The organism is Actinoalloteichus hoggarensis (genome assembly GCF_002234535.1).
GTDB lineage: Bacteria > Actinomycetota > Actinomycetes > Mycobacteriales > Pseudonocardiaceae > Actinoalloteichus_A > Actinoalloteichus_A hoggarensis.
In genome coordinates this window covers 4775804-4832400 of sequence record NZ_CP022521.1, presented here as the reverse complement: position 1 = coordinate 4832400, position 56597 = coordinate 4775804, and the positions used below count along the sequence as shown (strand labels likewise).

At 71.5% G+C, this 56597-nt stretch carries 53 protein-coding genes (2 of these 53 running past the window's edge); 30 read left to right on the top strand and 23 right to left on the bottom strand.

The genetic code is table 11. The features are described 5' to 3' along the window. Nucleotides 1-26 carry the start of an ArsR/SmtB family transcription factor gene (locus AHOG_RS20545; protein ID WP_093942799.1) on the bottom strand. It extends 556 nt beyond the left edge of the window, so 26 of the gene's 582 nt are visible here — the first part of the coding sequence; it begins with the start codon at nucleotides 24-26; its stop codon lies beyond the left edge, outside the window. A gap of 62 nt (nucleotides 27-88) precedes the next feature. On the opposite strand from AHOG_RS20545, the gene AHOG_RS20540 reads away from it, so the two are divergent. Then, a complete protein-coding gene (locus AHOG_RS20540) occupies nucleotides 89-1378 on the top strand; it encodes an MFS transporter (RefSeq protein WP_311770182.1) in 1290 nt (429 codons plus the stop codon). Nucleotides 1379-1529: 151 nt separating this feature from the next. Here AHOG_RS20540 and AHOG_RS20535 read toward each other — a convergent pair whose 3' ends face one another. Continuing rightward, entirely contained in the window at nucleotides 1530-2378 is an 849-nt protein-coding gene (locus AHOG_RS20535) for an SDR family oxidoreductase (RefSeq protein WP_093942797.1), read from the bottom strand. 63 nt (nucleotides 2379-2441) lie between these two features. Here AHOG_RS20535 and AHOG_RS20530 point away from each other — a divergent pair, with 63 nt between their 5' ends. Both AHOG_RS20530 and ligD read left to right on the top strand, forming a co-directional pair. Continuing rightward, the gene (locus tag AHOG_RS20530) at nucleotides 2442-3404 is read left to right on the top strand and encodes a helix-turn-helix transcriptional regulator (protein WP_093942796.1); all 963 of its coding nucleotides are present in this window, start codon (nucleotides 2442-2444) and stop codon (nucleotides 3402-3404) included. Between the two features lie 400 nt (nucleotides 3405-3804). Then, the gene (gene ligD, locus AHOG_RS20525) at nucleotides 3805-4806 is read left to right on the top strand and encodes a non-homologous end-joining DNA ligase (protein WP_245856350.1); all 1002 of its coding nucleotides are present in this window, start codon (nucleotides 3805-3807) and stop codon (nucleotides 4804-4806) included. Nucleotides 4807-4997: 191 nt separating this feature from the next. Here the strand turns inward: ligD and AHOG_RS20520 are convergent, their stop codons facing one another. Both AHOG_RS20520 and AHOG_RS30375 read right to left on the bottom strand, forming a co-directional pair. Then, entirely contained in the window at nucleotides 4998-5903 is a 906-nt protein-coding gene (locus tag AHOG_RS20520; RefSeq protein WP_093942795.1) for an alpha/beta fold hydrolase, read from the bottom strand. 336 nt (nucleotides 5904-6239) lie between these two features. Further along, nucleotides 6240-7529: a GNAT family N-acetyltransferase gene (locus AHOG_RS30375; protein WP_211290462.1), complete on the bottom strand. Its 1290-nt coding sequence runs from the start codon at nucleotides 7527-7529 to the stop codon at nucleotides 6240-6242. A 667-nt stretch (nucleotides 7530-8196) separates the two neighbouring features. On the opposite strand from AHOG_RS30375, the gene AHOG_RS20505 reads away from it, so the two are divergent. From AHOG_RS20505 to AHOG_RS20460, 8 genes are all read left to right on the top strand, one after another. Then, nucleotides 8197-9519, top strand: a complete 1323-nt coding sequence (locus AHOG_RS20505) for an MFS transporter (protein ID WP_211290461.1) — start codon at nucleotides 8197-8199, stop codon at nucleotides 9517-9519. 41 nt (nucleotides 9520-9560) lie between these two features. After that, a complete protein-coding gene (locus tag AHOG_RS20500; RefSeq protein WP_169725891.1) occupies nucleotides 9561-10940 on the top strand; it encodes an alpha/beta fold hydrolase in 1380 nt (459 codons plus the stop codon). A 536-nt stretch (nucleotides 10941-11476) separates the two neighbouring features. After that, complete coding sequence (locus AHOG_RS20490) at nucleotides 11477-12280, top strand: IclR family transcriptional regulator (protein ID WP_093942790.1); 804 nt, start codon at nucleotides 11477-11479, stop codon at nucleotides 12278-12280. 646 nt (nucleotides 12281-12926) lie between these two features. Continuing rightward, nucleotides 12927-13100: a hypothetical protein gene (locus AHOG_RS20480; protein WP_169725890.1), complete on the top strand. Its 174-nt coding sequence runs from the start codon at nucleotides 12927-12929 to the stop codon at nucleotides 13098-13100. Continuing rightward, nucleotides 13097-13972, top strand: a complete 876-nt coding sequence (locus AHOG_RS20475; protein WP_093942787.1) for an alpha/beta fold hydrolase — start codon at nucleotides 13097-13099, stop codon at nucleotides 13970-13972. Before AHOG_RS20480 ends, AHOG_RS20475 begins: the two co-directional genes overlap by 4 nt. Beyond that, on the top strand, nucleotides 13969-14718 hold the full coding sequence (locus AHOG_RS20470) for an SDR family NAD(P)-dependent oxidoreductase (RefSeq protein ID WP_093942786.1): 750 nt from the start codon (nucleotides 13969-13971) through the stop codon (nucleotides 14716-14718). The genes AHOG_RS20475 and AHOG_RS20470 overlap by 4 nt, the downstream gene beginning before the upstream one ends. A gap of 117 nt (nucleotides 14719-14835) precedes the next feature. Continuing rightward, nucleotides 14836-15591 (top strand): SDR family NAD(P)-dependent oxidoreductase, encoded by a 756-nt coding sequence (locus AHOG_RS20465; RefSeq protein WP_093942785.1) that lies wholly within the window; start codon nucleotides 14836-14838, stop codon nucleotides 15589-15591. A 202-nt stretch (nucleotides 15592-15793) separates the two neighbouring features. Then, the gene (locus AHOG_RS20460) at nucleotides 15794-16336 is read left to right on the top strand and encodes a type II 3-dehydroquinate dehydratase (protein ID WP_093944649.1); all 543 of its coding nucleotides are present in this window, start codon (nucleotides 15794-15796) and stop codon (nucleotides 16334-16336) included. A 221-nt stretch (nucleotides 16337-16557) separates the two neighbouring features. Here the strand turns inward: AHOG_RS20460 and AHOG_RS20455 are convergent, their stop codons facing one another. The 6 genes from AHOG_RS20455 to AHOG_RS20430 form a co-directional block, all read right to left on the bottom strand. Next, nucleotides 16558-17844, bottom strand: coding sequence for a cellulase-like family protein (locus AHOG_RS20455; RefSeq protein WP_093942784.1), 1287 nt, complete (start codon nucleotides 17842-17844; stop codon nucleotides 16558-16560). 57 nt (nucleotides 17845-17901) lie between these two features. Then, a complete protein-coding gene (locus AHOG_RS20450; protein WP_093942783.1) occupies nucleotides 17902-18750 on the bottom strand; it encodes a carbohydrate ABC transporter permease in 849 nt (282 codons plus the stop codon). Beyond that, nucleotides 18747-19730 carry a carbohydrate ABC transporter permease gene (locus AHOG_RS20445; RefSeq protein ID WP_211290460.1) on the bottom strand — a complete coding sequence of 328 codons (984 nt, stop codon included), beginning with the start codon at nucleotides 19728-19730 and terminating at the stop codon, nucleotides 18747-18749. Before AHOG_RS20445 ends, AHOG_RS20450 begins: the two co-directional genes overlap by 4 nt. Next, nucleotides 19727-21055: an ABC transporter substrate-binding protein gene (locus AHOG_RS20440; RefSeq protein ID WP_093942781.1), complete on the bottom strand. Its 1329-nt coding sequence runs from the start codon at nucleotides 21053-21055 to the stop codon at nucleotides 19727-19729. Before AHOG_RS20440 ends, AHOG_RS20445 begins: the two co-directional genes overlap by 4 nt. Then, nucleotides 21048-23501, bottom strand: a complete 2454-nt coding sequence (locus AHOG_RS20435) for a beta-galactosidase (protein ID WP_211290459.1) — start codon at nucleotides 23499-23501, stop codon at nucleotides 21048-21050. The genes AHOG_RS20440 and AHOG_RS20435 overlap by 8 nt, the downstream gene beginning before the upstream one ends. A 399-nt stretch (nucleotides 23502-23900) precedes the next feature. Then, nucleotides 23901-24446 (bottom strand): cupin domain-containing protein, encoded by a 546-nt coding sequence (locus AHOG_RS20430; protein WP_093942780.1) that lies wholly within the window; start codon nucleotides 24444-24446, stop codon nucleotides 23901-23903. Between the two features lie 25 nt (nucleotides 24447-24471). Here AHOG_RS20430 and AHOG_RS20425 point away from each other — a divergent pair, with 25 nt between their 5' ends. Both AHOG_RS20425 and AHOG_RS20420 read left to right on the top strand, forming a co-directional pair. Continuing rightward, the gene (locus AHOG_RS20425) at nucleotides 24472-25029 is read left to right on the top strand and encodes a MarR family winged helix-turn-helix transcriptional regulator (protein ID WP_093942779.1); all 558 of its coding nucleotides are present in this window, start codon (nucleotides 24472-24474) and stop codon (nucleotides 25027-25029) included. A 184-nt stretch (nucleotides 25030-25213) separates the two neighbouring features. Continuing rightward, nucleotides 25214-25963 (top strand): GTP pyrophosphokinase, encoded by a 750-nt coding sequence (locus AHOG_RS20420; protein ID WP_245856349.1) that lies wholly within the window; start codon nucleotides 25214-25216, stop codon nucleotides 25961-25963. A 168-nt stretch (nucleotides 25964-26131) separates the two neighbouring features. Here AHOG_RS20420 and AHOG_RS20415 read toward each other — a convergent pair whose 3' ends face one another. Both AHOG_RS20415 and AHOG_RS20410 read right to left on the bottom strand, forming a co-directional pair. Then, the gene (locus tag AHOG_RS20415) at nucleotides 26132-26647 is read right to left on the bottom strand and encodes a lytic polysaccharide monooxygenase auxiliary activity family 9 protein (RefSeq protein WP_093942778.1); all 516 of its coding nucleotides are present in this window, start codon (nucleotides 26645-26647) and stop codon (nucleotides 26132-26134) included. 544 nt (nucleotides 26648-27191) lie between these two features. After that, nucleotides 27192-27776: a helix-turn-helix domain-containing protein gene (locus tag AHOG_RS20410; RefSeq protein ID WP_093942777.1), complete on the bottom strand. Its 585-nt coding sequence runs from the start codon at nucleotides 27774-27776 to the stop codon at nucleotides 27192-27194. Nucleotides 27777-28017: 241 nt separating this feature from the next. On the opposite strand from AHOG_RS20410, the gene AHOG_RS20405 reads away from it, so the two are divergent. From AHOG_RS20405 to AHOG_RS20380, 6 genes are all read left to right on the top strand, one after another. Then, nucleotides 28018-28665: a class I SAM-dependent methyltransferase gene (locus tag AHOG_RS20405; protein WP_093942776.1), complete on the top strand. Its 648-nt coding sequence runs from the start codon at nucleotides 28018-28020 to the stop codon at nucleotides 28663-28665. 190 nt (nucleotides 28666-28855) lie between these two features. After that, nucleotides 28856-29527 carry a TetR/AcrR family transcriptional regulator gene (locus AHOG_RS20400; RefSeq protein WP_157736945.1) on the top strand — a complete coding sequence of 224 codons (672 nt, stop codon included), beginning with the start codon at nucleotides 28856-28858 and terminating at the stop codon, nucleotides 29525-29527. A 16-nt stretch (nucleotides 29528-29543) separates the two neighbouring features. After that, nucleotides 29544-30353 (top strand): alpha/beta fold hydrolase, encoded by an 810-nt coding sequence (locus AHOG_RS20395; protein ID WP_157736944.1) that lies wholly within the window; start codon nucleotides 29544-29546, stop codon nucleotides 30351-30353. A gap of 240 nt (nucleotides 30354-30593) precedes the next feature. Beyond that, on the top strand, nucleotides 30594-30926 hold the full coding sequence (locus AHOG_RS20390) for a YciI family protein (protein ID WP_093942773.1): 333 nt from the start codon (nucleotides 30594-30596) through the stop codon (nucleotides 30924-30926). Between the two features lie 79 nt (nucleotides 30927-31005). After that, nucleotides 31006-32202 (top strand): RNA polymerase sigma factor, encoded by a 1197-nt coding sequence (locus AHOG_RS20385; protein ID WP_245856348.1) that lies wholly within the window; start codon nucleotides 31006-31008, stop codon nucleotides 32200-32202. A 481-nt stretch (nucleotides 32203-32683) separates the two neighbouring features. Next, complete coding sequence (locus AHOG_RS20380; RefSeq protein ID WP_093942771.1) at nucleotides 32684-34261, top strand: MFS transporter; 1578 nt, start codon at nucleotides 32684-32686, stop codon at nucleotides 34259-34261. A 230-nt stretch (nucleotides 34262-34491) separates the two neighbouring features. Here AHOG_RS20380 and AHOG_RS20375 read toward each other — a convergent pair whose 3' ends face one another. From AHOG_RS20375 to AHOG_RS20365, 3 genes are all read right to left on the bottom strand, one after another. Beyond that, a complete protein-coding gene (locus tag AHOG_RS20375) occupies nucleotides 34492-34701 on the bottom strand; it encodes a hypothetical protein (RefSeq protein ID WP_093942770.1) in 210 nt (69 codons plus the stop codon). Between the two features lie 63 nt (nucleotides 34702-34764). Next, the gene (locus AHOG_RS20370) at nucleotides 34765-35418 is read right to left on the bottom strand and encodes an aminoglycoside phosphotransferase family protein (RefSeq protein ID WP_093942769.1); all 654 of its coding nucleotides are present in this window, start codon (nucleotides 35416-35418) and stop codon (nucleotides 34765-34767) included. Nucleotides 35419-35838: 420 nt separating this feature from the next. Beyond that, nucleotides 35839-36309 (bottom strand): DIP1984 family protein, encoded by a 471-nt coding sequence (locus AHOG_RS20365; RefSeq protein ID WP_093942768.1) that lies wholly within the window; start codon nucleotides 36307-36309, stop codon nucleotides 35839-35841. Between the two features lie 30 nt (nucleotides 36310-36339). Between AHOG_RS20365 and AHOG_RS28780 the strand changes: the two genes are divergently transcribed. Continuing rightward, nucleotides 36340-36540 (top strand): hypothetical protein, encoded by a 201-nt coding sequence (locus AHOG_RS28780; protein WP_157736943.1) that lies wholly within the window; start codon nucleotides 36340-36342, stop codon nucleotides 36538-36540. A gap of 6 nt (nucleotides 36541-36546) precedes the next feature. On the opposite strand, the gene AHOG_RS20360 is transcribed toward AHOG_RS28780, so the two are convergent. Further along, a complete protein-coding gene (locus AHOG_RS20360; protein ID WP_342746037.1) occupies nucleotides 36547-37893 on the bottom strand; it encodes an MFS transporter in 1347 nt (448 codons plus the stop codon). A gap of 54 nt (nucleotides 37894-37947) precedes the next feature. Between AHOG_RS20360 and AHOG_RS20355 the strand changes: the two genes are divergently transcribed. The 3 genes from AHOG_RS20355 to AHOG_RS20340 all read left to right on the top strand — a co-directional run bounded on the left by AHOG_RS20355 (nucleotide 37948) and on the right by AHOG_RS20340 (nucleotide 41898). Further along, entirely contained in the window at nucleotides 37948-38514 is a 567-nt protein-coding gene (locus tag AHOG_RS20355; RefSeq protein WP_093942766.1) for a TetR/AcrR family transcriptional regulator, read from the top strand. Nucleotides 38515-39076: 562 nt separating this feature from the next. After that, nucleotides 39077-39673, top strand: a complete 597-nt coding sequence (locus AHOG_RS20350; RefSeq protein WP_093942765.1) for a GNAT family N-acetyltransferase — start codon at nucleotides 39077-39079, stop codon at nucleotides 39671-39673. Between the two features lie 1211 nt (nucleotides 39674-40884). After that, the gene (locus AHOG_RS20340; RefSeq protein WP_184451030.1) at nucleotides 40885-41898 is read left to right on the top strand and encodes an iron-containing redox enzyme family protein; all 1014 of its coding nucleotides are present in this window, start codon (nucleotides 40885-40887) and stop codon (nucleotides 41896-41898) included. Between the two features lie 263 nt (nucleotides 41899-42161). Here AHOG_RS20340 and AHOG_RS20335 read toward each other — a convergent pair whose 3' ends face one another. Continuing rightward, on the bottom strand, nucleotides 42162-42377 hold the full coding sequence (locus tag AHOG_RS20335) for a CDGSH iron-sulfur domain-containing protein (RefSeq protein ID WP_093944646.1): 216 nt from the start codon (nucleotides 42375-42377) through the stop codon (nucleotides 42162-42164). A gap of 407 nt (nucleotides 42378-42784) precedes the next feature. Then, on the bottom strand, nucleotides 42785-43663 hold the full coding sequence (locus AHOG_RS20330; RefSeq protein ID WP_093942762.1) for a manganese catalase: 879 nt from the start codon (nucleotides 43661-43663) through the stop codon (nucleotides 42785-42787). 556 nt (nucleotides 43664-44219) lie between these two features. Here AHOG_RS20330 and AHOG_RS20325 point away from each other — a divergent pair. Continuing rightward, complete coding sequence (locus tag AHOG_RS20325; protein ID WP_211290458.1) at nucleotides 44220-44780, top strand: phosphotransferase family protein; 561 nt, start codon at nucleotides 44220-44222, stop codon at nucleotides 44778-44780. A 362-nt stretch (nucleotides 44781-45142) separates the two neighbouring features. Here AHOG_RS20325 and AHOG_RS20320 read toward each other — a convergent pair whose 3' ends face one another. The 4 genes from AHOG_RS20320 to AHOG_RS20305 form a co-directional block, all read right to left on the bottom strand. After that, nucleotides 45143-45505: a nuclear transport factor 2 family protein gene (locus AHOG_RS20320; protein WP_093942761.1), complete on the bottom strand. Its 363-nt coding sequence runs from the start codon at nucleotides 45503-45505 to the stop codon at nucleotides 45143-45145. A gap of 66 nt (nucleotides 45506-45571) precedes the next feature. Next, nucleotides 45572-46399 (bottom strand): DUF1684 domain-containing protein, encoded by an 828-nt coding sequence (locus AHOG_RS20315; protein ID WP_093942760.1) that lies wholly within the window; start codon nucleotides 46397-46399, stop codon nucleotides 45572-45574. Between the two features lie 177 nt (nucleotides 46400-46576). Continuing rightward, nucleotides 46577-47470, bottom strand: coding sequence for a class I SAM-dependent methyltransferase (locus tag AHOG_RS20310; protein WP_093942759.1), 894 nt, complete (start codon nucleotides 47468-47470; stop codon nucleotides 46577-46579). Between the two features lie 122 nt (nucleotides 47471-47592). Further along, nucleotides 47593-48177, bottom strand: a complete 585-nt coding sequence (locus AHOG_RS20305; protein ID WP_184451028.1) for a helix-turn-helix domain-containing protein — start codon at nucleotides 48175-48177, stop codon at nucleotides 47593-47595. Between the two features lie 81 nt (nucleotides 48178-48258). On the opposite strand from AHOG_RS20305, the gene AHOG_RS20300 reads away from it, so the two are divergent. Together AHOG_RS20300 and AHOG_RS20295 are read left to right on the top strand one after the other, a co-directional pair. After that, nucleotides 48259-49251: an NAD(P)/FAD-dependent oxidoreductase gene (locus tag AHOG_RS20300; protein WP_093942758.1), complete on the top strand. Its 993-nt coding sequence runs from the start codon at nucleotides 48259-48261 to the stop codon at nucleotides 49249-49251. A gap of 356 nt (nucleotides 49252-49607) precedes the next feature. Continuing rightward, nucleotides 49608-51413, top strand: coding sequence for an MFS transporter (locus tag AHOG_RS20295; protein ID WP_245856347.1), 1806 nt, complete (start codon nucleotides 49608-49610; stop codon nucleotides 51411-51413). 104 nt (nucleotides 51414-51517) lie between these two features. Here the strand turns inward: AHOG_RS20295 and AHOG_RS20290 are convergent, their stop codons facing one another. After that, complete coding sequence (locus AHOG_RS20290) at nucleotides 51518-52021, bottom strand: DinB family protein (RefSeq protein ID WP_093942757.1); 504 nt, start codon at nucleotides 52019-52021, stop codon at nucleotides 51518-51520. 530 nt (nucleotides 52022-52551) lie between these two features. Between AHOG_RS20290 and AHOG_RS20280 the strand changes: the two genes are divergently transcribed. From AHOG_RS20280 to AHOG_RS20265, 4 genes are all read left to right on the top strand, one after another. Beyond that, nucleotides 52552-53925: a TrkH family potassium uptake protein gene (locus AHOG_RS20280; RefSeq protein WP_425427559.1), complete on the top strand. Its 1374-nt coding sequence runs from the start codon at nucleotides 52552-52554 to the stop codon at nucleotides 53923-53925. Then, nucleotides 53918-54586, top strand: a complete 669-nt coding sequence (locus tag AHOG_RS20275; protein WP_093942754.1) for a potassium channel family protein — start codon at nucleotides 53918-53920, stop codon at nucleotides 54584-54586. Before AHOG_RS20280 ends, AHOG_RS20275 begins: the two co-directional genes overlap by 8 nt. Nucleotides 54587-55008: 422 nt before the next feature. Continuing rightward, on the top strand, nucleotides 55009-55926 hold the full coding sequence (locus tag AHOG_RS20270; protein WP_093942753.1) for an ABC transporter ATP-binding protein: 918 nt from the start codon (nucleotides 55009-55011) through the stop codon (nucleotides 55924-55926). Continuing rightward, on the top strand, nucleotides 55923-56597 hold the start of the coding sequence (locus tag AHOG_RS20265) for an ABC transporter permease (protein ID WP_245856346.1). Its footprint extends 963 nt past the window's final position; the window shows 675 of its 1638 coding nt (coding positions 1-675); its start codon is at nucleotides 55923-55925; the stop codon falls past the right edge of the window. The genes AHOG_RS20270 and AHOG_RS20265 overlap by 4 nt, the downstream gene beginning before the upstream one ends.

The following is a 56597-nucleotide window of genomic DNA, read 5'->3' as shown; positions in this document are numbered from 1 at the left end:
CGGCGGTCGGAGTCGTGATCGCCCATGTCGGGCAGGGTAGTCCGGCGAATCGATGGAGTTCTCTCCATCGATTTGTGATACTCCATCGGTGACCGACGCCACGACGCCTCGCGAAGTCCCGGCCGCTCCGGACACCGATCGACCGCGACGCCCGAACAGCCCGCTCGGACCAAGCTTCTGGTGGTTGTGGAGCAGCTCCGGTTTGTCGAACCTCGCCGACGGGGTCCTCAAGGTCGTCCTGCCGCTGATCGCCGTCCGCCACACCCAGTCGCCCGCGATGATCGCGGGTCTCGCGTTCGCCTTGACACTGCCGTGGCTGCTGTTCGCCTTACCGGCGGGCGCGCTGGTGGATCGGCTGGACCGGCGCCGGGTGATGCTCGGCGCGAACCTCGTCCGGGCCGGGCTGATCGGCGTCCTGATACTCGCCTTCGCGTTCGACCTCGGATCGATCTGGCTGCTCTACGTCGTCGCCCTCGGCGTCGGCGTCACCGAGACGCTGTACGACACGTCGGCGCAGTCGATCCTGCCCGGCATCGTCGCCCGCGACCGGCTGTCCCGCGCCAACGGGCGGCTGTACGCCGCCGAGCTGACCGCCAACCAGTTCGTCGGCCCGCCGCTCGGCGGTCTGCTCATGGCGGCCGGAGCGGTGCTCGCCATCAGCGCGCCCGCCGCGGCCTGGCTCCTCGCCGTCGGGGCGCTGCTGCTGGTCCGAGGCTCGTTCCGGCCGGTACGCGAAGAGCCCTCCACTCTGCGCGCCGACATCGCCGAGGGCCTGCGGTTCCTCGCGGGCAACCGGATACTCCGCACGCTGGCGGGCATGACGGGACTCTTCAACCTCGCCACGAGCGCGACCGGAGCCGTCTTCGTCCTCTACGCCGTCGGGGCCGGGTCCGCGATCGGACTCTCCGAGCCCGCCTTCGGCATGCTGCTCACCTCCAGCGCGGTGGGGAGCCTGCTCGGATCGTTCATCGCCGAGCGCGTCGAGCGGGTGCTCGGGCGAGCACGTGCCCTGGCGCTCGCCGTCCTCGGCGGGATCGTGCTCGTGGGCGTCCCCGCCGTCACGACGCATCCCCTGCTGATCGGCGCCGGATTCGCGCTGGGCGGCGCGACGACCGTCATCTGGAACGTCATCGTGGTCTCTCTTCGGCAGCGGATCACGCCGGACCGCCTGCTCGGCCGGATGAACAGCGCCTATCGGCTCGTCGCGTGGGGCACCATGCCGTTGGGCGCCGTTCTCGGCGGCGTGCTGGCGGAGCTCTTCGGGCTGCGTGCCGTGTTCGCGGTGATGGCGGTGATGATGCTCGCGCTGTTCGTCGGCATGCGGGTGCTGACCGATCGGGCCATCGACGCCGCCGAGCGGGCCGTCGTGTCGGGGTGACCGGCGCTGCCGTGACGCCCGGCGCGGGACGGACGCGGTCGGGGACGACTCGGTTTGGCGACGACGCGGTTCGGTGACGACGCGGGGAGCCCGCGAGCCCGGCCCGTGAACGGCGCCCGGCGCCGCCGCGGACCAGACTCGCGGACCCGGCTCAGCCGCCGAACGCCCCGGCGTTCTCCCGCACCCACTGGGCGAAGGTCCGCGCCCGACGACCGGTGACCTGCTCGACGGTCGGCAGGACGGTGCGACCCACCTCAGGCGTCTCGGTGCGCATGGCCAGGAAGAACTCGACGTCGGCGTCCGAACAGCCGTTCGCCCGCCACGCGGCGACGACCTCCTCCTGGCTCAGCTCGACGTAACGCACGTCGCGCCCGAGGACCTCGCCGATGACGCGCACCTTGTCCGGCGGCGTCAGCACCTCGGGTCCGGTCAGCCAGTACTCCTGCCCGGAGTGCGCGTCGTCGTCGCCGCCCAGCACGGTCGCGGCGACGGCGGCGATGTCGGCCTCGTGGATCATCGCGCTCCGCGACTCGGCGAAGCCCTCCCGGACGACGCCCTCCTGCCGCACCGACTCGGCCCATTCCAGCGCGTTGGACATGAACTCGACCGGCGACAGGTAGGTCCAGGCGAGTCCGCTCGCCTCGACCGCCTCCTCGAACGGACCCTTCGTGAGGTCGCCGCGAAGCACGGTCACCCGGCGGACGCCCGCCCGCGTCGCGAGGGCGGTGATCTCCGGGCCGGTGGTGAGCGGCGAGAAGTCCGCGCCGTCGAAGCCGATCAGATGCGCGGCGTCGACGCCGTCGAAGGCGGCGGCGAGCCCGGCCGGGTCGGCGAGGTTGCCCGCCACCGCCTCGGCGCCCGCGGGCAGATCCGCCTTCCGCGGATCACGGGTCAGGGCGCGGACGTGATGGCCCGCGGCCACGAGCTGCTCGACGAGGGGACGACCGACGTTGCCGGTGGCGCCCGCGACGAGAACGGTTCGGGAAGCTGTCTCGATCATGGCGCGGACGGTAGAGGCCTTCGCGGCCGGATTCCGTCCTCGATCGTTGCCAGACTGGGCCGCATGGTGGAGACCTCGGCTCGGTTACTGCGGCTGCTCGGCCTGCTTCAGACACATCGGGACTTCTCCGGCGCCGACCTCGCGGAGCGACTCGGCGTGAGCCCCAGGACCGTGCGGCGCGACGTCGACAAGCTGCGGGGCCTGGGCTATCCCGTCAACGCCGTCGGCGGAGTCGGCGGCGGATACCAACTGGCCGTCGGTGCCACGCTGCCGCCGCTGCTCCTCGACGACGACGAGGCGATGGCGATCGCGGTGGGGCTGCGCATGGCCACCCTCGGCGCGGTCACCGGGATCGCCGAGACCTCGCTTCGGGCGCTGACCAAGCTCGACCGGATGCTGCCGTCCCGGCTGCGACACCAGGTCCGCGCCCTCGGCACCGCGCTGCTCACGATGCCGCCGCTCGGACCCGCCGTCGACCCCTCGATGCTCACCGCCGTCGCCGCGGCGGTGCGGGACCACGAGCGGGTCCGCTTCGACTACGTCTCGCACCGAGGGACGACCAGCCCGCGTGACGTGGAGCCCTACCGGCTGGTGCACAACGGGCAGCGCTGGTACCTCTTCGCCTGGGACACCCGGCGAGCCGACTGGCGGACCTTTCGCGTCGACCGGGCCGCGCTGCGCACGCCGACCGGCCCGCGGTTCGTGCCGCGAGCCCTGCCGCCCGGCGACCTCGCCGACCACGTCGCGCTGGGAACCACCACCAGCATCCGCCGCTATCAGGCGGTGCTCACGATGCACGGCTCCGCCGAGGACGTGGCCGACGAGGTGCCGCCCGCGCTCGGCCTGGTCGAGCCGATCGACGAGCGGACCTGCACGCTGCGCATCGGCTCGGACAGCCTCGATCAGCTCGCGGTGTGGGTGGCCGCCTTCGGTTTCGAGTTCGAGATCCGCGAGCCGCCGGAGCTTCTCGAACACCTTCGCGTGTTGACCGGTCGGTTGCACCGCGCGGCGCGATCCTCGGAATGAGTCGGCGACGGCGCACCCAGTGGGCGCCCCACCGTCGGCCTGGAGAACCAGGACTCCGGATACGCCGCGCCGACCACCAGTACCCACGGCGCCAGACTGCCCGCGTCCGCACCGGTCTGTCCGCCGCCGGGCACGACGTCGAGTTCCGCAGTCCACGACGAGCCCCGGGAGTGCGCCTCTTCCCGCAGGCGCGCACGGCGTCGTCGAGGGCACGGGCCGAGCTGGTGGGCCGCCGCGGACTTCGTGGCCACGAGCCCGGCCGCGGAGACTCCGGTCACGAGGACCCCGACCACGAGGACCCCGACCACGAGGACCCCGAGCATACCGACGATCCGCGACAGGGCGCGAAGCGGAGCGGCGTCACCCGGCACGGCCGACGGCCCTGGGCGACGATGGCCCGATGGCGCAGGACAGCGTGGGCGGCCGAGCCGAACCGCTTCCCGCCGTTCGGCCGATGCTCGCCACGGGCGGGCAGCCGCTGCCCGCGGGGCGGGGCTGGGCGTGGGAGTTCAAGTTCGACGGAATTCGGGCCGTCGCCGCGGGCGATCGGAACGGCATCCGGCTGACCAGCCGTAACGGCAACGACATCACGGCGACCTACCCGGAGCTGACCGTACTCGGCGAGGCCCTCGGCTCCCACCGTGCCGTGCTCGACGGCGAGATCGTCGCCCTGGACGCCGACGGCAGGCCCTCGTTCCCGCTGCTGCAACGTCGGATGCACGTCCGACGACCGACGGCCCGGCTGACCGGTGAGATCCCGGTCGCCTGCTACGTGTTCGACCTGCTCCACCTCGACGGCGTCTCCCTGCTCGCCGAGCCTTACCACCGTCGACGGGAGCTGCTCGACGAGCTGCGACTGGAGGGTCGGACCGCGCGAGTCCGGGTGCCGCCGAGTCGTCAGGACGTCGACCCGAGGCTGTTGCTCGACGTCGCACGAGACAACGGGCTGGAGGGCGTGATCGGCAAACGCCTCGACTCCGGCTATCGGCCGGGGTATCGCAGCCGGGACTGGCTGAAGTTCCCACTGATCAACACCTATGAAGTGGTGATCTGCGGGTGGCAGCCGGGCTCCGGGCGGCGAGCCGGGCGGATCGGCTCGCTGATCCTGGGCGCGCACGACCCCGCAGGCGGGCTGCGCTATGTGGGGCACGTCGGAACCGGGTTCACCGAGCGGATGCTGACCGAGCTGCTCGGGCTGCTCCAGCCGATCGAACGCTCGACGAGCCCCTTCGTCGGGCCGGTGCCGAAGGAGTACTCCCGCGACGCGCACTGGGTGGAGCCCCGGCTCGTCGGGGAGGTCGTCTATCGGACGTGGAGCCCCGACCGCAGGCTGCGGCACTCCGCCTGGCGGGGCCTGCGCCCCGACCGGGACGCCCACGAGATCAGCCTTCCCACGGAGTAGCCCGGGCCGTCGGCCGATCCGGGAGCGCGTTCGCCCGAGTGCCCGCCAGGCGAGGATCGCGCGCTCGGCCAGGATCGCGTGCTCGGAGCAGCCGCCGGGTTCCCGCGGCAGGCCGCAGGCCGTCGGGCCATCACGGCGAGGAGCGCTGCCGGCCGCCACATCTCGGGCAGGCGATCCGCCTGGGGGCGACCTCAGCTCACCAGCAGATCGCCGCAGAACGACCGGATCGCCCGATGGACGACGGTCGGCTTCTCCCAGGGCAGGAAATGCCCGGCCCCCGACACCCAGAACGGGCCGACGACCTCGGGGAAGGCGATCGCGCTTCTCTCCTCGATGTGCTCGCCCAGGGTCACCTGGTCACGCCCGATCAGCATCAGCGTCGGCTGCCGCACCGGGCGGTCGATGAGCTCGGGGCTCGACAGCGGCCTGGTGCCCATCACGACCTCGTAGTCGGCGAAGGAGGCCCGCAGCCGGTCCGCGTCGGCGTAGGGCTCGGTGAGCAGCGCCAGGTCCGCCTCGTCGAAGGCGTCCGGCGGACACCACATCCGGTGACCGAAGAACTCGGCGATGTACCGCTGCCTGCGCTCCGGGGTGTTCAGCTCGGCCACCAGTTCGTCGGCGTGCCTGCCCTGTCGTCGCTGATAGTCGTAGACGGCGGGCTTGGGTCGCCCCGGCGGGATGCCCGCGGCCGCGAAGGCGTCCGGCAGGTCCGGCATCGAGTCGTCCAGGATCACCAGTCGATCGACCCGATCGGGGTGGCGGTTCGCCAGGTCGATCGCGACCATCGCGCCGAGGTCGTGTCCCGCCACGACGACGCGGTCCCAGCCGAGGGCGTCGAACAGACCGACCAGATCGGAGTCGAACGCCGCGAAGTCGTAGAAGGCGTCGGGGGCGAAGTCGGAATCCCCGTAGCCGCGCAGATCCGGCGCGACGACGTCGAAGCCCGCCTCGGCGAGCGGGCCGAGCGTATGCGACCAGATCAGGCTGGTGCACGGGAAGCCGTGGAGCAGCAGGAGCGGGACCCCGTCCGTGCGGGGGCGTCGGATCGCCAGCCGATGTCCTTGGCGGACCGTGACCAGGGTGGGAGCGACAGGCATGGCTCATCCTCACACGGGCGACGCCGGTTCCTTCGGGCGCACAAGCCGGCGCGGCGACGTCGTCGATCGGCGAGTGGGGCGTGCGAGACGACGGCGTGCCCGCCCTCGTCCACGACGGCGATGGTGTCTGCTGTGACGGCGCCTGCCTGCGGTGATCGGTCCGATGCCGACCGGACCGGCGCTGACTGGACCGGCGCTGACCGATCCGACACTGATCGGTCCGGCCGTGACGCCGTCGTCCGGCGATGGGCGGCACCCGCGCGCCGTCGCACGGATGCCGCCCATCAGACCGATCGGCGAGGCTCGCGGGCCGTCACGCCGCCGAGCCTTCGGCCGTCAGACGCCGAAGGCCGCCGGATACCGGACGACACCCGTCGGGGTGGGCCTGGCGGCGTCGAGGGACAGGGCGAGGAAGGCGTCGTCCGGTGCCTCGAACGGTGCCGTGACGCCGAAGCCCGAGGCGGGCGCGAAGCCGAACCTCGGGTAGTAGGCGGCGTGGCCCAGGACGATGACCAGGTTCTCGCCCAGCAGGCGAGCGGCGTCGAGTCCGGCACGGACGGCGGCGGAGCCGGCGCCCCTGCCCTGCTGGTCGGGCCGCACCGCGCACGGGGCCAGCGCGAGTGCCGGTGCGTCGCCGACGTGGCAGCGGGTGAACAGGGTGTGTCCGACGACCTCGCCGTCCTCGTTCTCCACCACGATCGACAGGCCGTCGATCCAGGCCCGAGGGTCGGCGCGCAGCGCGTCGACCAGGTCGGCCTCCTCCTCGGTCGGGAAGGCCGCGGCGTTGACGGCGTGCACGGCCGCGAGGTCGGCGGCGGTCTCGGGCCTGGTCTTCCACATGGGCTGCTCGTCCTTCGTCGTCGGGCGCAGGACGTGTCCCGCGTAGTCGTAGTCGCCGCCATGGCGGCCCCGCGGCTCGATCTCGGCGGACGCCTCGGTCACCCCCGGTCGGGTGCTGTCCAGGGCGGTCAGCCGACCGAGGAGCGGCTGGTAGTACTCGTCCCGCCGGTCCGATCCCGGGAGCCGGTGGCGCGCCTCGACGGCGTAGCCCGCCGCCGCGGCGATCCCGTCATCGGCGGACCGACTCCGGAGCGGATACCGCTGCGCCCAGAAGTCGATCGTGGCCGGTGCGGGAGTCGGGCCGGTGAACTCGATCTCGGTGACGACGAGCGCGCCCGCTTCGGTGCGCCGCCGTCGCCGTCCGGTGAGCGCGGCGGCGAGGCCGATGTCGTAGACGGCCCCCCCACACCAGAGCAGGTCGAACGAGGCGTCCGGGAACGCCGAGCGCGTCCATCGAGCACCGCAGGACGCCGACCTGGTCGGCCAGGCCCGCGCGGTCGGCCGAGTCACGGAGCTGGTCGAGGTAGGGCTGGTGCAGGTCGATCCCGTCACCTGACCGCCGGTCGCGGCGGCAGGCACGAGGACGGAGCGGCCCGGCCCGCATCCCCGTTCGAGGATGCGGGGCCGCGGCGGCAGGGCGCCCGCCGACGCGATCGGCCGCGCGGTCGTGCCGTCCGAGCCGGCCCGCTGGCGGGGGAGATCGTGGTGGAGACGCAGCAGGGCGGCGTGGACGTCGCCCTGATCGGTGCCGTCGCCGGGCGGCGACGGGAGGATGTCGAATCCCATGTCGAGCCTTCGGAGTCGTGGACTCCGCGCTGCGAGCAGCGTGGCCGCCGGGCCACTCGAGGACGTCGAGTGGAAACGGTCAGGCCGGAGTCCGAACGATGCGGGTCTGGGCACGGCTGCCAGCGGCAGCGGCCTGCGCGGCAGACATCGACTCACGTCCTTCGGCGATCGACGGGCGGCGGGACATCGGCTCCGCCCGCGGCGAGGTTAGCACCACGCGAGGCGGGGACGGCAGCGATATTCGGCGACTCGTCGACGTCGACCGTGTCCGCCCCGTCCGATCGATCGCTCGGCCGCTCCCGCGCGTGCGCGGCACCCGAGTGCGCCGTCATCCGACCCGCCGTCCACGCGCCCGTCACCCACGCGCCCGTCACCCACAGGCGCCGCATCGTCCTCTCGTGACCCGTCGGTCCACGTCGTCGGGCCGCCGTCGCGGCGCGGGGCCATGCTGGCAGGTCAGGCGGCGCCGTACCGGTTCCCGGGCGGAGAAGGACGTCGAGCGCTCGGCCTCGTGCGCCGGCCGGTCCGCGGAGTCGTGTCGGCGACACCCCGGAGTCGGAGTCGGACGTCGTGCGGTCCGCCGCCGTTCGGATGGCAGGGCCGATGCTCCGACGGCCGACGTGGACGGGCCGGGAGCGACCCGGCGAGCGAGGGGAGGTGCGGCTCGATGGCGGAGTCTCCGGCGATGACGGGCGCGGCCTCCTCCGCACCCGTCCCGAAGGCACGGTGGACGCGGGTCGGTCTCCTGCTGTTCCTCATCTACCTGATCTGTTATGCCGATCGCTCGAACATCAGCGTCGCCGTGCCCGACATGGTGGAGCAGCTTCGTCTCTCCTCGACGGTCGCGGGCGTGCTGTTGTCGGCGTTCTTCTGGGGCTACGTCATCACGCAGATCCCCGGCGGCTGGGCGGCGAACCGGTTCAGCCCGAAGAAGGTCATCGTCGGCTCGCTGGTCGTGGTAGGCATCACGGCCTGCGCGACCGGCCTGACCAGCGACTACACCAGCCTGCTCGCCATCCGCTTCACCATGGGCCTGGCCGAGGGAACGGTGTTCCCGTCCTTCGCGGTGATGTTCCTGCGCTGGTTCCCCAGCATCGAGCGCGGCCGGGCCGTGAGCTTCACCCAGTACGCGCTGCCGGTCTCCTCGGCTCTGATGGCGCCGTTGGCGGGCTGGATGATCCACGTCTGGGACTACCGCACGATGTTCGTCCTCCAGGGACTGCCCGCGTTCTTCCTGGCACTGGCCTTCTGGGTGCTCGTCGCCGACGACCCGGCCGACGACCGCAGGCTCGACCCGCGAGAACGCGAGCTGATCCTGCGCGAGCGCGACGAGGAGACCACCTCCGAGAGCACCTTCCTGACGAGTCTGCGCAGGCCGGTGCTGTGGGCGCTGTGCCTCACCTACTTCCTGTGGATCACCGGGATGTACGCCTTCGGGCTCTGGCTTCCCTCGGTGATCTCGCAGTTCTCCGCCGCGGGCATCGACGCGGTCGGCTGGCTCACCGCTCTGCCCTACGCGGTCGCCGCCCTCGCGCTGTACCTGCTCTCCCGCGCCTCCGACAGGTCCAGCCACTCGCGGGGCTGGTTCGTGGCCGGTGCGATGACCATCGGCGGGGTGGCCCTGCTCGTCCAGTACGTCGTCGGGGACACGGTGTGGACGAACATGGCACTGCTGATCCTCACCGCGGTCGGGATCTACGGCGCGCTCGGCGCCTGGTGGACCTGGGCGCTCAGCAAGGTGCCGCGCAACCAGGCCGGCGCCTCGATCGGGCTGATCAACCTGTGCGGGAACTTCGGCGGCATCGTCGGACCGATCCTCGTCGGCGCGGTGTCCGCCCCCGACGAGGGCCCCGGCGGCGGCTTCTACGTCCTCGGTTTCGTGCTGCTTGCCGCGGCGGTGCTGGCCGCGGTGATCGCGGTGCGCAGCGACGGCCCCGCGGCGAGGGCACGGCTGGTCGGCGCGGCGGAACACCCGACGAGCCCACGATGACGGTGACGTGCCGAGTGGAGACCGGAGCCGCAGGAGGTGTGATGCCCACGATCGAGGTGCCAGGAGCCACCCTGTTCTATCGAGACGACTCGCAGGCGGACGGCCCCGTTCCGGAGCGCACGGCCGTCCTTCTGCACTCGCTGTTCTTCGACGGTTCGATGTTCGACCCGCTCCGCACGGCGCTCGGCACGAACACCCGCTTCCTGTGCCCGGATCTCCGAGGACAGGGGCGGAGCCGACCGACCCTGCTGCCGCCGGAGATGGACCGACTCTGCTCCGACACGGTCGCACTGATCGAGGCCGTCGGCGGCGGACGGGTCGACCTCGTCGGCAGCTCCCTGGGCGGCTATGTCGCCCTGCGGATCGCCGCGCGGCGGCCCGACCTCGTCGAGACCTGCGCCCTGCTGGGCTGCACCGCCGAGGCGGAACGACGGCCCGAGGTCTTCGCCGCGCTGGAACGGCGGCTCCGTGACCACGGTGCCGCGTCGAGCGTGGCCGAGCTGACCTACACCATGTTCGGCGACGAGTTCCTCGCCGATCCGGCGAGGGCGGCGGCACGTGGTCACTGGGAGCATCGCTTCGCCGGTCTCGACTCCACCGTCGCCGATGCCCTGCGCGAGGTCTCCCGGCGGCCCGGGGTCGTCGGCGAGCTCGCCCGGATCCGGGTTCCGCTGTTGCTGCTCGCGGGCGGGCAGGACCATGCCAAACGCCCTTCCGACCTGCGGGCGGTGGCCGACCGCGTCCCCGGGAGCAGACTCGTCGTGCTGCCCGGCGCGGGCCACACCCCTGTGGTGGAGGAGCCCGCCACCGTCGCAGCCGAACTGGATCGCTGGTGGCGGCGGCCCGTCCGTCCCACAGCGGACGACGGCAGGCGCGACGCCGAGTCGGCAGAGAGCGAGACGGCGTCGACGGCCGCGCCGCCGCGGCGCGATTCCCGCCCGCAGGATCTCCTACCGCCGGATCTCGCGGCGCCGCCGATTCGCGGGAGCGAGGCGAGGTCCGTCGTGTCCGCGGCCCGCGATCAGGCCACCACGCCGACACCGCCCGGGCCCGAGCAGCCGCCGGGCGTCGCCCCGGTCTCCCCGGCCGACCGTGCCCTGGTCGGGAATCGGTGCACCGACTGCGGCCGTCGGTTCTTCCCGGGCCGACGCCTCTGCTTCGGCTGTGGCGGCCTGGCCCTGGAGGAGGTGCTCCTGCCGCGCGAGGGAACGCTGTACTCCTACACCCGCGTGCACGTCTCCTCCGCGCCGCCGCCCTACACCCTCGGCTACGTCGACCTGGCCGAGGACGTCCGGGTGCTCGCCCGCATCGAGGGTCCTCCCGACCGCCTGCGCAGCGAGCTGCCCGTACGCCTGTGTGTCACGGAGGACGGCGACTGGTCGTTCGCTCCCATCGAGAGCGGGGGAGACGAGCATGCGTGACGACGTCGTCATCGGCGCCGGGGTGAGCCCGACGGAAGGGCACCGCGGGTCAGGCCGCCCGGACTCGTTCGGACCCCTCGTGCCGACGCGTGGAGGCCGGCCGGGCCGTGCCGCGGCGAGGCCGGCGCCGTCCACTAGACCCGCCGGGAGGCGGATCGTCCCCGACGCCGACCCCGCGGGCAGCCCCCTCGCCCACGCCGACGACGCCTGTCCGGGCGGGCCGGGCGTCCGCCGCGAGACTCCTCACGCCGTCGCCGACGGACACCACGAGACCGACCGGGTGGTCGGCGGACTCACCCGGTGCGGCGACGGCACGTTCCAGCGAGTGATCGAGGATCGGGACGTCCGGCGAGGGCGGTCCCGCGGGCGTCGGCGGAGTCGCACAGGTTGTGGAAGTCTGCTGGCAGGTGGCAGGCACCGCGGGCACCCGCACGGTCGACGGGGCGCGACCCGGCGTCACTCACGTGGCCGGGGCGCCTCCGGTCTCGACCACGGCGCGTGCACCGTGCACACCGTCGAGCGGGTGGGGTGAGTCGATGACGAGCACATCGAACAGGCAGGCCGGGACCGCGGAGAGCGTGGGCACGGCGGTCCGCACCGTCCGCGTCCTGGCGGCCCTGGCCGACGCGGACGGCCGAATCGGCGTCGGCGCGCTGGCCGAGAGACTGGAGCTGGCCACCTCGACGGTGCATCGGATACTCCAGCTGCTCAAACAGGAGGGCTTCGTCGCCGAGGAGGACGACACCCGGCAGTATCACGTGGGCCCGGAGTTCTACCGCGTCGCCGCCAGAGTGGTCGCCTCGCTCGACGTGGTCGAACTGGCGCGGCCCCACGTCCAGGATCTCGCCGACCAGTTCGACGAGAGCGTGCTGTTCGCGCTCTATCACGAAGAATCCAGGTCGCTGTCCTTCGCGGTGCGCGCCGACGGCACGAAGGCCCTGCAGTACCGCATCGACTTGAACCGGCCGTTGTCACTGGTCTGGGGGGCGTCCGGCAAGGCCATCCTGGCGTGGCTGCCCGAGCTGGAGATCCTGGAGATCCTTCGTCAGGAGAAGCCGTCCCCGGCGACCGGCGAGGAACTGCCGTCCCGCGGCGAGCTGTTCGCCGAACTGGAGCGGGTGCGCAGCACCGGCTACGCGGTCACCGGCGGCGAGAAGCTGCCCGAGGCGCGCGGCATCGCCGCACCGGTCTTCGGGCCCGCCGGCGTCGTCGGCTGCCTGTGCCTGACGTCGCCGAAGGACCGCACCCCCAATCGCAGCATTCCCGCGATCGGCGTCGCCGTGCAGGCCAAGGCCGCCGCGTTGTCCAGGGAACTCGGCACCAGGCCGCGTCCCGAGTGATCGAGGGGCGGCCGGACATGGACTCGCGACCATCCGGGACCGGTAGGGACGTCACCGGCGATCGGGCACCGCCGCATGGGAGCACGCTGATCGACTCCGCCGCGTGCCCGTGCGGCCCGCACCGTACGCGCGCCGCGACCGACCCGGACGTCGGGCTCGCCGGGCTCGTCGGGCTCGCCACGAGCGGATCACCGACGGGTGATTCCTGCCGAGCGATCCCGCCGTGCCTCGTCGACCAACGACCACCCGCCGCCTCGGGAACGACCGCGACGAGAAGCGCGTGGCCGTGGAACTCCCGAGACACGGCGTGCGGCACCCGGACCGCCGCATCGCCGCGGCCGACGCTGGTCACCGCCGATATCGAGCGGATGCGGTGTGGACTCTGCACGGTGCTGGGTGTGGACGAGCTGATCGGCGACGAACGCCCCCTCGGCGGCGGGGCGCGCCTCCGCCACCGTGCGGAACGGCGGGCCGCCTCGCCGAGGGAGTCCGCCCGCGACCGAGCACGGACCCGGGTGGCGCGACTCGTCCAGCACGGCGCTTCCGCCGCGCTGAGCGAGACCGTGGCCGAGTCCGTGGCGTCGCCACGCGGGCCCGCGACACGATCGTGGAATCGAACCCCGAGACGGGAGAGCAGGTGCCGGTGGTGGTGAACAGCGCAGCGCGATTCGTCGACGGTGGACCGATCCCGCCGCACCCTCCGCGTCGGCCGAGGCGGGACGGCCCCGGCGTGCTGTCGGGCCCGCTCGGGCCCGGTCAGGCCGAGTTCGGCGGGCTTCGCGTGGACGACGCGCTCGTCGCCAGGGAGGAGAACCGATGACCGTGCCCCCGTCACAGCCCCCGCCCGCACCGACCCGCCGCACCGTGCGGCGCGGCTCGGTCGACATCGCGTTCTGGACCAGCGGCCCCGCCGAGGCCCCGCCGATCCTGCTCCTGCATCCGGTCGGGCTCGACCATCACGCCTTCGACGAGGTGGCGGAACGGGTGGTCGACCGCTTCCGACTGGTGATCCCCGATTTGCGCGGACACGGCGAGACCCGCGCCGACGCCGCCGAGATGGGTCTGCCCGCGATGGCCAGAGACGTCTTGGCCGTCCTGGACGCCTTCGCCTCGGCCGACGCCTACGGCCCCGACCGGCCCGTGCATCTGGTGGGGCATTCGATGGGCGGCGTCGTCGCGGCGCTGATCGCCGCGAGCGCCCCGCGCCGCTTCGCCTCTCTCCACCTGGTCGCCACACCTGCCGAAGGCGGCCCGGTGTTCCGCGAGCGTGGTCAGGCCGCGCTGCGGTCCGGGATGACCGGGGTCGTCGACTCGACGTTGCGTCGCTGGTTCACCCAGGAGAGCCTCACGGCGGGCGTTCCGGGCGTCGACTACGCCCGAGAGCGGGTCCTGGCCATGGCACCGGATGTCTGGGCGGCGGCGTGGAACTCGCTGGCCGGCTTTCCCGGCTTCGGCGAGATCGGCCCGCGTCTGCCGCGCACTTACTGCGTCTCCGCCGGTCAGGACGTCTCCACGCCGCCGTCGGTACTCGCGCAGATCGCGGACGCCGTTCCCACCAGCGTCGCCCGCCACGTCGTCCCCGGCGCCGGGCATCTGCTCACGCTGGAGCGGCCCGCCGCCGTGGCGAGCCTGCTGGCCGACGACTGGGAGCTCTCCGGACAGCCCGCCGGCGGGATGGGAGAACTCGCATGACCGACTTCGCGGACCGCGTCGTGGTCGTCACGGGCGGGAACGCGGGCATCGGACGGGCGGTCGCCGAGGTCCTGCGTGACCGAGGGGCCGCCGTCCACATCCTCGATCGGGACGTCGAACGTCCCGCCGAGGGGGTCACGGCCTGGCGGGCCGACGTCACCGATCAGGACGAGGTGACGGCGGCGCTGACCGGGATCGGCGATCGGGAGGGCCGGGTCGACGTGCTGGTCAACAACGCCGGCGTGAGCCTCGTGGGCACCGTCGAGGACGGCGGACTCGAGGAGTGGCAGCGGCTCTACGACGTCAACGTGCTCGGCTATGTCCGCACGATCCGCGCCGCGCTGCCACTGCTGCGCCGGGGCGTCGACGCGGCGATCGTCAACGTCTCCTCGTGTACGGCGGCCTGCGGCCTGCGCCGCCGGGTCGCGTACTCCGCGACCAAGGGCGCGGTCCAGTCGATGACCAGGGCGCTGGCCGCCGATCTGATCGCCGAGCGCATCCGGGTCAACGCCGTCGAGCCGGGCACCGTGGACACCCCGTTCATGGCCGCGCTGGCCGCGTCGGCGCCCGACCCGGCGGCTCGTCGTGCCGGGTTCGAGGCGCGCCAGCCGACCGGCCGGATGGTCGAGCCGCGAGAGGTGGGGGAGGCGGTGGCCTACCTGGCGAGCCCGTGGGCGCACTCCACCGTCGGCACGGTGCTCACCGTCGACGGCGGACTGGCCGCCCTGCGCCTCACGGAGGCCTGAGATCGGCTCCGGCGCCGGATCGGGCGGCAGCCTCACCGGTGGCGGCACCGCCGCCCGGCCGCGGCACCGCGTGTCGTCCGACATGGGCGCTGCCCCGGGCAGAGACAGGAGGAGACCATGAGGTTCACGGATCGAGTGGCGGTCGTCACCGGTGGCGGACAGGGCATCGGTCGTGCCTACTGCCATGCCTTCGCCGAGCGCGGAGCGGCCGTGGTGATCGCCGACGTCAACGAGGGCACGGCCCGCGCGGTCGCCGAGGAGGTCACCGCGGCGGGCGGCCGAGCGTTGGCGGTGCCGACCGACGTCTCGGACAAGGAGAGCGTGGACGCCATGGTCCGCCGAACCGTCGCCGAGTTCGGCACCGTGGACATCCTCGTCAACAACGCCGCGGTCTTCTCCACCCTGACGATGCGTCCCTTCGAGGAGATCCCACTGGAGGAGTGGGAGCGGGTCTTCGCCGTCAACACCAGGGGCGTGCTGCTGACCACGCAGGCCGTCGCTCCGGTGATGAAGGCGAAGCGCTACGGCAAGATCGTCAACATCTCCTCCAGCGTGGTGACGACCGGTCGGGCGAACTACGCGCACTACGTCGCCTCGAAGGGCGCCGTCGAGGCCTTCAGCCGGGCGGCCGCCACCGAACTCGGCGCCTTCGACGTCAACGTGAATCTCATCCGGCCGCACGGCATCGTCACCGAGGTCCCGCGCGAGACGATCACCGACGACCAGTGGGACGGCATCATCGCCCAGCAGGCTTTGAAGCGGAAGGGCAGGCCGGTCGACGCGGTCGGAGCGGTGCTGTTCTTCGCCTCGGACGAGAGCGACTTCATCACCGGACAGTCGCTGCTGGTGGACGCCGGGCTTCGCTACGACTGACTCGATCCGCTCCCCTCGGGCACCGCGTGGCGGTGCGGTCCCGCTCGCCGCGGCGGCGACGCGAGGGGCGCCCGCAGGCGGAGTCTCCGCCCCGAGCCCGCCGACCTGCGCGGCGTCGGAAGACCGCCCGGCGCCTGCGCGCGGGCGCGGGACCCCGGTCGCCGGACAGGCCGATCACTGACCCATGACCGAGGAGCAGCCGATGACCGAGGACGTCCACGAGTACCGGATCGTGCGCCGAGGCGCCCGCGACCACCGCATCGCCGTCATCGACGGACCGAACATGTCCAACCTGGGCGCACGGGCGAAGAAGGTGTACGGCGACATCGGATCGCTCGACGACCTCAAGGCCTACGTGGCGGAGTTCGGGAGGCGGCTCGGGGTGACGGTGGAGAGCTTCTCCTCCAACTACGAGGGCGCGATCCTGGAGTACATCCACGAGTCCGCCGACCGCGTCGACGCCTACATCGTCAACCCGGCGGGTCTGACCACCGTCGGCGAGGGCATGCGGCACGCGCTGGAGGAGACGGGGCACCCGGTGGTGGAGGTGCACTTCGCCAACATCCAGGCGGGGGCGGGTCACGGACGCGGCCTCGGCGGCGGGTCCCTGACCTCCAGCTTCACCCACACCGCGACCGGGCTGACCATGGGTCTGCGCCAGTACAGCTACATCGGCGCGCTGACCGCCCTCGTCGCCGCCTTGGACGACGAGTGCTTCCTCGGTGCGCCGCGCGACGACGACTGACGCCGAGATCGTCGTCGCGCGGTGCTCTTCGCGGTGCCCGGCCGCCTCGATCCACCGTCGTCGCGGAGCCTGAGCGACACCGGGCCCGGGGCGCCGTCCGGACGACCGAGAGACACGTACTCCGATGAGAACGAGCAGGCCCGACCTCCGACCCCGCCACGAACTCCCCGCTCACGGACAGCTGACGGACGCCGCTCGAACGGGACGGCGTTCACGTCCGCCTACGCCAGGAACGCCTCGTTGCACTCGCGCTGCAACGCGACGTCGGCCCACATCGGGTGATGCGGCGCGGCGTTGGAGCAGACCACGGTCCCCACGGCACCCACTCGCGCCGACTCCGCGACGGCGCGGCGACAGAAGGCCGTGCCGATCGGCCCCTCCTCGAAGGTGCCGTGCAACGGCGTGTAACCGATCCAGCCCTCGCCGAACACCAGCGGCACGCCACGCTCGGCCGCCCAGTCCGCGGCGGCCGAGATCCACGTCGTCAGTCGCTGCTCCATCGCGAGTCGGTGCACGGCATAGCGCTCGTACAGCCAGGCGTCGAAGGCGATCGGATCGCACCAGTCGTGCAGGTACACCTCGCGGTCGCCGACGATCGTCGCATCCTGCCGCCACCGGTCTTCCTCGGGCGGCGACCAGTCGGCGAGGTCGGGCGCGTCGGGGCGCAGCAGTTCACGGCGGGCCCGCTCCTGTGGGAAGGGGCGGGTGGCATCCCGCAGCGCGAAGGCGTCCAACAGCTCGTCGAGCACTCCGTACACGTAGGGGTGGAACACGGCGACGTCGATGTCTCGGGGGATGCCGCGCAGCGAGCCCAGGGGCACCTCGGCGTAGTTCACCGTGACCGGCCGGCCCGGATGCCGTGCCCGGAAGCGGGCGATGCCGCGTTCCAGCCGTGGTCGCAGCGCCACGACGCGGTCCACGGCGCCCGCCTCCTCGGGGTGCTCGGCGTCCAGCCCGTCCGCGAGGTGGCCTGCCTGCACCTCGTTGTGCAGTTCGGTGAAGGCGATCCGGTCGTCCAGCCCGTGTTCGGCGAGGAAGTCCACCAGGTCGGCCAGCGCGTCGGCCAGCGCCTCGGCGCGGCGCTCGGGCTCGATGGCGTCGACCGCGTCGTGCCAGGCCCGGTCCGCGGCGAAGGCCGGGCTCTGCTGGTACTCCCAGCTGGAGAGGATCACGTGGCAGTCGTGCCGTCGGGCCGCCCGGAACAGGGCGAGCAGCTGCGCGCGGCCGTCGATCTCGGTGGTCTCGCGGACGTCGTACCAGCGCACCCGCTGCCCGTACTCGCCGCCGAGCGGACCGAGTCGCAGCGCGCTGGTGTCGATCCCGCTGCCGAACAGCAGCAACGGCATGGCGCAGATCCGGATGGTGTTGTACCCGCGCTCCACGGCCTGGGCGAAGGCGGCGTCGAGGTCGGCGAAGGGCTCGCCGGGTCCGGTGCGGGTGTACCAGCTGAAGTCCCACAACGAGATGGTCAGCCGGGGCGGAAGGTGCGCGGGCAGCGGCGTCGGCACGGTCGGGGTCTCCTTCGGGGTGGCGCGGGACGGCGTGTCGGTGCGACGGACGGGGATTCAGCTCTTGACGGCGCCCGCGGCCAGCCCCTCCAACAGTTGGCGGCGCAGCAGGAAGAACACCAGCAGGCTCGGCACGGCGGCGAGCACCGACCCCGCGAGCACGAGGTCGTACTGTCGGCCTGTCGCGCCGAAGAGCGCCTGGATGCCCAGCGGCAGCGTGTAGTCGCCCGGCTCGCTGATCACGATCAGCGGCCAGATGAGGCTGTTGTAGCTGTTGAGGAACGACCACACGCCGAGGGCTCCGAGCGCGGGCCGCAGCAGCGGGAGCACCACCCGGCGGAACAGCCCGAACTCGGTGCAGCCGTCCATGCGGGCCGCGTCGAGCAGCGCGTCGGGGACGGCCTGTTCGGCGAACTGGCGCATCATGAAGATGCCGAAGGCGGGCGCGATCCAGGGCACGACGAGGGCGAAGTACGGCTCGGTCAGCCGAGCCTTGGCGATCATGATGAACAGCGGCACCACGATGACCGCGAACGGCACGGCCAGCGAGCTGAACATGATGTTGAACAGGATCGTCTTGCCGCGAAAGCGGTACTTCGCGAACGCGAATCCCGCCAGGGAGCAGAGACCGACGGCCAGCACCGTGGACAGCAGCGCCACGACCGTGCTGGTGACGAACCAGCTCCAGAACGGCTGCTCGGCGAGCAGCGTCCGATAATTGTCCAGCACGGCGGGAGCGGGCAGCGGCTGCGGCGGATAGCTGAAGATGTCCGAGCGACTCTTGAACGACGAGGACAGCGCCCACAACAGCGGCAGCGCGAAGACCAGCAGCAGGCTGATCAGGAACCCGTAGAGCAGCAGCCGCCCGCCGGTGACCCGGCGAGGACGGTCGGTGACGGCGGTCATCGGACGTCCCTTCCCACCCCGAACACGCGGTTGGCCAGCAGCCCCAGCGTGAAGACGACGGCGAAGAGCAGGACGCCGGCCGCGGCGGCGTACCCGAGCTCTTGGCGCTGGAAGCCCGCGCGATAGATGAACATCGCGACCGACAGCGTCGACTCGCCGGGACCGCCCTGGGTGAGCAGGAACGGCTCGTCGAAGATCTGTGCGGTGTTCACCAGGACGGTGACGGCGATGAACGCGGTCACCGGTCGCAGCGCGGGCAGGGTGACGTCGATGAATCGGCGCACCGGTCCGGCGCCGTCGATGGCGGCCGCCTCGTACAGCTCCTTCGGCACGTTCTGTAATCCGGCCAGGAAGAAGATGGTCAGATAGCCGGTCCACCGCCACAGCACCAGCACGGTGACGCTGACCTTCGCCCACAGTGGATCGCCGAGCCAGTCGATCCCGCCGAAGCCGAACACCGCGCGCAGCAGTCCGTTGACGATGCCGAACTCGCGCTCGAAGAACAGCCCGAACACCAGCGTGATGACGATCGGGGAGATCACCACCGGCATGAAGTAGGCGAGCCGGAACATGTCTCGGCCCCGCAGACCCCGCGCGTTGAGCGCCTGGGCGATCAACAAAGCGGCGGGCACCACGACGCACATCGTGAACAGCACGTACACGGCGGTGTTGCCCACCGCGATCCAGAAGCCGCGGTCGCCGAGGAGGTCCTGATAGTTGCGCAGGCCGACCCACTCCGGAGTGCCGAGGCCGGCCCACTCCGTGCCGCTCAGATACAGGCCCACCAGGATCGGGACCACGAAGAACAGCCCGTAGAGCAGGAAGAACGGCGAGACGAACACGTACGGCGCCAGCCGCACCTGGTGGCGCGACCACCAGCCCGCGGGCTTCTCGAGTTCGGCACCCCGGGATTCCGAGTCGTGCCGACGCCTGCTGGTCGGGTTCGTCCTGGTCGAGTTCGTCCTCATCGGGTTCGTCATCGCCTGACCTGCTCTCGGTAGGCGGCCATGGCCGCCTCGATGGCGGCGGCGGGCGAGCTGCGCCCGCGCACCGCGTCCAGCACCGGGCCGCCGAGGGCGTCGGTGAGGACCTGCATGGCCGGTGCCTGGTGGAACAGCGGCAGGTCCTCGGCCGCCGGGGCGTAGACGTCGAAGACCCGCTGACCGCCGAGATACTCGTCGCGGACGTCGACCAGCTCGGGGTCGCGATAGAGCGACCGCAGCGTCGGCAGGAAGCCGCCGGAGTGGTAGCGCAGGAGCTGTCCCTCTCGGGTGAGGAAGACGCGGCTCAGCAGGTCCAGCGCGGCTCCGCTGCCCGCCTTGTCCTTGAGGACGGTGAACCCGGTGCCGCCGAGGGTGGAGGCGAGATGCCCGCCCGCGTCGAAGCGCGGCAGGGTGCGCATCCGCCACCGGCCCCGCTGATCGGGCACGTTGGCCTGGAGCCCGTAGGCGTTGTACCAGTTCGGCATCGCGATGGCGGCCAGCCTGCCGGACTTCAGCGCGGCGGCCGCGGCGCTGCTGTACGGATCGGGCAGGCCCAGCAGGAACCCGCTGCGCACGCCCTCGGCCATGAACGACAGCACCTCGACGGCCTCCGGCGACTCCAGCCGGACCTCGCCCGTCTCGTCGAACACTCGGCCGCCGCGTTGCAGATAGAACTGGAAGAAGCTGTTGGCTACGGCGAGGTTGTCCCCGGTGGCGACGGTGCCGAGGCTGATCTCGTGGTCGCGGCTCAGCCGTTCGCCGTGTTCGGCCAGCTCCTCCCAGGTCGCCGCGTCCTCGGGAACGCCGTGTTCGGTGAAGAGGTCCTGTCGGTAGTAGAAGACGGTGATCGAGTTGTCGGCGTCCAGGCTGTAGGGCCTGCCGTCCACCGTGTACGGCGCCAGCTTCAGCAGCTCCTCGCCCAGCGGCGCCACCACGTCGGAGAGGTCGACGAAGAGGTTCTCCGCGATGGACGAGCCCATCACCCTGGCGAACTGATCGATGACGAGGCCGACCAGGTCGGGCGTGTTGCCGTCGGCGATCGCCTGGGTGATCATCCGGGTGATGATGTCGGGCGGGGCGGCGTTGGTGATCTCGAGCCGGAAGTCGAACGCGGAGTCGCCGACCAGGTCGGGATCGGCGATCGCGGTCTCGAAGGTGCGCACGTAGCCGGGATCGTGGGTCCACAGTCGGATGTCCACCGGGCCCGCGGTCCTCGGCGTGCGATCGGGTGTCCCGCAGCTCGTCAACAGCGGGGCGCCGAGGAGGCCGAGTCCGGCCGCCGCCACGCCGCGCAGCAGCGTGCGGCGATCGAGGTCAGGCATCGCGTCCCTCCCATTCCGGACGTAGGGTGATCCGATGCGTCCGGCTGAGCCGGGCGTGCTGGATCTCGGGCCGGGCCCCGGCCGGGGCGAACCGATGACGCACGGCGGGGTCGACGTAGACGCGGGCGTCGGCCGGGCGCGGCAGCACACGGATCTCGATGCCGTGCCGAAGCACGTCGTCGGCGATGCGACGCAGACCCACGTCCCAGTCCGGGCCGAACCAGAAGTGGTCGGCGACGAGCCGCCCGCCCACGTAGGCACGGGCGACGTCACCGGTGTAGGTCAGGCGGAGGAGCACCTCGGCGTCGCCGTCGAAGGCGCGTTCGTCCACGGTGACGTGGAAGGTCGCGGCGTTCTCGAAGTCCGCGTCCGTCGGGGCCGAGGCCCGCTGGTGCGGACCGCCCGTGCGGGCCGGCGGCACCGCCGCCTCATCCGCCGAGCGGACCAGCCGGGGCCGCGGCGGCGCGCCCGCCGTGGTGACCTGCCACGCGGCGAAGACACCGTCGTCGTCGATCCGCTCGGCGCCGACCAGACTGGCGGGGGCGGGCAGCATCGCGACGGTGACGACGTCGTCCACGCCCTCGACACGCAGGACGTCGCCGTCCGGGACGACGGGGTCGTCGCACAGCACGAGCGTGTCCACCCCGGCGATCTCCGATCGTTGGAGCCGCAGGGCGTCTGCCTGACCGAGTACCAGCACCTCGGCGGCGCGTCCGGACTCGTCAATCACCGAGAACCGTGCGTCGGTGCCGGGCCGCGACACGGTGACGACGGTGCGGCCGTCGACCTTCTCGACCGCGGCCTGCCCGTCGATCGACACCGGGGCGGCGAAGGCGAACTGCGCGTCGATGCCCTCGGCGGCGGCGAAGACGGAGAGCGGGACGCCGTCGACGGTGAGCCGGGCGAGCGGCTGGGCGCTGGCCCAGTCGAGCCGCTGCCCGCCCGCCAGCGAGTAGCCGATCGGCCAGACGAAGTGCGCCCCGCCGGGGATCGTCACCGGCCGGACGGGCAGCCGGACGGTCGCCGCGGCCTGCCGGACCTCGAAACGGACGTCGGCGTGGTCGGGCAGCGGCTCGTGCGGCTGATGATTGTTGACGAACAGGAAGCCGCGGCGGCCGTCGGATCGCACCGACCAGCGCAGGATCTCGCGGTCGTCCAAGCCCTCGGGCACGGCGTCGGGCAGCTGTACCGGCAGATCGGCGAGGTCGGAGCCCGAATCGCGGAGGAACAGATGCTGGACCCGCAGGGCGTGGAAGGACGGCCGGACCTGGCCGTACTCGCCGAGCGGCGCCTGGAAGTCGTAGTTCACCACGGGCAGGTCGTTGGGGTAGCCGGTCTCGTGGGACTCCTGATTGGGCGTCGGAAGGTCCTGTCGTTGCGAGCAGCCGTGATAAAGGTAGTAGCCCTGCCACACCGATCCGCTGCCCAGCTTGGCCAGCGCCAGGGCCGAGATGTCGGCGGCCGGGATCAGCGGCCTGCGGTGATAGGCGATCGCCATGCCGCCGCCCAGCTCGCAGGTGGCATAGGGATAGCGGCGATCGTCCGGCGGAACGTGATCGGCGCTCGCCCCCGCGGGGACGGCGGGCCGCAGATCGGCGCCGATGGCGTGATCGTCGCGGATCGAGGTGAAGAAGTAGTGGCACCGCATCTCGCGGGCCCACCCGTCGGCCGCATCCGCCCAGAACGCCTCCGGATAGCCGCCGTACAACGGCAGCAGCACGTCGGGCGGGAGCCGTGGCGCCCCCCAGCCGGTCGCGGTCCACAGCGGCGCGTCGATGCCCGCCGCCTCGGCCATGGTCCGGAGCGTGGCCAGATGGCCCGGCTGGTCGTACAGCTCGTTCTCCACCTGCACCGCGACGATCGGCCCGCCCTCGTTCCAACTCAGGCCCGCGAGTTCGCGGCCGATACGCGCGTAGTAGTCGGCCACCAGGGCGAGGTAGGCGGGGTCGTCGGTGCGGGGCACGCACTCGACGGCGGCGAGCCAGTCCGGGAACCCGCCGTCGCGGCACTCGCCGTGGGACCACGGGCCGATGCGCACCGCCGCCGCCAGTCCCAGCTCGCCGCACAGTCGGACGAATCGGCCGATGTCGCGTGATGCGTCGAAGCGGAATTCGCCGCGCGTCGGCTCATGGTGGTTCCAGAACAGATAGGTGGCGACGACGTCGATGCCGCCCGCACGCATTCTGCCGAGTTCCGTCCGCCATTCCTCCGCCGGATAGCGGCTGAAATGGAATTCGCCCATGACGGGAATCCAGGGCCGTCCCGCTCGCCGGATAGCGCGGCCGTCCACCGAGATCGGGTGTTCGGCGTCGTCCGGGGTGCCCATCGGCAGATGCCCGGACAGCGGCGGGGCATGGTCGAGCACATGCAGGGACGGCATGTCCGGCTCCTGAACTCCGATGGTCAGCGGCGGACTCATCCTGTGCAGGGCTCTGACGAGTGTCAAGATCTATTCATAATTAATGATCACCGTCGGCCGTGATCGGCCGGTGTCGGGGATCTGCGCGGGAGGGTGCGTCATCCGATACCTGCCACGTCGCGAACATGATCGTCGGGTCGGTCCTGTCCGACGACCCCGTGGCCCGATTCGGCCGGCGCCTCGGTGGCAGGTGCCGGCCGGGCGGGCATCCGTCGCCTTTCGTCTTTCGCCGTCCCCATGGCGGTGAAGGCGCGCGGCCGGAGTCGCCTCGGTGGTCGAGGAAGACGGCGGACGAGGTTCGTGGTCCGGCGTGGAGAGCCTCCGGCTGCCGTCGATTCGGTGTTCCGCGGTGTCGTGAGGCGGCGGTGTGGAATCCCGTTCGGCCCGCCCGCCTTCTCTCGGGCGGCTTTCGACGTCGGCTCGCGTTCATCTCACGCCGGAGTCGTTCGCGGGCCGGGACGAATTCCGCCGGAGCAGTCGCGCGAGTCGGGCCAGACCGCCGAAGAGGAATCGTTGCAGCCAGGCGGGCGGGCCCGCGATGTATCCGTCCTGCAGTTCCCACAGCAGCCCGAGATCGAGGGGATTGGTCGGCACGCCCGCGCGGGTGGTCCGGCCTCGGCTGTCGAGTTCGTGCCAGAACTCGAACATCCGACGGTGCTGCAGCGGGGGCCGCGCCACGTAGTCGAGGACGAGGTCCGGCGTCTCGCTCCAGAACTCGTGGACCTGGCGGGGGAGGATGGTCAACTCGTCGCCCGGTCCCGCCGTGTGGTCGCGGCCGTCGACCCGGAAGCGAGCCCGGCCCCGCACCACGCGGAAGTGCTCGCGCAGGACGGGATGCCAGTGCGGCCCCGCCAGTCTCCCGCTGGTCGGCCAGCGGTGCTCCATGCGCAGGAACTCGCCGTCGTCGTCGTGGCCCTGCGCCACGAACCGCACGCTGTGGCCGTCGCGGAACACCAGTTCGTCACCGTTCATAGATGAGAAGGTATCCTTCCTAATTATGGATGCGCCAGCGGGTCACCCGACGTTGCTGCGACTGCTCGTCGAGACGGTGCGTGCGTTCGAGCACCAGCTCCACGCGGACCTGCTCGACGCGACGGCGGATCTGCGGCCCGCCCACTACGCCGTGTTCCGTCACCTGTCGCCCGAGGGCAGCCGGATTCGCGACCTCGCCACGGCGGCGGGAATGACCCCGCAGGCGATGGGAGAGCTCGTCGCGCACCTGGCCGCCGCCGACTACGTCGAGCTGCGGCGCCATCCCGCCGACGGGCGAGCCCGCCTCGTGGTGGCCACCGATCGGGGGAACGCCGCGTTGTCGCGGGCCGCCCAGCGCCTCCGCGACCTCGAAGCCGCGCTCGCGGCCCGGCTCGGCGCGGACCGGGTGCGGGGACTGGCCGACGTGCTCGCGGAGATGCTGCCGGCGTTGTCCGACCCGGAACTGGCTTCCGCTGCGGACGGCACGGCGACGAACGGCACGGCGACGAACGGCACGGGGGCCGCCGGTTCGGCGACGGGAGGCATGGTCACGGACGGCGAATCAGCGGGGCCGACGCCGTGAGCGCCCGCACCGCAGGCGACGTCGATCCGAGCAGGCGACCGCCGGGGCGATCGGACGCCGCCGCTCGCCCCCGCACCCGCACCCGCACCGACTCGGCAACCGCCCGTCGATCGACCCGTTCGACCTGGTCGGCGGGTCGGAGGCCTACGCGGCCGCGTCGTGTCGGACCGAGGCAGAATGAGGCGTGGACATCGAGGAGGAACTGGACGGCATCCGTCGTCAGCGGGCGCGTTTCACCGACTTCATGCTCGGCTACAAGTTCGCCATAGACGAGATGATCACGAAGATCAACATTCTTCGTGAGGACTTCAACAACACGAACGAGTACAACCCGATCGAGCACATCAGCTCTCGGTTGAAGACGCCGCGGAACATCGTCCGCAAGGTGCGCCGGAAGAACTTCCCGCTCAGCTTCGAGAGCATGCGGGACAACATCCTCGACATCGCCGGCGTGCGGGTGACCTGCAGCTTCATCTCGGACATCTACAAGATTCGGGACATGATCGCCGAGCAGGAGGACGTGACGATCTTCGAGGAGCGCGACTACATCGCCCGCCCCAAGGCGAGCGGTTATCAGAGTCTGCACCTGCTCGTCGAGATCCCGGTCTTCCGCGCCAGGGGCACGGAGCGCATCCCGGTGGAGCTGCAGATCCGCTCCATCGCGATGGACTTCTGGGCCAGCCTCGAGCACAAGATCTACTACAAGTACGACGGGCACGTCCCCGACGACCTGCAACGCGAACTCATCCAGGCGGCCGACGTCGCGAGCAGGCTCGATCGGACGATGGAGGGCCTGCACGAGTCCGTCCGGCAGGGCGAGGCCGTAGAACCGGCCGCCGAGGCGGATCAGGAGGCCGAGGAACGGTTACGGGAGGCCGAGGCGGCCGAGTTCCTGAACCAGCTGGCTCGGGAGACCGCCCCGGCGGCGGGCTGATTCACCGGCGGTACGGTGCGCGACGCCGACCGGACACGCTCATCAGTCTCGCCGCCCCCCACTCGTGGGCTCGCGCGGACGACACGGCGGGCATGGTGCGCCGGGGCGGGCCCCGAGTGCTCGACCCGCCCCGGCACGCCGTCGACAGACGGACGCCGTGCCCTCGTCTCAGCTGATGTTCACGTCGATACAGGCGTAGAAGGCCATCGGGGTGTCGGCGATGTTCCACACGGCGAGCACCTTCTGCCTGCCGCTCACGTTGCCGAAGTCGACCTGATGCGAGACGGTCTCGCCGGGGCGGGCGCCGCCGTCGTCGAACTCGGCGACCTTGGTGCCGCCTGCGTAGTACTGCCAGGTGGTGGTGGCGTGGGAGACGGTCAGGGTCCAGTTGAAGCTGGTGGTGCGCCCGACCGGGGTGACCGTCCAGCCCTTGCCGTCGTCGTCGAGCTCGCTGAATCGACCGTTGCCGCCGCTGCAACTGGTCAGGCCCTTGGGGCCCTCCACGCTCTGCGGCTCCCATTGAATGTCGCCGCACGGCACGGTCCGCGCGGCGCATTGCGCCTGCCTGCTCGGCGGATCCGACACGTACCCGTGAGCACTCGCCGTGCCCGTCGGAATGCTCACGAGGAGAAGCGGCGTGATCGCGGCTCCGGCGAGGGCCGCCGAGAACTTCTTCTTGCGCATGTCTACTCCCTCATCGAGGACGCCGCCGACAATGCGTCAGAACCGGTGTGTCATCGACGCCGGAATCCGTTGTCGGCGACTGCAGGGGACGTGAGGAGGAAGGCTCCGGCAGAGCCGTGACCACGGCGATCCGGCGGCCGTCGACCGCCATCCGGCCTGCTCAACCCCGACTCTGGGGAGCTTGGTCTAGACCTTAGCAGTCGACGGACGGCGGTCAATGGTCTTTCCGTGACGCATTCATGCCACTTTCTCGTCGACTCCGTTCACCGATGATCACCGTTGTCGGAATGCGGTCCTTCCGTCGCGGGGGACGGCGATGGAGTCGGTATCCGCGGATGTGGAATCCGTGGTGATCAATACCCGGTCCGGCGACCGCCGATGCGGGGGCGTCCGCGTATCACGGACGGATATCGTCGCCGGACGTCCGGTGTCGGCACGACGTGGCTCGGGCGCCATCGGCGTGGACCGCGCGCCACACGACCCGCCGGCTCGTCGGGGGTCGCCGTGCTCGCCGCGCCGGGCGGTCGGAGAAGGCGTGCGCCGCTCAGTCGCGCCGGTAGCGGGCACGCAGGTGAAACCGCTCGCCCTGCGGTCCGAGGATGCTCAGATACTCCACCGGCTCGCTGTCGGCGTTGCCGAACCAGTGCGGCAGGTGGGTGTCGAACTCGGCGACCTCGCCGGGAGCGAGCACCAGGTCCTGGTCCCCGAGTACGAGGCGCAGGCGCCCGTCGAGGACGTACAGCCAGTGATAGCCCTCATGCGAACGGGGATCGGGGGTGCCTCTGCTCCGGCCCCCCGGAATGATCTGCTTGTACACCTGGAGCCCGCCCGGCCTGCGGGACAGCGGCAGGATGGTCATGCCGTGCCGGGTCACGGGGCGGGGATACAGCCGGGGATCTCCGGTCGGCGGGGCGTCCACGAGCTTGTCCAGCGGAATCTGGTAGATCCTGGCCAGCGGCAGCAGCAGTTCGAGGGTCGGCCTGCGCTGTCCCGACTCCAGCCGGGACAGCGTGCTGATCGGGATGCCGGTGCTCTCCGCGAGCGTGGCCAGCGTGGCCCCGTGCCTGCGACGCAGCTCGCGGAGTCGAGGGCCGATCGCATCGAGCACGGCATCGACGTCGTCCGTCATGTCCCTATTGCAGTTTCCGCAAATCTCGTTGTCAATCCAGCGCGGAGCCCAGCAGGATCGACGGCGATCACGACGGTCGCCGCCGGCCGCGGGCGGGCAGCCCGACGGGCGTCGTCGGCGGGCAGATCGGCGAATCGCGGATCCGAGGGGCGCCGCTCGCCGAGCGCCGGGCGACCGTCATCGCCGCGGCCGCGCCCGGTCGTCGGAAGCTCGGGACACGAATGCGACAGAAGGAGTCACGATGAAGGATCAGCGATTCTGGGACGACCTCTACGGCAGCCGCGAACAGCTCTTCAGCGGCAATCCGAACGGCGTGCTGGTCGCCGAGGCGTCCGGCCTGCCCGTCGGTCGTGCTCTCGATGTCGGCTGCGGAGAGGGCGGCGACGCCCGATGGCTGGTGGAACGCGGCTGGCGGGTCACCGCCGTCGACATCTCGCAGGTGGCTCTGGACCGCGCCGCCCGCGCCGTGGGCGACGACGACGTGCGATGGGTCCGAGCCGACCTCACCACCACGCCGCTGGAGTCGGGCGCCTACGACCTGGTGTCCCTGCAGTACTTCCCTCTCGTGCGGGATGAGCGACACGCCGCGCTACGCGGTCTGCTCGCCGCGGTCGCGCCCGGTGGAACGCTGCTCGTCGGCGCCCACGACCTGGGGGACCTGGGGGAGCATCGCGCGGGCGAGGGGCACGGCGACGGCGTGGAGTCGGGGGCGGAGCAGCCCGACTTCGACGTCGACAGCATCTATCAGCCCCACGAGATCGCCGACCTGCTCGACGACGGCTGGGAGATCCTGGTTCAGGAGACCCGCCTCCGGACCGCGCCCGCGCCCGAGGGCACCCGTCACGTCCACGACGTCGTCCTGCGAGCGAGGCGCCTGCCTGCGGCCTGACCGGGCGTCGACCGGCGTCGGCTGCACCGAAGGGGTCGTCTCACAGGCCCGGCGTGCGCATCCTCGGCCCGCTCGTGTCGCCGCGGCCTGCCTCGGGGGCCGATCACGGCGGATCGCTCCGACGTCGGCAGGAGCTCGACCAGGGGGGTCGCCGCACCCACCTGCTGAACAATAGTGCAACATGATGAACATGTGTTCAGTGCGGGACGGCGATCTCACGATGAAGGCCAGGATCCGCGACGCGGCGATCCTGTTGTTCGGCAGGCGCGGCGCGTCCGCGATCAGCGTGCGCGCCGTGGCGGAGCAGGCCGGGGCGAGCGCGGCGCTGGTGATACACCACTACGGCAGCAAGGACGCGCTGCGCCGTGCCTGTGATCACCACGTGCTCGACGCCGTCTTCGACGAGAAGGACGACCTCGCCGCCGCCGACCTGAACGCCGTGATCGCCTCCTGGTCGGACGAGGAGAACGGCCGAGGACCCCTGCTCGACTACCTCGCCAGGATGCTCGGCGACGACACCGAGGCCAGCGCCTCGCTCTTCGACCGGCTCGTCGACCGGACGGCGGCGATGCTCGCGGCCGGGATGCGGGACGGGACCATGCGGCAGAGCAGCGACCCGCGCGCACTCGCCGTGATCCTGGCGACCCAGGGCGTCGCCCCGCTCCTCCTGCACCACCACCTGCGCCGCGCCCTGGACGGGGTCGACTCTCGGGCGGACGTCGTCCGCAGGCTGACGGTCCCGCTCGTGGAGCTGTACACCCGAGGAATCCACACCGACGAGACGATCCTGGCGGCGGTGCGGCAGGCATCCGCGGCGGACGGCTCGACACCGCCCGCCGCCGACCATGCCACCGGCGAGTGAACGGGGACCACATCCGATGCCGACCCTGACCACGACGAACGGGACCTCCCTGTACTACGAGGTGCACGGCGCGGGACCGCCGCTGCTGCTCGTCCACGCCATCAGCGCGGGCGCCGCGATGTGGCGCCCGCAGGTGGAGCACTTCGCCGCCACCCACCGGGTCATCACCTTCGACGCGCCCGGCGTCGGACGCTCCGGCCCGATCCGGGGCAGTCGAGGCACGCTGCCGGCCATGGCCGCCGACGTCGTCGACCTCCTCGACCACCTCGCCGTGGCCCGCGCCGCCGTCTGCGGCGTCAGCTTCGGCGGCATCCTGGCCCAGCAGCTCGCCGTGACCCACCCGGAGCGGATCGAACGGCTCGCGATCGTCGACTCCTACAGCGACTCGCGACCCACCAGCCTCGGCCGGGCGGCCTGGCTCGCCTCCGTCTACGCGGGCGCCTGGTCGAACCTGCTGCCCACGCGAGTGCTGCGGTCGATCATCGAGCGGCAGTACCGACGGTGGCCCGAGGCGGCGAGCGTCCTCGGCGAGGCGGTCTCGCGGCTGCGTGGCGTCGACGCCCTCAAGACCCGACTGGCCATCAACCTGGTGAACTTCGTTCCCGGCCTGCGTTCGGCGGACTTCCCCGTCCTGGCCGTGGTCGGGGCGGACTCCTGGCCGCGCTCGGGCACCTTCACGGCGGAGCTGCGTCGCGCCGTCCCGCGCACCGCCGTCGTCCGCATCCCCGACTCGACCGATCCGAGTTCGCTGTGCAGGCCCGAGCTCTTCAACGAGATCCTCGCTCGTTTCCTGCGTGACGAACCCGTCGGGACGGCGCCGGGGTGAAGATCAATCCGTCATGCCTGCCGAGACAGACCACGAACCTCCCTCGTCGCCTGCTGCCGAGGAGACCGGGCAAGGCGCCGTGTGACCCGGTCGGCGGCCTCGTCCACACTGGGCCGGCGAGGATCGACGCGAGACACCTCCCCGACACGAGGGTCGAGAAACCTCGACGCCGTGTTCTGTCGATCTTCTGCCGGGCCGTTCGTCGTACAGATAGGACACGACCGAGGAGAGGACAGTCTGATGGCGCAGTACGCCGTGCTCATCTACGAACGGGAGACGCCCGGTGGCGTGGCTGACATGCCGCCGGAGGTCATGGAGGCACACCGCCGGGTTCCGGAGCGTGTTCGAGAACTGGGCGGCAGGATCGTCAGCGCCTACGCGACCCAGCCGAGTGCCACGGCCACCTCGATCCGAGCCGACGTGATCACCGACGGCCCGTTCATCGAGAGCAAGGAGGCATTGGCCGGGTTCTTCGTGATCGAGGCCGATGACCTCGACCAGGCGCTCGCCATCGGCCGGGTGGTTCCGATCATGGACGGCGGCGTCGAAGTGCGGCCGCTCATTCAGGAGTGATCGATCCGCAGGCGGCACGGGTTCACCGGGCGTCACCGACGCGCACCGTCGCGAATGGGCCTACGTCCTCGCCGCGACGGTGCGCGTCGCGGGTGAGGTCGGCCTCGCCGAGGAGTGCGTGCAGGACGCCTACGTCGCGGCTCTGCGAGCCTGGGCCCGTGACGGCATCCCCGCGAACCCCGCTGCCTGGTTGACGACGACGGCACGACGCAAGGCGCTCGACGCACTTCGCCGTGCCGAGACGTTGCGCGCCAGGCGGCGTCTGCTCGCCGAACCCGAAGCGTATGAGGCCGACGTCGCGGTCGAGACGGTGCCCGACGACCGACTGAGCCTCGTCTTCACCTGCTGTCATCCCGCCCTGGCGCGAGAAGCGCAGGTCGCCCTCACCCTGCGGCTGATCTGCGGTGTCAGCACGGCGGACATCGCGAAGGCCTTCCTGGTCTCGGAGACCACCATGGCGGCCCGGATCACCCGCGCCAAGAAGAAGATCACGGCGGCTCGGATCCCCTACCGGGTGCCCGCGCCCGAGGAGCTGCCGGAGCGGCTGGACGCGGTGCTCACCGTGATACACCTCCTCTTCACCACCGGCCACACCGCGCCGTCCGGCGGCAGACTGGTGCGCTCCGAACTGGTGGACCGGGCGGCGGACCTCGCCCGCATGCTGCGAGAGCTGATGCCGGACGAGCCTGAGGTCCGAGGACTGCTGGCATTGCTGCTGGTGAACGACGCGCGGCGGGCGACGCGGACCGATGCCGACGGAAGGCTCGTCCTGCTGGCGGAGCAGGACCGATCGCAATGGGACTCCGACGCCATCGAGGAAGGACACCGGCTGGTCGTCGAGGCGCTTCGAGCAGGCGGCGTCGGCCGATTCGTCCTCCAGGCGGCCATCGCGGCGCTGCACGCGCGTGCGCCGACCTACGCGGACACGGACTGGCCGCAGATGCTCGTGCTCTACGACGCGTTGAGCGCGGCATGGCAATCGCCGGTGGTGGCCCTCAATCGGGCAGTGGTGCTGGCGATGGTCGACGGCCCGGCCGCCGCGCTGGCGGAGGTAGCCGCGCTGGAACATGCGGGTTCACTGGCCGGATACCACTATCTGCCCGCCGTCAAGGCCGACCTCCTGCGTCGTCTCGGCAGACACTCGGAGGCCGCCTGTGCCTATCGAGATGCGTGGGAGACGGCCGACAACGAGGCGGAGCGGGCGTTCCTCGCCGCGCGGCGAGCCGAGGCGGCGAGCCGGGGCGCCTGCGGTCCGGAGGAAGGCGCGGGCGACTGAGGCCGCCGCCGCGCGGGCGTCCCACACCGCTCGGGCCGAGGCGGGGTCGACATACCCGGTCGCGGGCTCCGATCGGCGGTCTCTCCCCGAGCGCGCTCCTCGTCGGCGCCCGGCTCCCCCTTGATCGCGGAGCCCCCTGAATCGTCGTGCTCCCCCTGAATACGTCGTGCTCCCTGAATCGCGGCGATCAGTGGATCGTGTCGGTCAGCCCCGCCCGCCGCCTGAGGCCGTGGCATCGCATTGACAGACCGCACCACGCCCGATGGGGCCCGGTTGTCGCAGGGGCGGTGCGCGCCGCCTGCGGATCCTCGTCGCGGCTGTCGACTCCGAGCTGTCCGGCTCGTCGGAGAGGGAAAGCGGTCGGTCGTCGTACGGCCTACGCGGCCGAGCGGCGGCCGCGCCACGTGACGGGTCCGCCACAGACCCGTGACCCGGCAGCGGTCCGACGGCGAGCGACATCAGGACGAGAGGACGCGAGAACGTGACCGTCAACGAAGTGCCCGCCAAGGCCGGGCGCCGGGAGTGGGCGGGCCTTGCCGTGCTCTCCCTGCCGACTCTGATCATCACCTTCGACATGTTCGTGCTCCTGCTGGCCCTTCCGGGGTTGAGCGCCGACCTCCAGGTCGGCACCAACGCTCAGCTGTGGATCGTCGACATCTACGGCTTCATGGTCGGCGGCTTCCTCGTCACGATGGGCACGCTGGGCGACCGGATCGGTCGCCGGCGGCTGTTGATGATCGGCGCCGCCGCGTTCGCGGTCGCCTCGTTCCTCGCCGCCTATGCCACCACCGCTGAGATGCTGATCGCCGCGCGAGCCCTGCTCGGCATCGCAGGCGCGACCCTCGCACCTTCCACACTGGCCTTGATCAGCAACATGTTCCGAGACCAGCGACAGATGGCCTTCGCCATCGGCGTCTGGGCGGGCTGCTTCACGCTCGGTGCCATCCTCGGACCGTTCGTCGGCGGACTGGTGCTGGAGCACTTCTGGTGGGGTTCGGTCTTCCTGCTCGCCGTCCCGGTGATGGTGCTGTTACTGATACTCGGACCACTGCTGCTGCCGGAGTTCCGCAGTCCCGTGACCAGTCGTATCGACCTGGTCAGCGTGGGACTCTCCCTCGCCGCCGTCCTGATGTTCATCTACGGCCTCAAGGAGGCGGCTCGAGACGGCCTGGGCGTCGTGTCGGTGCTGGTCGGGTTGATCGGCATCGGGCTCGGGGTGCTGTTCGTGCGCAGGCAGCGCACCCTGACCGATCCGTTGTTGGATCTCAAGCTCTTCGGGAACCGATCCTTCAGCACCATGCTGGTCGGTCCGCTGTTCTACAGCATGATCGGCGGAACGACCATGGTCTTCCTGACGCAGCACTTCCAATCCGTGGCGGACCTCTCCCCGCTGCAGGCGGCGCTGTGCCTGCTCCCGGGCATGGTGGTGGGGACGTTCAGCTCCATGGTCTCGCCCGTCCTTGCCCGCTATGTCCGGCCCGCCTACCTCATCGGTTACGGCCTCTTCGGCGTGGTGGCCACCTTCGTGTGGTTCACCCAGGTCGACGCCGACGCGGGCCTCGCCGTGCTCGTCATCGGTTTCGCCGTCATGAGTCTCTGCGACGGTCCGCTGATCGCCCTGGGCACGGGACTCGTCGTGGGCTCGGCACCGCCGGAGCGGGCCGGATCGGCGTCGTCGATGGCGCAGACCAGCAACGAGATGGGTGCCGCTCTCGGCGTCGCCACACTGGGCACGCTGGGCACGGCGGTGTACTACCGGGACTTCCTCGACAACGTCCCGGCGGGCGTCCCGGCCGACTCGGTCGCGGCAGCCGGGGAGAACATCGCCGGAGCAGTGGTGGCGGCAGGTGAACTGTCTGAACCCACCGCCACGGAACTGCTGCAACCCGCCCGAGAGGCGTTCACGTTCGGGCTGAACGTGTTCGCGGGCGTGAGCGCCGCGATCCTCGCCGCGATCGCCGTCCTCGTCCTCGTCCGGCTCAAGGACGTACCGCCGTTGGGCAAGGAGGAGGAACAGCAGGAACCCGGGGAGAACGTCGCCGACGACGTCACCTCCTAGAACGCCCGGGCCCGCCCGCGACCCCCTGGCGGGTGGGCCGGGTGCACGAAGAGATGCCGAGCGGCATCGCTCCCGACGGCCGGCCGTCGGGAGGACGGCGAGTACGGCCTGAGGTGCCGCCCAGACCACTTCAGGTCGAGGTCGACTCGTCTTGAGCCGCTCGGCATCCTCGAAAACCGGTCCGTCGACGCCCTTGCGTCGGCGTCGCGCCTCGCACGGTCCGGCCGTGCTCAGCACAGGAGTTCGCGGACGTCGGGTCGGGCGAGCACGGCCGCGCACCAGGCGAAGTGCCCGTCGGTCCCGTCGGCGGCGTAGCTGTTCGCGCCCAGCACGGCGTAGGCGGCGCGGTACAGCAGGAGCAGCTCCCGGGAGTGACCCGACCGCGTGACGAACCGGCGGAGCAGGACGTCGTCGTACTCGGCGGCGCGGGGGCCGTACATGTCGAAGAACCCTGCCCCCGTCGCCGCGTCGAAGGCCGTGTCGCCCGCCGTGCTGAGGAATCCTCAGTCCACCAGGCCGACGACCCGGCCCGCGTCGTCGACGAGGACGTTCTCCGGGCAGACGTCACCGTGGACGATCGCGTCCCGGCCGGGCCGCAGGTCGGCGATGCGGGCGAGCAACGTCGTGACCAGCGTGTCGAAGTCGTGGACGGCGGACCGCAGCACGCGGCCGTGCAGCGCGATCCGATCGCCGATCGTCGCCGCCGGCGCGGCGGGCCAGGATTCGGCTCCCGCCCACGGCGACGCGGTGGAGCCGAACAGGCCCATGGCCCGTGCGGCAGGCCCCGCCGTGGTCGTGCCGAGGGCGGTGACCACCTCGGCCGTCGCTTCGAGGGCGGCGGGAACGCTCAGCGCGCCCGTCTCGACCGCGGTGCGCAACGGGATGCCCGACAGGAGCCGTTCCGTGGTCACGACCGAGCCGTCGACCTCGGCGACGTCGAGGATCTCGGGCGTCGCGAACGGCAGGCCAGCCGCGGCGACCTCGCGGTAGAGGTCGCCGAGGCGTCGGCACCCTTCGGCCGAGCGGTCGAACCACACCGTGCCGACCAGCCCGCCCCCGAGCCGGAACACCTCGCCTTCCATGCCCGCTCCCAGCGGCTCCACATCGAGGGCACCGCGCTCCCGGACATGGGCGAGCACACGATCACGCGTGGTCATCGAGCCTGTTCCTCCGTCGCTGCTTCAGGGCATCGCGATGGGGCGGGGCCGGAGTCCACCCGATCGATATCTTGCCTGAATAGAACAGATGTTCGATAGTCGTGTCATGGTCATTCGCCTGGTCACCTCGGTCCTCGTCCCGGTTCTCCTCGCCGTCGCCGTGCTGCTCCGTCCACGCCGCATGTCCGCTGTCGGCAGGATGCCCCTGCCCCGCCCTCGTCGTCCGAGACCAACACCTGGTGATGAGAGGTACGGCGTACGCCGTTCGCCTGTGCGAGGTGCTGGGCTGCCTGGTTCTTCGGGGAGTCGAACCCCGGCACTGCCCGCCGCGCGCCAGGAGGGAGTCGGAAGACCGCCGACCCTCGGCTGGTGTTCGCTTCTCGGGCGACTACTCGCTGCTGCCGACAGTCGCCCCGCCGGTCAGTCCAGCAGGTCGACCTCCCAGTTGCTCCGCTGGATCGCCACGTCCACCGCGCGGATCTCCCGTGCGATCCGATCCGCCTGCGCCCGCAGGTCGGCGACGGGCAGCGCGGCCAGGAACATCAGCTCGGAACGAAGCTGTCGCGCGCCCCCTCGGCGGTCCCGCCGCCCGGCCGCCGCATCGGCGGCGTCGGTGATGACGCTGTGGCGCAGTCGCAAGCCGTCGCGTCGTGCGAGCGCGTCGGTGATCGTGCCGTCGCCCAACCGGGTCACGGAGTTGGTGCGGTTGATCCGACGGATCAGCGACTCCAGCTCGGCGCAGGCCTCCTCGGCTTCGCCGAGTAGATCGGCGGCGTTCTCTGACGGGGCCTCACCCTCCTGGTAACGGGCGTTGTCGACGATTCGGGCTCGCAGCTGCTCGATCCGCCGTGTCGCCTCCGCCCGCGCCGCGAGCGCCTCGCCCAGCTTCATCGTGCCCTCCTCACACCGGGAGAGCCGATCGTGTCACAGCCCGGATCACCGGGGAGCCGAGGAACCGGACCGAGCAACGGGACCGAGGAATGGGGCCGAGGAACGGGACCGAGGAACGGAGGTCGCGAGGCAGGAGGGCGCGAGCGGCGCTCGCCGGAGGAGGTCGTCCGGCTGGTGCGGCTCCTCGCCCGGCCCGCCGCCAGGGTTCGGCTGGGGAAGCTGTTCGGCTGAGGGACATCAGTCTGACGTCGTCCTGACGTCGTCCTCACCTGACGGGGTGTCAGTGCGCTGACCCGCGGATGGTGAACGCGTGGGCCGGACGGCGGGGGCGAGGAAGACGGCGGCGAGGACGAACGTCAGTACGACGACCATCGCCCCACGCAGGCCGTACTCGTCGCCGAGGAAACCCAGCAGTGGTGGTCCGACGAGGAAGGCGACGTAGCCCGTGGTGGCCACGGCGCTGACGCGCCGCGCCGCATCATGCGGGGAGTCGCCCGCCGCCGAGATGCTGATCGGAAAGCCCAGGGAGGTGCCCAGACCCCAGAAGACCACGGCCGCCCCCGCGAGGCCGGGATGCTCGGCGAAGATCACCAGCGCCAGCCCGATCACGCCGAAGACGGCGCTCGCTCGCACGACGGCGACCCGACCGAAGCGGCTCAGGAAGAACCCGCCGGAGAAGCGTCCGATGGTCATCGACGCGGCGAAGCCGGCGAAGATCAGCGAGCCCGCCGTGGCGTCGAAGCCGTGGCCGTCCACCATGAGGAGGGGAAGCCAGTCGTTCGCCGCGCCCTCGGCGAGGGCCATCGCCAGCACGATGAGGCCGATCAACACCAGCCGGGAGTCTCGCCAGATCGCTGCCGAAGCCCTTGGTGTCGAGGGAGCCTCGGGGGTGCGAGCCCCGATGCCCGTGCCTGCCGGGATGGCGCGCACGGCCCAGACCGCCGCCGGGATCGTGATGAGCGCGATCAACGACAGGTGCAACGCCACCGGGAAGTCGGCCGCGGTGAGCGCGATGCCCGCGACCGCGCCTGCGACGGTGCCGAGGCTGAAGCAGCCGTGCAGGGTGGTGAGCAGCGGACGCCCCTGTATCCGTTCGACGACCGAACCCTCGATGTTGATCGCGATCTCCGCGGAGCCCATTCCGCCGCCGAAGAAGGCGAGTCCTGCCGCGACGACGACGGCGACCGAGGTCACGGCGCCGAGCGCGATCGTGGCCATGCCCACGATCATCAGCGTCAGGCCGACGGCGGCCACGGGGCGCGTCCCGAAGCGGCGTACCAGCAGGCCCGCGCTGAGGATGCCCGACATCGAGCCGACGGACAGACCGAACAGCACCAGGCCCATCTCGCTGGTCGACGCGCCGAGGATGTCTCGGATCGCGGGGGTGCGAGTGATCCAGGACGACATGGAGATGCCGGGAATGAAGAAGGCGAGGAGCAGGGCGGAGCGGCGTCTGCGCAGGACGAGGTCCATGAACGGCTTTCTGTCGCGGTGAGCGGACGGAAGAGGCGGCGGAGCCGGCGGCTCGGGGCCGGGCGACCGATCCGGCGAGTGTACAAACGTACACTCGCGAAGTGTACCCACCGGAACAGCACGTGAGAAGATCTCGGCGACCGTGACCGATCGAGGAGTGTCGCCGTGGCCCCTCCCGCCCGCAGGCCGCCCGATCCGGAACGGCGTGACCGGATCATCGAGGCGGCTCTCGACGTCATCGCCGAGCGCGGGGTGGCGGGCACGACGCACCGCCGGATCGCCGAGGCGGCGGGAGTCCCGCTCGGCTCCATGAGCTACTACTTCACCGGCATGGACGAGGTCCTCTTCGAGGCCTTCAGCCGGCTGACCAGCGCGATGTCGACTCGCTACCGCGACCTCATCAGCCAGGCACGAGACCGACAGCAGGCGGGTGCCGCGGTGGTGGAGATCATCTCCGGCGCGGCGTACGGCACGCCGCGAGAGATGCGGCTCACCCTGGAGCTCTACGCATACGCCCTGCGGCGGCCGCAGCTCGTCGAGGTGATGCGGGACTGGATGGCGGCCAGCCGGGCCAGCCTGAGCATGCACTTCACCGCGCGTACGGCACGCGCCCTCGACGCGCTGATCGAGGGGCTCACCATCCATGACGCGATGGACGCCACGCCGATGCGGCGCTCCGACGTCGCCGCCGTCGTCGACGCGATCATCCGACTCGATGATGAGCAGCCCTGAGGAGACGCGTCCCGCACCCGCGATGCGTGACCGTGTCCGACGGCTGCCGTGGCACGGGCGGGCCGGCTCGCTTCGGTGACCACCCGGCGGCATAGACGACCCCGCCGATGGGGAGATCGCTGGAGTCCGTGGAGCAGCGTTCTCCAGTGCGGAGAGCATTCCGGCGTGGGGGAACCCTCGGCGTGGGTAGGTCGCCTGGCCGACCCGGAGACCGTTCTGGTCTGTGGATTGCTGTTCTGGAGTGTGGAGACCATTCCGGCGTGGGGAGTCCTCGGCGTGGGAGATCGCCTCGCCGACAGAAGACCTCTTCGGTCCGTGGGCCACTGCCGTGGCCCGTGGAGGCCACCAGACCACCCCGGTCGGTGACCACGGCGACAGGTCATCAGTACGACGTCGATCCCCGTTCTCGGCGGCAGCCGGGTGCCGGACGCGGTGCGAACCGTCCCGGTGCTGCCGGGCGGATGGTGCTGCCCGCGCTGATTCCTGGTCAGGCGGTGTGGGAGGCGCAGCGGCGGCGGGGTCCGCGCCCGGCCGATCGTCGCCGCAGGCCGGGTGGAGCGCGATGACGACTCCGGGCGACACTCTCGGCATGATCTCCGAGGCCGCCACCGACGACAGCCGCCGCGACGTGCTCGATCTCCTCACCGCCGTCGCGCCCGGGACCGCACCCGACACCGTGCCCATGACCGAGCTTGACGAGCTCTACGCCCCGGTCGTGCTGCGCTATCACGATCCCGAGACCGGCCGACTGCTCGGCGCCGCGCTCAGCTGCCGCGCCCAGATCGCGGTAGGGGGTGCCTTGCAACTGATGGCGGGAAAGAGGCTGCCACGCGAGCTCGACTTCGGCCCGGTGCTCGATCGGCACAGTCAGCTTCAGCGGCTGGCCGTCCTGCCGGAGGCCCGCGGGCAGGGGATCGGAGGCCTGCTGTTGACGGACCTGAGCCGTCGGCTGCGGGACCGCGGCGTCCGGGTCTGGTTCGGCCGTGTCGCCGTCGATCAACAGACCGAGCCGCTTCGCGGATTCCTCGCCCGACACGGCTTCACCGTCCTCGAGGACGGCGCTCCGCTGCCGATGCTGCTCGGCAGGCACTGGCGGACAGCGGAATCCGAGTCGACGGCCTTCCACTTCTATCGGCGGCTGGCCCCGGCGGAGGACTGAGGGACGGTTCGCCGCCGACCGCTCGCGGATGCACCGGGGCGTGTGTCGATCGACGTCGGCGCCACCGGTCGCAGGTACTGCTGGCAGCGGGCGACCGGCTGATGCCACTGGTGGCGTGTGGTCTGCGGGTGCCGCTGACAGCCGGCGGTCCAGTCGATGCCACTGGTTGCGTGAGACCCGCAGGGTTGCCGGCCGTCGGTAACCGGCGGGCGTTGTCGGCAGGCGCCACCGGCAACTGGTCGACCGGCAGCTGCCACGGGCTGCCGTCGCCGGCAGACGACCACATTCCCGTCGGCACCCCGCCTGCCGAAGGCGGCACGTTGACGGCGGCCGCCGATCCACACCGACTGCCTGCGGCCGGTACCAACGGAAGACTCCGCCTGCGGCCGCGGCCAGCGCTCACCCGGCACTCCCACCGGCCGCCCGCGGGCACCATCCGCCGCCGGAGCGACTGCGAGGCCCGCGCCCCGCCGCTGGGCCGCCACTCTGCCGGGCCGCCACTCCGCCACGCCGCCACGCCGCCAGCCGCCACGCAGCCGGCCGCCGTGCCGCTGGGCCGCCGTGCCGCCGTGCCGCTGGGCCGCCACTCCGCCGGGCCGCCACTCCGTCGGGCCGTCACATCGCCGGGCGCCGGGCCGCCACACGGCCACGCCGCCGGGACCGCCGTGGGTGACGGTGTGGAGCCGACGGTGCAGCAGCTCACGACGTCGGGACGGGCGAAGTCGCCGCGGTGTCAGCGGGTGCACTCCTCCGAGACCGTCGTTCCTCTCGCACCCGGCCCGGTCCTGCGTCGTCGACGTCGCATGGTCCTTCTCCCGTCAGTGGGATCGGCGCGACGGTCGTGATCGAGGATCAGCAGACCTTGTGTGCCGTGACGGCGCGGCTCGACCCGGCGGCGAGGTGGGCCGTGTCACCGAAGGGGGCTCGACCGGCATGTTCGGCGGCTGGGCGGCGGCCGCGTGGGTGCCGTGGCCTTGCGGAGCGCAGTGCCGGGGCGCGCGATCGTCCCGTCGAGTCTGTCGACCGCGCCCCTTCGTCGGATGCCGCAGCCCCTTCGTCGTGGCGCGTGTTCCCCTCGAAGCCGACCTCCCGGCCACCGGCGTGCGCGTGTCTTCACGCGGGGGCTCGACCCGCGAGCCGCCGACGGTTTGTCCGCCGCTTCTCCGGGTACGTCCAGGTGTCGCCCAGCCCCCACGTCGAAGGGCCCCCCGATGCTCAGGTTGCCGTCCGCCCGAGGTGAGATCAGTGCTCAGGTGATCGAGGAGCTGCGTCGACCACCGCACGAGTTCTCCGTTCCGCAGACGAGCTGGTGTGCCGCCGAAGAGGTCGAGGCCGCCGAGGCCGACGAGGACCTGCAACTGACGCTCTTCATCGCCTACGAGCTGCACTATCGGGGGTTCGCGGGCGTCGACGAGCGGTGGGAGTGGGCCCCGTCGCTGCTCGCGGTGCGGGCCGCCGCCGAACGTCGATTCGAGGCGGCCCTGCGCGCGCGGATCTCTGTTCCGGAACCTTCGGAGGAGGAGTTGCCCGCACGGCTCTTCGCCTTGGCGGCGGCCGACGACTCGCCGTCGGTGGCGGCCTACCTCCAGCAGGACGGCACCCTTGAGCAGCTTCGGGAGTTCCTGATCCACCGGTCCATGTACCAGCTCAAGGAGGCCGACGCGCACAGCTGGGCCATCCCTCGGCTGTTTGGACCGGCCAAGGCCGCGTTGGTGGAGATCCAGGCCGACGAGTACGGCGGGGGCAGGCCGGAGCGGATGCACTCGGAGCTGTTTCGCGCGACGATGCGCGGCGTCGGGCTCGATGACGCCTACCTGGCCTACGTCGACGTCGTGCCTGCGACCACCCTGGCGTTGAACAACGCCATCTCCCTCTTCGGCCTGCACCGACGGCTGCGCGGCGCGCTGGTGGGCCATCTGGCGGCGTTCGAGATGACCTCCTCCGTGCCGAGCAGGCGGATCGCCGCAGGCATGCGCAGACTCGGGCTGGACGACGAGGCGGTGTTCTTCTTCGACGAGCACGTGGAGGCCGACTCCGTCCACGAGCAGCTGGCCGCGCACGACCTCTGCGGAAGCCTGGTACGGGAGCAGCCCGACCTTCGGGCGGACGTGGTGTTCGGCGCGGCGACCGCGCTGATGTTCGACGGCCTGTTGGCGGCGCGGCTGCTGCGCAGCTGGGCGGACGGTGCCTCCTCGCTGTCCGGGCCGATCTCCGTGGCGGCGTGACCGACGTCGGACACGGGGCACCACCGGGTCGGCGAGCGGTCGGCCTGGAGACCGACATCCACGTCGACGAACGTCAGTGGGCTCGCTCCTACGACCGCGTCGCCGCATACGGGCAGGCCGAGCTCGCCGACCTGGTGTTCCGCCGGCCCGCCTGCGGGCTCGCACGTCCGGTCGAGGCGAGGGGACACGGCCGGGGACAGGCGGGCAGGCCGTGGAGTCCGGGGCACGCACGTGGCCCGCCGGAGCTCGTCGACCGGGGCCGGTCAGCGGAGGCCCTGCCCCGGCGCGCGAAAGTGGACGACCTTGTGGCTGCCGTCGCAGAAGGGCTTCACCGCGGATCGGCCGCACCGGCAGAGGGCGACCGTCCGGCGGCGCGCGTCGACGGGGGCGCCGTCCTGACCCACGATCGCCACGTCGCCGCGGAGCACCAGCGGCCCGTTCTCGTACACCACGACCTCGGCGGCGGACTCTTCGGACATGACGACCTCCTTCGCGGTCACGACGTCACTGAGGTACCCAGGCCGTGCCCGACCGACGCCCCGGCGACCGCGCTCGATGCCGGACACGCCGGAGGCCGGCCCTGGGCGACAGGCCGGGACCGCCCTCGCGGAGATCGCACCGCGACGGGTGAGCGTCGCCCCGTCGCCGTCGCGCCTGCCAGGTCGCCTCATCGCCGAGCCGACAGCGTCGCCGCCGGTGCCACTGCCACCGCCACCGGTGTCGTCATCCGCGCCGCCGCCGTCCGTCATCGTGTGGTTCGGCGGGGCAGACGGCCACCGCCCCACGGTGTCGTCGTGCCCATCGCCGAATCATCCCGACGGCGGCGTGCGAACGATCCTCGGTGCCTGCCCGTCGCCGCGGACGGGCTTCGACGACGATCACACCGTCAACGGTTCTTCCCGGTCAGCCGGTTCTTGACCTCTTTCGCCTTCCCTTTCATGGTCCCCATCGCGTCGCGCACCGGCTCGTAGGTGCCGTACAGCGCGGGGTCGGGCTTCGGCGCCGTCCCCGGTCCGCCGAGCGGCCGGGGGTCTTTCAGGTACTCGATGCCGTCGGGGCCGCTGCTCCAACCGCCCTTGCTCCCGTCGTGGCCGTCCGACAGCCGCCAGACGGTGTTGTTGTGCACCTGATCCTCTTCGTCGAACAGGGCGCTGGGCGCGATCGGAGTCTCCAGGCCGTCCTCCTCCAGCTCTTCGATCGCCGCGAGCCACTGCTTCTGGTGGACGGTGTCCCGGGCGAGGTTGAACTGCAGCATGGAGCGGACGCCGGGATCGTCGGTCATGTTGTACAGCCTGGCCGTCTGCAGTCTGCCCTGCGCCTCGGCCGCCGCGTTCGCCCGGAAGTCGGCCAACAGGTTGCCGCTCGCCACGATGTAGGCGCCGTTCCACGGAACGCCCTGACTGTTGTTCGGCAGCGCGCCGCCCCCCGCGATGATCGCCTGCTGCGGGTCCATGCCGCCGATGACGGCGGCGGTCACCGGGTCCTGCACCGCCTCGGCCATCACGGTCGCGGGTGCGCCCTCCAAGAGCCTGGCGACCATGGTGGCGAGCATCTCGACGTGCCCGATCTCCTCCGTGGCCGTGTCCATGATCAAATCCTTGTACTTGCCCTCGATGCGGCAGTTCCAGCCCTGGAACAGGTACTGCATCGTCACCGTCATCTCGCCGTACGCTCCGCCGATCAGCTCCTGTAGTTTGCGTGCGTAGGCCGCGTCGGGCTTCTCCGGCTTGGCTTCGAACTGCAGAAGCTTCGTGTGACGGAACACGCGGGCCCCCTTCGGGTCGGCTTGCCAGCCGAGGGCTCCCGGCGGCAGTACTGCGTACCCGAGGCACCGTGGCCTACACCCCAGCCGCCGGTGCCCGCACGACCGGGTCTCCGCGTGGTGGCGGTACCGGCGGTGGGCAGCCCGCGACCGCGCATGCTCCGTGGCAACGCGGAGGCCTCCGGACACACCGGCAGGCTGATGATCCGAGATTCGCTTCGGAATGCCGGGCGACCGGCCTCGTGCGATCTCGGCGGAGAGGACAACCGGATGGCCGGTCTGCCCGACGACCTGAGCGGCGTCGACCTCGGTGGTGTCGTGCCGAGCGAGGTGCTGTCCGCGGGCGACAAGTCGCTGCTCGTGCTCGGCCGTCGTGGCGGCGTGCCCGCGGTGATCAAGCTGCTGCGCACCGACGACCCGGTCTGGCAGGCGAGATTCGACCACGAGACGCGGCTCTACCAGGCGTTCAGACAGCATCCGCCGCCGATCCGGGTGCCCGCGCTGCTCCATGCCGACGGCCGCGGCGTCCTGGTCGTCGAGTACGTCGCGGGCAGGCCGGTTGGACACCGAGGGGCATCCCGAGCGGCCGGTGCCCACCGAGGTTCCGCACGCGCTGCTCCACACGGTCACCGGGTTCGCCTCCTGGACGCCGCCTCGGGACGTGCGGCTGAACGTGTTCGACTACCGCGAGCGGGTGGAGCGTCATCACCGCGCCGGGTTCTTCGACGCCGCCGACCGGGCGGCCCTGCACGCGCTGCCTGCCGGACAACCGCCGCTGCGGCAGGTCCAACACGGCGACCCGCTGCCCGCCAACCTGGTACTCACCGAGTCGGGTGACCGCGTGCTCCTGGACTTCGAGTTCACCGGCCTGTTCCTGCCGGGATTCGACTTGGCGATGTCGCACACCCTGTTCGCCGCCACCCCCGGCGCTCAGGACGCGGTCGAGACCCTGGTCCGCGACGCCGGGATCGAGGCGTCCTTCCTGCTGAACCGGGCGATGGTGCTCTCCCGCGAACGTCGGCTGTACTCCGAGGCAGCCGGCGACCCCCGCCTCCGGCGGCCGCCTCGCCTCGACTCGCAGTGGGAGGAGCTCCGCAGCCGGCTGCACGGGCGCGGCTGATGCACGGGCAGTCGGATCCGTCCGGTTGCCGGAACCGGCCGGTGCCGGGCGTGCATCGTCGGCGGGCAGCCCCGCCCGCCGACGACTCCGGCTCGCCGCGCTTCGGTCTGTTCGTGGGCATGCGCGGTGGCGGGGAGACCACCGTCCACGGTCGCGGGGCGCGACACCGGCAGGCCGGGCTGCGGGAGCGTCGACGACGTGTCGGCCTCGCCCAGCCCGTCCGGTGGCCCGCAGACGGCCGCTCTGCTGTCCCAGCCCAGCCCCGCCATGTCCTAGGCACCAGTCCCAAGCCCGAGCCCGGACTCAAGCCCGGCCAGCCTCAGACCGGGCGGGACCCGGACGGCCCGTCGCGACGACGGGCCTCAGCCGGTGCCGGGCATTCCCGCGTACTCCTCGATGCGAGTGATGCGGCCGTCCTCGAAGCGGAAGTACACGGCGGCGTCGACCCGGAAGAGCGCTCCGTCCTTCATGGCCACGTTCACGACGTGCTGCTGAAGGACTTCGCCGGGCTTCGAGAACTGCCGGGTGATGTCGTAGCGCATCGACTGGATGGGCTCGATCTGGGCCTCCATGCCCGCGATGTTCTCGTCGATCGTCGAGTCGCCCTTTCCGTCGTTGTGCCAGACGGTGGCCGTCGCGGAGCACATCGCTCGGGCGGCGCCCCAGTCCTGGTTCTCCAGGTGGCGGAGGTAGGCGACGGCCTTGTCTGCGAGGTCCTGACTCATGGTGGTGACTCCTTCGTTGTGCGGGGCGCGGGGGAGTGGCGTCGTGGGGCCGGCACGGGGGAACGCTCAGTCGGCGGCGTGGACGAAGGCGCGCTCACCCGCCTCGACTCGCCTGGCGAGGTGGTTGTCGGGTGGTGACAGCGGGCAGGTGAAGACGGCGGGCGCCAGGTGATGGTGCGAGAGCGTCGCCTGGTTGAAGTCGACGGTCATGGTCTCGCCGGGTTCCCGAGGTTCGAGGACCAGCCAGCGGCCGATGTCGGGGGTCTCGCCTCCGTTGGTCTCATCGGTGAAGATCACGAGACGCTGACCCGGCATGTCCTCGAGCACCGAGAGCACGTGTTCGGTGCCGTCGATGACGACGACGAGGTCGACGGGCGCCAGGACGGCCTCCGTACTACGGGGCGTCGTCAGGCGCCCGACCTCGATACGGCGACCCTCGGGCGCCGCCCGATACTCGCCGTGGAGGACCCAGGCCGGGTCGTAGGGATAGGTGTCGATCCCGCACAGCCCCGATCGGGTGAGAGCCGCCTGGTCCATGACGACCACGCCGAAGAACCCGTCCGCGCCGCCCGCGAAGCCGACTCGCCCGCCGGAGAACCCCAGCGAGCTGCCGGACGGCACGTCGGCCGTTCCGTCCAGTGTCTCGCCGTTGATCGTCACGTCGTCGCCTGCCGCGGCCGACACCGTCAGGGCACCCGCCTCCGTGACGCGCCATCGACCGGGGATCCCCGGGATGCCCCGGGCTTCCGGGCCGCTCACCCTGCCGTTCGCGACGACCTTCGCCTTGCCGTTCGGCCCGGCGATCTCGTCCCACCTGGCCGCGCGCCACGCCTCGTGGCTCGCGGGCACGCCGGCCACGTCCCGCTGGTTCTGCAGATCATGCTCAAGGGTCATGAGATGTCCTTTCTCCGCTGTGCGCCCTGGTAGAAGGGCTGCTGATCCGGTGATCGACCGTCGACCTTCATGCCGTATCGGCAATATCTCTTGTTCGTGGCGCAAGGTTCGGGGCCTGTGGCCACTCGGCGTTCGTGTCGCCGTCGTGGCGTCGCGGTGGTTCTCGAACGGCCGGGATCAGGCCCGGCGGGCGGCCCACACGGTGCGCTCGGTGCGTACCGCGAGATCGTCACGGCGCAGGAGACTGTGCGGGCTCTCCGGGTCCAGCAGCCGGTCCAGCGCGGCGAGGTCCTCGGGCTGAAGCGCCTCGGCGACGCCACTCCTGATGCGCCGCAGGCCGCTGAGGGCATAGCGACCGACCGCGGAGGACCGGGAGTGCTCGACGTCGACGCTGATCGTCCGGGTGTCCTCGACGGTGAAGCCCGCAGCGGTCAGCAGGGGACCCCAGTCGGCTCCCCGGTGGGGGACGTGCCCGGCGTGGCGGCGGTCGGCGGCGGCGTGGCAGCGTTCTTCGAGGCCGGGGCGTTCCTCGGGAGCGTCCTCGGGGAGGAAGCGGGGGAAGCCCGCCAGCTCGACGACGGCGATCAGCCCGCCGGGGGCGAGCGTGTCGTGGACCTGCCGCAGGGCGCGATCGGGATCGGCGAGGTGATGCAGGGACGCCGACGCCCACACCAGCTCGGGCCTGCCGAGGTCCGGCCACGGCGCGTCGAGGTTCGCCTGGACCGTGCGCACCCGATCGGCGGAACCGTGCTCCCGGGCCTTCCGCCGCAGGCGCTCGAGGTGTGCCTCTGAGTGGTCCACGGCGGTGACCCGCGCCTCGGGGAAACGGGCGAGCAGGGCGAACGTCCCGGCGCCGGTGCCGCAGCCCAGGTCCACGATGTGCCGGGGTGCGACGGCCAGTGGCAGCCCCTCGACGATCGATCCGGTGTGCTCGGCGAGGACCTCGGCGTCGAGATCCAGGATCTCCGCCTGGTCGTCCACTCCCTCCCGAGGTCCGTGGCCCGCCCCGTGTCGGTGGTCGGGGTCGTGGTCGTGGGAGGCGTGGGCATGGCCGTGCGCGGTGGGCGTCATGGCATCACCGTAAGGCCGTCATGCGCCAGATGCATCAGACCTTGCCTAAGCAGCAAGGCGGTCCGTGTCCCGTCGGCCCGCCGCGCAACGAAGCCCACGAGGAGGCCGGCCGACCCGCGTGATCAGTCCGCGGCCTGCCGGGTTCGCTGGTCGGCGTGGTGTCCGCGGCGGGCCTCCCGATCGAAGATGCCCAGGATCTCGCAGGGGCCGCCCGCGGTGCCGATCGCGTGCGGAAGCATCGTCGGGAACTCGGCCGCCTGGTTGGCCTCCATGCGCAGCCTGCGGTGGCCGAGCAGTAGGACGGCGGTGCCGGACAGCACGACGAGCCATTCGCGGCCCGGGTGCGCGCGCATGCCCGCCGGATCGTCCGGCGGCGGAGTCGTGATGCGCTGTCGCATGACGGTCATCCCGGGCTCGGCCTTGATCGGCCACCGCAGCACGCCGTGGGCGCCGTCGATCATCGGGCTGGTGATCACGTCGTCGGTGTCCGTCTCGACCAGTTGATCCAGTGAGGTGTCCAGCGCGCGGGCTAGCGTGACCAGCTGGTCCAGGGCGAGACGACGCTGACCGTTCTCGATGCGACTGAGTGAGGAGGGGCTCATCCTGGCGCGGGTGGCCAGCTCCTCCAGTGACCAGCCCTGCGCGACGCGCAGCGCTCGGATGCGTTTGCGTACCAGGCCGTCCAACTCGCCATCATCTTGCGTCATAGGCACGATCTTATGCCGTAGTCGCAAGGAATGCCTACTGTCGTGGTGCGACCTCGTGTCAGTCGGAGAGGAGACACCGCCATGTCGGACACCCGAGCCGATGCGCTACCGGAGGACACCGTCGACGCCGTGGTGATCGGCGGTGGCGCCGCCGGACTGAGCGGCGCGCTGACGCTGGCCCGATCCCGCCGATCCGTCGTCGTGATCGACGGCGGAACACCCCGCAACGCCCCGGCCGAGGAGGTGCACGGGCTGCTCGGCCTGGACGGCACCCCACCGGCGGAGCTGCTGCGCCGCGGGCGGGAGGAGGTGCGTCGCTACGGCGGTCGGCTGGTGGCCGGTGTGGTGACCGCCGCCGAGCCCGCCGCGCCGTCGGCCGACGGCGACCCTCGCTTCACCATCACCCTGGACGGCGGCATCGTGCGGGCACGCCGAGTACTCGTGGCCGTCGGAGTGCGCGACGTGCTCCCCGACATCCCCGGCCTGGCCCCGCACTGGGGCGGCGGCGTGGTGCACTGCCCGTACTGCCACGGATGGGAGGTCCGGGACGAACCCGTCGGCATCCTGGCGGCGGGGCCCGCCTCCGTCCACCACGCGCTGCTGTTCCGCCAGCTGACCGAGGACTTGGTGTACTTCACCCGAGACACCGACCTCGACCGGGACACGCGTGCCCGATTCGCCGCTCGCGACATCCGCGTCGTCGACACCCCGATCGTCGAGGTCCGGGCCGACGAGGACGGCATCACCGGGGTCCTGCTGGCCGACGGGCAGGTCGTGTCCCGGCGGGTGCTCGCGGTCGCCACCGCGACGCGGGCGCGGGCCGAGGGGCTCGGCGGGCTGGCACTCCCGATGGAGGACCTGCCGGGCGGCATGGGCCGCCGCTTCCGCAGCGGCATGGCGGGCACCACCGAGGTGCCGGGGGTCTGGGTGGCGGGCAACGCCACCGACGTGACCGCGCAGGTCGGCGCCGCCGCCGCGGCAGGCGCCCTCGCGGGCGCCCATCTGAACGCCCACCTCGCCGTCGCCGACACCGACGCCGCCCGGTCGGCCGCGGCAGCCGACACACGCTCCTGAGTCGGCTGCCGCCGAGTCCGCTGTTCCCGAGTCGACTGTTTCTGAACTCCGGCTCCGGAACCAGCCACCGCGCAACCGCCTGCCCCGAGCCGCCTGCCGCCCGGATCGGCAGGCGTCCCGGCATCCATCCCCACGGTCGCGCCGAGCCGTGGTCGCGCCGGAATTCGGCCGTGCCACGCCGGGCTCACGCGGAATCCAGGCTGCCCGAGTCGCGGCCGCACCACATCACGGCCGCACCGAGTCGCGGCCGCCTCACTCCCGGCCGCACCCGAATCACGGCCGCGCCGTGCCGCCACGGCCGCGTCGGCATGCCTGCCCGCTCCGACGTGAGACCGCCCTGCCCCCGAGAGGACGTCATGAACTCGAGGCCACCACAGCAGCATGCCGTTCCGACCGGCCCGACCGCCGTGGTCGCGGACGTCCGTCGACGTCGCACGATCCTGATCGCGGTCTCCGTCGCGTTGATGGCGGTGATCTCCTCGGTCACCGGCCTGAACGTCGCCCAGCCGGACCTCGCGGTCGACTTCGGCGCACCACAAGGCACGGTGTTGTGGATCATCAACGTCTACATCCTCACCCTGGCCGCGCTGCTGCTGCCGCTCGGTGCGGTCGGTGACCGCTGGGGACGCAGACCCGTGCTCCTGGCGGGACTGGCCGTCTTCGGCGTCGCGAACGTGGTCGCGGGCCTCGCCCCGTCGGCGGCGCTCATGATCGCGGCACGCGTGCTCAGCGGGGTCGGAGCGGCGATGATCATGCCCGTCACGCTCGCCGTGATCACCTCGACCTTCCCGGAGAAGGAGCGCGGCCGGGCGATCGGCGTGTGGACCGGCGTCGCGGGCGGCGGCGGTCTGCTGGGCATGTTCCTCTCGGCCGTCCTCGTCGACGTCGTGCACTGGCGCTTCCTGTTCGTACTGCCCGTCGCACTGGTCCTCGTCGCGGCCGGCATGGTGCTCCGCTCGGTCCCCGACTCCCGCGAGGCCGCGCGGGGCTCCTTCGACACGGTCGGCTCGCTGGCCGCCGCCCTCGCCGTGGTCGGCCTCATCTACGCCCTGCATGAGGGTCCGGAGAAGGGCTGGTCCGCACCCGACACCGTCGTCAGCCTGCTCGTCGGCGTCCTCGGCGCCGCCGGATTCGTGGTCTGGGAACTGCGCCACCGCGCACCACTGCTGGATGTCCGCCTCTTCCGCGAACGCGGCCTGGCGACCGGCTCCGTGGCGCTCCTGGCGGTCTTCGGGGTGCAGGCCGGCGTCTCCATCGTCCTGTATCCGTTCTTTCAGACCGTCTTCGGCTGGTCGGGCCTGCTGTCGACCGTGGCGCTGCTGCCCATGGCCGGGCTGATGATGGTCTCCTCCGGCCTCGCCCCGCGCATGGCCGAGCGGGTCGGGGCTCGCGCGACGATGACGACCGGGGTGCTGCTGGCCGGCGTGGGTCTGGCGCTCCTGGCCACTCTCGTCTCCGTCGACGGCGGCTATCCCGCGGTCCTGCCGGGCATGATCGCCATGGGAGTGGGCATGGGCCTGTCGATGCCGCCCGCCACGGAGGCCATCACCAGCGCGCTGCCTCGGGACCGGCAGGGCGTGGCCTCCGCGCTCAACGACGTCACTCGGGAGTTCGGCACCGCGCTCGGCGTCGCGTTGCTCGGAGCGCTGCTGTCGGCCGCCTACCGCACTGCCGTCACCCCCAGACTCGACGGGGTTCCCCGCCGACCTCGCGGCCCCGGCCCGAGAGGGCATCGCCAACGCCCTCGATGCCGCGGCCGGTGCGGACACGGGCGCTCAGACGTTGATCCGTGCGGCGCGAGAATCCTTCGTCGACGGCTGGCAGACCGCCATGTGGGCGGGCGTCGCCGTGCTGGGGGCGCTCCTCGTCCATCTCCTCGTCCGCAGGCCCGCGAGCGCGACACCCGCCGCCGGGCATGCCACCGGCGATGCCGCTCCCGTGACCTCATGACCCCTCGCCACCCGAGTGGCCTCGTCACCCGAGTGGCGGTGAGATCGCGGCCGCCGTCGTCGAACCCGACGGCCGGGGCGAGGAGACCATCGCCCCGGCCTCGGCTGTCGTGCTGCCGCCCTCCAAGCCGTCACGCGCGTCAGCCTCGGCCGCCCACCAGACCCGGCGACGCGGTGCTCGGCTTCGGACCGGGACCGCTGCCGCCCCGCTGATGCCGATCAGCAGGCGGGTCGGAGCCGCGGCGGCCGTCTCCGCATCGACCGGTCACCGCCTCGCGTCGAATCGACGGCGACCGCCGAGGCCCTGCCCTCGGGACTCAGTCGGCGAGTATCTGCTCACGCAGGATGTCGGCGTGTCCGCAATGGTGGGCCAGTTCCCGCAGCACCTGGAAGTACACCCAGCGCAGCGTGCGGGGGCCCGCGGGGTGACCGGTGACGACGGCGTCCAGCGACAGAGCCGCGCTCGCCGCCCGGGCCGCGGCGCAGGCCTCCTGATGCGCTGCCGTCACCGAGGCCGCGGTGTCGTCATCGGAGAGTCGGAACGAGTCGTCCACGCTCGGCACCAGCCCGAGTTCTCGGCGGGGCGTGCCGCCGACGCACTCCTCGAACCACACCCGCTGCATCCACGTGACGTGCTTGACCAGGCCGAGCAACGTCGTCGCCGAGGGCACGAGCCCGCGGCGAGTCTGTTCCTCGGTGAGACCGAGGAGGGTCCGCTCGACGGCACCGCGATACTCCTCGAGGAACGCGTCCAACTGGGTGCGTTCGTCGTCCAGCGGCACCTCGAACGGACCCCGCCGCCGAGCTCGATCACCGTTCACGGACCCAGCCTACGAAGCACCGCGCCTCGCGACGCACGACATCCGACCACAGCCGCCTCACCATCGAGCCGTCCTCATCGCTCGGGCCGCGTGATCGCGTGCCGGAGACCGCGGACGGGACGCGAACTCGCGTCGCCGACCTGGGTCGTCGCGCACACGCAACGCAGACGCGTGGCGACCCGCACTCGGCGACCCGTCGTTCTCGCCTTGCCCACGTACCGGACGTGTTCGTCGCGATGCGGCGCCGACGGGATGTCGTCCGCCGCGTACCGCATCGCCTCGAGTGGGGTGCGCCTCGCGCGAGGCGCGAGCCGCCGCTCCGACCGCCTGCGGTGAAGACCTGCGTCCGCGCCGCCCCGTGATCACACCGTTCGGCGGCATGCGCCCCACCCGCGGAGACTGCCACGCCGTGGATCGGCGAGGGGCTATGCTGCTCAGCCGGGGGACGAGCGGTCACGTCCTGTTCGGCGGCGCGAGGCTGTCGCGAAAGGCTGAGGGATGCGATGAGTCGGCGCGGCTCACAGGGGTCTGTGGACGCACGACCACGGTCGTGGCGCAGTCGCCTGCGGCGGCTTCTTCCCACGGCGGGCAGGCCTGCCCGCGCGGTGGTCGCCGGTTTCGCGATGGCCGTCGGCGTCGGCACGGCGTTGCTCAGCCTGCCGGTCGCGGCCGCCAGTCGGGAGTCCACCGACTTCGTCCATGCGTTGTTCACCGCGACGTCGGCGGTCTCGATCACCGGCCTGGCGGTGGTGGACACCGGGTCGCACTGGTCGACCTTCGGACAGGTCGTCATCCTGGTCCTCATCCAGGCCGGCGGGCTCGGCATCATGACGCTGGCCTCGATCCTCGGCCTGCTGGTGTCCCGCAGACTCGGTCTCGGGATGGAGTTGACCGCTCAGCGGGAGACACGAAGCCTCCAGCTCGGAGACGTGCGCAGAGTCGTCATCGGTGTGATCAGGCTCAGCCTCCTCTTCGAGGTGGTCATCGCCGTGGTTCTCGGCGCGAGGCTGCTGATCGCCTACGATTACTCCCCCGGCGACGCCGTGTACTCCGGGATCTTTCACTCGGTCGCGTCATTCAACAACGCGGGGTTCTCACTCCACAGCGACAGCATGACGCGCTTCGTCGCCGATCCATGGATCTCCCTGACCGTCTCCCTCGCGGTGATCGCCGGTGGGCTGGGCTTTCCGGTGCTCTTCGAAGTGGGACGCAGGCTCCGCGGCCCGCACCGATGGTCGATGCACGCCAAGATCACCCTGGGCGCGACGGCGCTGCTGCTGCTGATCGGCTTCGTCTTCATCACGGCGAGCGAGTGGCGTAACGAACACACGATGGGCGGATTCGGCGTGCCCACGAAGCTGCTGGCCGGCTTCTTCGCGGCGGTGATGCCACGATCCGGAGGCTTGAACAGCGTCGACGTCGGCGAGATGACCTCGGCGAGTCTGCTCGTACAGGACGTGCTGATGTTCATCGGTGGCGGCAGCGGGAGCACGGCAGGCGGGATCAAGGTCACGACCTTCGCGTTGCTGGCCTTCGTGATCGTGGCCGAGATCAGGGGCGAGCCCACGGTGCACGTGATGGGGCGCAGGCTCGCGTCCAGCGTTCAGCGGCAGGCGTTGACGGTCGCGTTGCTGAGCGTGGGCCTTGTCATGCTCACCACCATCACGCTGCTGTCGATCACGCCGTTCAGCCTCGACGAGGTGCTGTTCGAGTCGATCTCGGCTGTGGCGACGGTCGGCCTGTCCACCGGGATCACCGCGGATCTCCCACCCATCGCACAGGTGCTGATGTCGGCACTGATGTTCATCGGCAGGCTCGGCCCCGTCACACTCGCCGCGGCACTGGCGCTGCGGGACCGGCCGCGGCGATACGAACTACCGGAGGAGCGACCCATCGTTGGCTAAGAAGGACGCTGCGACCAATCGCGCGGTCATCATCGGGCTCGGCAGGTTCGGGGGCTCCGTCGCCATGGAGTTGATGCGACAGCGGACGGAGGTGCTCGCCATCGACTCGAATCCGAAGATCGTGGATCGATATGCCGACCATGTCACCCACGCCGCCGTCGCCGACTCCACTGATGAGGACGCGCTGCATCAGCTCGGTGTCCATCGGTTCCATCGAGCGGTGGTGTCGATCGGGGCCGATCTCGAGGCGAGCATCCTCACGACGTCGCTGCTCGGGGACTTCGCCATTCCCAACATCTGGGCCAAGGGACTCTCCCGACAGCATGCCAGCATCCTGGAACGGGTCGGTGCGCACCATGTCGTGCTGCCGGAACACGACATGGGAGAGCGGGTCGCGCATCTGGTGATGGGCCGCATGCTGGACTACATCGAGTTCGAGGACGACTACGCCATGGTCAAGACGACCGCGCCGGCCGAGGCGGTCGGTCGTACGCTCGGTGAGGCCCAGCTCCGTTCCAAGCACAAGATCACCGTGGTGAGCATCAAGCGTCGGGGTGAGGGATTCAGCTACGCCACGGCGGACACCCTGGTACGTGCCGGAGATCTGCTCATCGTGGCGGGCAAGGCCGTCGATACCGAGCGCTTCGCGGAGTTGGACTGAAGAGCGGTTGTGATCACGCAGGCCGCCGCCGGCCGGTCGACCCGGTGAGACGCGAGGAGACGTTCGGCGTCCCCGCGTTCCAGACACTCGCCGGTGTCGTCCCCCGGGAGCGGCGGCAGGCGGGGCCTCGGACGGACGGGGTCAGCACGCGTCGGAGGTGGTGACCAGAGGGCCCGCGGTGCGTGGAGACAGGGTTCAGTCCGCCGCGGCGGTCCCAGGGGCTGGCGGACGGGCCCGCCGTACCTCTCCGCCGACCTGGTCGGCGACACGCACCGCGATTCCAGGAGGTCCTGCGCCCCGGAGCACACCGCGGGCTCCGCGCAGGTCGGTGTGGACCGCTCGTGGATCACCGGAGTACGGTTCGGGCTGGTGCGCCGGGAAGTCTGGTCGGCAACGGGTGATCCGTCGTCGAGAGGAACGTCATGGCCGCCTTCGCTGAACCTGTCCGCCCGTCGGAGCCCGCGATCGAGGCACGCGGGCTGACCAAGCGCTTCGGACGGACGACGGCGGTGGCGGACCTCTCCCTGACCGTCCGTCGTGGTGAGGTCTTCGGTTTCCTCGGCCCCAATGGCGCGGGAAAGTCGACGACGATTCGTCTCCTCCTCGGTCTGGTGCGTGCCTCGGCAGGCAGCGCGTCGTTGTTCGGTGACGACGTCCGCGATGTCCGACGAGCCCATCGGCATGTGGCCTATGTGCCTGCCGACGTGGCGTTGTGGCCCTCGCTGACCGGTGCCGAGATTCTTCACCTGCTCGCGCGAACCGGTTCCGAGGTCGACCTCGCGTATCGGGAGGTTCTGATCGACCGGTTCGCGTTGGACCTGGATCGAGCGGCGGCGACGTACTCGACGGGTAATCGTCAGAAGGTCGCGCTGGTGGCCGCCTTCGCCACTCGCGCGCCGCTGCTGATCCTCGACGAACCCACCAGCGGTCTCGACCCGCTGATGGACCGCGAGTTCCGCCGGTGCGTGGTCGAGGCCAGGGACCGAGGTCAGACGGTGTTCCTGAGCTCTCATCTGCTGGACGAGGTCGAGGCACTCTGCGATCGGGTGGCGATCCTGCGGTCCGGGCGGCTGGCGGAGGTGGCTCGGATAGCGGAGCTGCGCAGGCTGCGGCGTACCGAGGTCGAGGTCTCCTTCACCGGTGATCCGCCTGATCTGGCACGGACGCCCGGCGTGCTCGACACCGAGGACCTCGGCGGCTCCCGACTGCGGTTCACCATGTCCGGCCCCGCCGGTCCGGCGCTGCGCGCGCTGGCCGCGGCGGAGGTCGAGACCATCGAGGTCCGCGAGCCGACGTTGGAGGAGATCTTCCTCGACTACTACGGCGAGCGGGATCGATGACCTCGGCGGAGCGGACCGTACCGCGATCGACGTCGCGCCCGGTCCGGAGGCGGGCTCTGCCGGCCGTCGCCGCGCTGCATCTCCAGCAGATCCGCCGCAGCGCGCTCGTGGTGCTGGTCGTCGTGGCGGGGCTCTCCGGATTGGTGGCGGGGCAGTTTCACACCATGTTCGCCGGGGTGCTGGACGCCCAGGCGTTGGCGGCTTTGACGGAGAATCCGGCGATCCGGATCCTCTTCGGCGATCCGGTGGCACTGGATGATCCGGGCGGCTTCACCGTCTGGCGCACGGGCACGGTGTTCGCCGTGCTGGTCGGGGTCTGGGCGTGCGTGACGGTGACCCGTCTCACGCGGGGCGAGGAGGAGGCCGGGCGTTCGGACCTGCTCCTCGCGGGGCAGCCGACCCGGGTCCATCTGGTGGCCCTGTCGCTCACAGTGCTCGTCGGGTGCCTTGCCGTGATCGGCGCGGTCCTCGCGGGCACGCTGGTCTTCTCGGGCACGGCGGTGGTCGGTTCGGTGTTGTACGCCGCGGGACTGGTCGGGGTCGGCGTCGGGTTCGCGGCGGTGGGCGCGCTGTGCGCTCAGATCCTTCCCACTCGTGCCGCCGCCTCCGGGCTGGGCCTCGGCCTGCTGACCGCGTCGATGATGGCGAGGATGGTCGCGGACGGTGCGGAG

Excerpts from the sequence above, each read along its gene's own strand:
- AHOG_RS20445 (WP_211290460.1), bottom strand. The coding sequence starts at position 19,730 with ATGACGAACCCGATGAGGACGAACTCGACCAGGACGAACCCGACCAGC.
- AHOG_RS20500 (WP_169725891.1), top strand. The coding sequence starts at position 9,561 with ATGCCCACGATCGAGGTGCCAGGAGCCACCCTGTTCTATCGAGACGAC.
- AHOG_RS20450 (WP_093942783.1), bottom strand. The coding sequence starts at position 18,750 with ATGACCGCCGTCACCGACCGTCCTCGCCGGGTCACCGGCGGGCGGCTG.
- AHOG_RS20475 (WP_093942787.1), top strand. The coding sequence starts at position 13,097 with ATGACCGTGCCCCCGTCACAGCCCCCGCCCGCACCGACCCGCCGCACC.
- AHOG_RS20440 (WP_093942781.1), bottom strand. The coding sequence starts at position 21,055 with ATGCCTGACCTCGATCGCCGCACGCTGCTGCGCGGCGTGGCGGCGGCC.
- AHOG_RS20370 (WP_093942769.1), bottom strand. The coding sequence starts at position 35,418 with ATGACCACGCGTGATCGTGTGCTCGCCCATGTCCGGGAGCGCGGTGCC.
- AHOG_RS20530 (WP_093942796.1), top strand. The coding sequence starts at position 2,442 with ATGGTGGAGACCTCGGCTCGGTTACTGCGGCTGCTCGGCCTGCTTCAG.
- AHOG_RS20405 (WP_093942776.1), top strand. The coding sequence starts at position 28,018 with ATGAAGGATCAGCGATTCTGGGACGACCTCTACGGCAGCCGCGAACAG.
- AHOG_RS20425 (WP_093942779.1), top strand. The coding sequence starts at position 24,472 with ATGGATGCGCCAGCGGGTCACCCGACGTTGCTGCGACTGCTCGTCGAG.
- AHOG_RS20270 (WP_093942753.1), top strand. The coding sequence starts at position 55,009 with ATGGCCGCCTTCGCTGAACCTGTCCGCCCGTCGGAGCCCGCGATCGAG.
- AHOG_RS20335 (WP_093944646.1), bottom strand. The coding sequence starts at position 42,377 with ATGTCCGAAGAGTCCGCCGCCGAGGTCGTGGTGTACGAGAACGGGCCG.
- AHOG_RS20470 (WP_093942786.1), top strand. The coding sequence starts at position 13,969 with ATGACCGACTTCGCGGACCGCGTCGTGGTCGTCACGGGCGGGAACGCG.
- AHOG_RS20310 (WP_093942759.1), bottom strand. The coding sequence starts at position 47,470 with ATGACGCCCACCGCGCACGGCCATGCCCACGCCTCCCACGACCACGAC.
- AHOG_RS20315 (WP_093942760.1), bottom strand. The coding sequence starts at position 46,399 with ATGACCCTTGAGCATGATCTGCAGAACCAGCGGGACGTGGCCGGCGTG.
- AHOG_RS20300 (WP_093942758.1), top strand. The coding sequence starts at position 48,259 with ATGTCGGACACCCGAGCCGATGCGCTACCGGAGGACACCGTCGACGCC.
- AHOG_RS30375 (WP_211290462.1), bottom strand. The coding sequence starts at position 7,529 with ATGGGATTCGACATCCTCCCGTCGCCGCCCGGCGACGGCACCGATCAG.
- AHOG_RS20505 (WP_211290461.1), top strand. The coding sequence starts at position 8,197 with ATGGCGGAGTCTCCGGCGATGACGGGCGCGGCCTCCTCCGCACCCGTC.
- AHOG_RS20365 (WP_093942768.1), bottom strand. The coding sequence starts at position 36,309 with ATGAAGCTGGGCGAGGCGCTCGCGGCGCGGGCGGAGGCGACACGGCGG.
- AHOG_RS20375 (WP_093942770.1), bottom strand. The coding sequence starts at position 34,701 with ATGTACGGCCCCCGCGCCGCCGAGTACGACGACGTCCTGCTCCGCCGG.
- AHOG_RS20390 (WP_093942773.1), top strand. The coding sequence starts at position 30,594 with ATGGCGCAGTACGCCGTGCTCATCTACGAACGGGAGACGCCCGGTGGC.
- AHOG_RS20395 (WP_157736944.1), top strand. The coding sequence starts at position 29,544 with ATGCCGACCCTGACCACGACGAACGGGACCTCCCTGTACTACGAGGTG.
- AHOG_RS20340 (WP_184451030.1), top strand. The coding sequence starts at position 40,885 with ATGCTCAGGTTGCCGTCCGCCCGAGGTGAGATCAGTGCTCAGGTGATC.
- AHOG_RS20430 (WP_093942780.1), bottom strand. The coding sequence starts at position 24,446 with ATGAACGGTGACGAACTGGTGTTCCGCGACGGCCACAGCGTGCGGTTC.
- AHOG_RS20415 (WP_093942778.1), bottom strand. The coding sequence starts at position 26,647 with ATGCGCAAGAAGAAGTTCTCGGCGGCCCTCGCCGGAGCCGCGATCACG.
- AHOG_RS20460 (WP_093944649.1), top strand. The coding sequence starts at position 15,794 with ATGACCGAGGACGTCCACGAGTACCGGATCGTGCGCCGAGGCGCCCGC.
- ligD (WP_245856350.1), top strand. The coding sequence starts at position 3,805 with ATGGCGCAGGACAGCGTGGGCGGCCGAGCCGAACCGCTTCCCGCCGTT.
- AHOG_RS20400 (WP_157736945.1), top strand. The coding sequence starts at position 28,856 with ATGTGTTCAGTGCGGGACGGCGATCTCACGATGAAGGCCAGGATCCGC.
- AHOG_RS20465 (WP_093942785.1), top strand. The coding sequence starts at position 14,836 with ATGAGGTTCACGGATCGAGTGGCGGTCGTCACCGGTGGCGGACAGGGC.
- AHOG_RS20535 (WP_093942797.1), bottom strand. The coding sequence starts at position 2,378 with ATGATCGAGACAGCTTCCCGAACCGTTCTCGTCGCGGGCGCCACCGGC.
- AHOG_RS20320 (WP_093942761.1), bottom strand. The coding sequence starts at position 45,505 with ATGAGTCAGGACCTCGCAGACAAGGCCGTCGCCTACCTCCGCCACCTG.
- AHOG_RS20350 (WP_093942765.1), top strand. The coding sequence starts at position 39,077 with ATGACGACTCCGGGCGACACTCTCGGCATGATCTCCGAGGCCGCCACC.
- AHOG_RS20305 (WP_184451028.1), bottom strand. The coding sequence starts at position 48,177 with ATGACGCAAGATGATGGCGAGTTGGACGGCCTGGTACGCAAACGCATC.
- AHOG_RS20410 (WP_093942777.1), bottom strand. The coding sequence starts at position 27,776 with ATGACGGACGACGTCGATGCCGTGCTCGATGCGATCGGCCCTCGACTC.
- AHOG_RS20295 (WP_245856347.1), top strand. The coding sequence starts at position 49,608 with ATGAACTCGAGGCCACCACAGCAGCATGCCGTTCCGACCGGCCCGACC.
- AHOG_RS20490 (WP_093942790.1), top strand. The coding sequence starts at position 11,477 with ATGACGAGCACATCGAACAGGCAGGCCGGGACCGCGGAGAGCGTGGGC.
- AHOG_RS20520 (WP_093942795.1), bottom strand. The coding sequence starts at position 5,903 with ATGCCTGTCGCTCCCACCCTGGTCACGGTCCGCCAAGGACATCGGCTG.